The following is a 57,671-nucleotide window of genomic DNA, read 5'->3' as shown; positions in this document are numbered from 1 at the left end:
TTTCGAGGCGATAGTTTCTTTCCTGTTTGGTTGGCTGGGCACTCACTGGTACATCGACCACATTCAGTACAGGTATAGGCATTCAGTAATTGAATCCTCGATAAATCCATTACGTCACTGGCTCCAAACTTGGCAGGGGCTTCGGCTCCTTCCGCTGGCGCGGCAAATGGATCTGCATTGGGATCCATCATTAACTTCACCTCATTGGTAACCGATTCTAAATTCTTAAACTGCCCCTTGGGAGCGAGCCTTCCGTGATACACATTGGGAAATGCCAAAATAATATGCAAGTGCTTACTGAAATACAAATAGTTAAGGAATACCAAGATTCCCAATATATGAAGCCACCAAGCAGTGCGCTCAATGATATGCAGTGTCTCTACCGAAGTACCACCAAACCATCCTGCGATGTGCTTAGATACAATATTACCAGAATTCATTTCCTGAAAAGAAATGTCTGTGGCATTCATAACCAAGAACAATGTCATCAACACCATTTCGAAGTAAAGAATGATATTTCCATCATTCTTAGGCCAGCCTTTCATCTCTGGACTAAGAAAACGCTTTAAACGCTGAATGTTTCGGCGAATCCAGAAGACAATCACCGATACGAACACCAAAACGGCCAGAATCTCAAAAGATGCTATTAGGAAACCATAGAACCCGCCCATGAAGGCAAAAGCACGATGGGTACCAAATAGGCCATCTATGATGATCTCAAGCACTTCTATGTTAATGATAATGAACCCAAGGTATACCACAATGTGAAGCAGCCCTGCAATAGGACGTACCACCATTTTCGATTGCCCCAATGCAATTCGAATAACATTGTTCCAACGCTGTCCTTTATTGTCAGAAGAATCTACTTCCTGCCCCAACTTAATGTTACGGATGACTTTACGAATGTTTCGTGTAAAATAGCCAATCCCTAGAATCAGGGCCAATAAAAAGAGTATGTTAGGAATGTATTGCATTAGTTAACCGAATCTTTGGGTGTTTCGTAGGCTTTGGGTCGTTTCCCGAACAAAGAGAAATGAACGTATCGTTTGGGGTTGAGCTTCATATCCTCCAATAGCTGCTCTAGCTGAAGGGAGGCGCCTGTTAGATTGTTATATAGTTCTTCGTCTTTCAACAGCTTGCCCAGACTTCCTTCTCCATTCTTAATGCCTTCTGAAAGCTCGTTTAATTGACCAATGGTGTTCTCTAAATTAGAAGCCAGACTGCTCACATTGATTTGCGCTAAGGAATCTGAAAGCTTAGCGAAGTTGGCTGCCGTGGTATCTAGATTGGACAAGGTGTTGGTCATTTTCTCCTTGTTGGTATTCAATAGGCTATTGAAGTTCTGGGAAGCTCCCTTGAAGCTTGCCATCGTCTGATTTAGATTGGCAATACTCGAACGCAAATTGGCTTTGGTATCTTCATCCAAAACTTCGTTCACTCCATTCAACACCGTATCCAAACGTCCAAGGGTCTGCATCAGGCTTTTCTCTAATGGGTCGAATTTCTCAATGATTCCATCGATCATTCCTGATTGGATCTCCCCTTTTAAGGTGTCTCCAGAAACGGCCATCACATTAGTGCTCATATCCGGAATGATTCCTAAGTTATTCCCGCCAATGAATCCACTACTGTAAATCTGCACCATGCTCTTCTTGGAGAACTGAAAATCCTTTTCTACCGAAAACTTCACTACCAATTTCCCGCTCCTATCGGCAAAATCAATCTCCATTACCTTTCCTACAGCCAGTCCATTAATGGTTACTGGGGCTGAAGTGGCCAAGCCAGCTACATTGTCATATTTTACGTAGAACACTTTTGAAGTATTCAGAAGATCTGAATTCTTCAAAAAGCTATACCCAAAAATGAACAGGAGAATTCCGGAAAGAACTAAAATCGCTGTTTTTACTTCTCTAGAGAGTTTCAAATGTTTGCTTTTTTATTACCAAACAAATGTAGGAATAAATATGATTATAGCATGCTTTTGAAAAAAGATTATGTACAGAAGAAGAACGACGTTTTCAGAAATAAAAACGCTTCCAAAGTCAGCATATCAGCAAAGTAGGTTGCTGCGTTTAAATACCGTATAGCTTTTTGAACTCGTCCAAAAAGTGTTGTCTGCTTTGAAGACCGTTGTACCCACCATTGATCCGTTTAGTGACCATATGGATATCGTCGGCATCGGCATATCGGTTAATATTGTTCTTTTTCCAAAACCAGCAGGCAGAAGCCAATGCCCATTGGGGAGTCGCTACCAGATCGGGTTGCCCCAGAAAATCCTGTTGGGTGTACTCGGAAAACATTCTATAGTTCGCCTTACCCGTAAGCTGTATAAGTCCCCTACCCCTGTAGTTCCATCCATCACCACTGGCTTCATCCCCGTTCTCCATTCTATTTGCATATACACGATTGGCAATCTTTTCGGGTTGGCGGGCATATTGGTTGGCCAAGTTCATATTGGGAAAGTATTTGCGAAACACTCCGTACAAGGCTTTGGCGGAATAATTCAAATTTTCCACCACATACTTAAAGCCTCCACTTTCATGGGCCACCTGAGCCAAAAAATGGGCCTTTCGTAATGGGGTATCGATACCGTAAGCAGGCAAGGTTGTATCGAACAAGTTCACAAATTTTGAAGCGCGGTCCCAGCTAACATCTGGAATGATCTTTTTAAAGTTTTCCTCGGTAATCATAACTAACTGGATGTAATGAATATGGCTTTAATTCGATCAATGATACCTTGAAGCACACTAAAGATGGCATCGGAAGAGAAACCGCCTATAAGCGCGAGTACACTTTTACTAAAAAGATTAATACTGTTTGGGTCTTTGTCATAAAAGGATATGATTTCTGAAAGAATTAAACCCGAAATCACCCCCAAAACAATAAGCGCAAAATAGTAGATATTGTCTTCAGGGACCAAAGTGCTATTCTTTACGGCTACCGTAACGTTCTTTAGAAGATAGAATAATACGCCAAGACCGGCAATGGACGATAAAAACGCCAGGTTAAGCAATAAAGACCATCCTTCATTTTCCATAATTCCCTTATCGAGGGAATCGTCATTGACATCGGCGGACATCCCTGTGAGAATAAAAATCGCTAAAAACAGGATGGACAAGATGATTAAATTCCTTACCAAAGGAATCTTGCTTAGTTTCATATTATTGGTAACATCTTGTTTACAGGTACGAATGTATTTAATGGATTTGGGCGTAGCGGGTGCAATGTTTTTACAAAGTAGGTTATGTGTATTCACCAAGCTTTCAACATCATCATTGTTTATGCCATTCAGTATTTCGGTATTGATGATAGTACCGTTGAAAACGGCAAAGGAAATCATACTGTTGATTTCTTCACGCAGTTCTGCCTTTACTGCATCCGAAATGATTGTCCCATTGTTTTTAGGAGGACTTGTATCTGCTTTTTTTGGGGTAGTGGGTTCAGTTGCCATTGGGTAGTTTTTACCTCAAACTTACTCAGTTCTGGGCAAAAATCACAGGCAAAATGGATCATTTTTAGAAAAATACGTAAAACTACGTAGTGCCCTTTTCCTAAAGAAGAATTACTAAAAAATCAATGTTTGCAAGGGTTTATTGAGGTTCATCCGAAAGGACATCGGCCAATTTCACCTTTTCACCATTTCGAAAAGCAACCACATAACTGGAAGGATATCCTTTTTCCCTAGCATAGGTTTTCATGAGCTGGATTTTATTGTAATCGCTCGTTTCGCCATAGTAATATTTGTAGAGGGTATCTTCCTTATTCCAGGTTATTTCTTCCAATCCCTTGAAATTGTATGGCTTTGGCTCCAGTTTTCTGCTACTGGCCGCCAATTGCACTTTGAAAATAACGCCTTCGTAGATTTTCTCCTCCGTACTTTCTATGGCTTCTTCGATTTCGTCTTGGGTAATGACTGGGTTTTGGGCATCGCTGGTCGCCAGAGCCAGGTTCTTTCTATAGCTTTTAACGGCATCTGCAATAGAGCTTGCCATATCGTTCTGCCCTTTCTTAGAATTGAGATAAGCGCCTTCTTTCTTATTGGTAAGGAAGCCCGTTTCTATCAACACACTAGGCATATAACTTTGGTGCAATACGATGAAACCTGCCTGCTTAACACTTCTGTCCTTACGTTTCAGTTTATTTACAAAGTTGTTTTGTATCAGACCCGCCAACATAATGCTCTGATCCAGATATTCTGCCTGTAAAATACTTAGGCCGATAAATGATTCAGGAGAGTCTGGATCATAGCCGGCATAGTTTTCTTCATAATTATCCTCCAAGAAAATTACTTCGTTCTCCTTTTTGGCCACTTCCATATTCCGTTCGTTGGCATGTAGTCCCAATACAAAGGTTTCCGCCCCATGGGCCTGCGAATTGTGTGCATTGCAATGGATGGAAACAAAAAGATCGGCGTCTGCTCTATTGGCTATTGCTCCCCTTTCAAACAAGTTAACGAACACGTCTGTCTTACGGGTATAGATTACCTTGAAGTTGGGATCTTTTTCCAAAATAGCCCCCACTTTTAAAGTAATACTTAGTGCAATATCACTCTCCTTCAACCCTTTATGGTACTTACCTCCGTCTTTACCTCCATGACCCGCATCCAATACGACGACAAAGGGGTTTGTGGTATCGTTATTGTGGCTAATAAAAGCGTAGGAAGTTAAAATTCCTATAAATAGCACGAAAATGAGTAGCGGTTTAGTTCTCATATAGATGAAACGCAGTATTGATACTGATATTTTAAAATTTTGTTATTCGAAATCTAAGCCCAAAAAATATGCTTAATTTTGGGCATTCAAAAACTAAGCCAATTTATTAATTGCGATGGTAGGTTTGGGGAAATCAAAATTTATTTATCACAAAAGATATCTACAATACATAGACTTTTAACATTGCATATAAAGAGGCACCTTTTACTTCCAATCTATATCTTTCTGCTCTGCTGCAGCACTGCTTTATTTGCTCAGGACCCTCCTGCACGCGGTGGTGTAATCATTCGAGCTAAAGAAGATACTTTAATCCAGGAAAAAAGGGATACGCTGCTCACGCAGGAAATTACACTTTCCCAAGTACCCGTCGATACTGTAAAGACTGACACCATAAAGCCAAAAAACGAATTGCTCACCGATGTGGTAGAATACTATGGAGAGGATTATGTCTATGTGGATCGAAAGGAAGGAAAGGTGTATATGTATAATGAAGCCTATATCGTTTACGAAGATCTTCGCATAGATGCAGGACTTATTATCTTAGATTACAACAAAAACGAAGTTTACGCCAAAGGAATAGACAGTGCGGGAGTGTACAGTCAAGCGCCTATTTTCGTTCAGGGACCAAATAAGGTAGAGCCAGATTCCATTCGGTTTAATATGGATACCAAAAAGGCCATTTCATACAACTCGGCCACAGAACAGGATGGGGTAAAATTTATCCCAGCCATTACCAAACGGGAAAACGACTCGGTATACTACTTTAAGAATGTAAAGTTTACCACCTCCGAAAGAACCGAAGATCCCGAGTATTACTTTCTGGCGCGTAAAGCGAAATTCGTTCCCAAGAAAAAGGTGGTGACCGGTCTGGTAAATATGTACATCGCCGATGTCCCTACCCCCATTGGATTGCCTTTTGCGTTTTTCCCTATTACCCAAGATCGTACTTCAGGGTTCATATTTCCTAATATTGGTGAGCAAAATAGGCGGGGATTCTTTTTTCAAAACGGTGGATATTATTTCGCATTGAATGATTATGTAGATCTAACCCTAACGGGGGACTACTATACCAATGGAAGTTATGGATTGCGGGGTGATAGTGATTACGCACTTCGCTATAAATTTCGGGGGAACCTTAGTTTTCGATATGAAAGCCTCATTGAAAGCGAACGGGGATTCCCGGATTTCAGTCAGAGTACGTTGTATAATATCCGTTGGAGCCACACCCAAGACCCTAAATCGAGCCCGAATTCGCGATTCAGTGCTTCGGTTAATTTGGGAAGTAGTCGATTCCTTCAGCAAAGTATCAATCAGACGAACAATGCCAGTCAGCTAGTAAATACCTTGAGCTCGTCGGTTTCCTATTCAAAAACCATCCCCACCCAACCGGAGGTAAGCTTTACTATTGCTGCAACACACAGTCAGAATACGCAGACCGAAGTCATAAATATGTCTTTGCCCAACTTTAATGGAAGCGTTTCACGGGTTTTCCCTTTCGCACCGAAAAGCGGTGTAAAGAAAGGGGCTTTACAAAATATCAACCTACAATACAATGTGGTTTCCGAAAACAGGATACAAACCACAGATTCACTTTTCTTCAAAAAAGAAATGTTCGATGATGCCCGCATCGGTGCGCGTCATACCATTCCACTAAGTACCAACTTTAAGCTCTTCGACTACTTAAGTATGTCCATGGGAGCCAATTATGAAGAAGTTTGGGTAGGAAGAACGTTCGATCAATCGTACGATACAGAAACGAGTAGTGTGGTTCGCGATACGGTTTCAGGTTTCGACAGTTATAGAACGTATAGTTTTTCAACGAGTTTGGGAACCACGCTTTACGGGGATTACACACCAAAAAAAGAAGGTGGTAAAATACAGGCCATTCGCCATACCATGCGCCCTTCCATAAGTTACAGTGTAAGTCCAGCATTCGATCAGTTTTATGATGAATACGTAATCCCAACACAATCGGCAGATCCCTTGGTACAGGATGAAATTGTGCAGTATTCCCGTTTCGAAGGAACGCTCTATGGCGCACCGAGCAACAACTATTCCAGTGGGCTCTCCTACTCCTTGAACAATACGATAGAAGCCAAAGTACGGGATCGGGACACAACAGCGACCGAACCTAAGAAAATATCATTGATCAACAATTTGAATTTCGCTGGAAACTACAGCTTCTCTGCAGATTCCCTAAACTTTAGTCCGATTCGTTTTTCTGCAGGAATTCCTATTATAGAAAAACTGGAATTGAACTTAAATGGGTCATTAGATCCTTATGCACTGGACAACAACAACCAGCGCATCGACCGTTTCAATATTGATAATGGGGGAAGTCTGTTTAGGCTAACGGCAGCAAATGTGAGCTTTAATTATTCCTTCTCAAGCAAAGACTTTCAAGGCAAAGATGATGATGAGCCTGAAGATGATGGAAATTTCGAGAATGATACCTTTAGAAATGGAGGTCGACCAGACGACTTGTTTGGTGTGGATTCACCCATAGACAATAGGGCATCGCAGCAACGAAAGAAAACGAAAGACAAGGGACAATCTTGGTATAATTATGAAATCCCTTGGAACCTGCGAATGGCTTACACGATGACCTATAGCAATTCGGTCCGACAGAACGAGATTTCGTCTCAATCTATCATGCTCAGTTCCAGTGTAGAGCTCTCGCCACGATGGAGCGTACGGGTTTCTTCGGGATATGATTTTAAAAACAAAGGGGTTACCTTAACCCAACTCCGATTTGAAAGGGATTTGGAGAGTTGGTACAGTTGGTTTAGTTGGACGCCCATTGGTGCAAGAAATACTTCGTGGAACTTCTTTATAGGCATTAGAGGTATCCTTAAAGACATTAAATACGACAAACGTCGAGAGGCCGACAGAAGGCTATAATTCAAAAAAACACCAGATGAAAAAAATAATCAACACTCCTAACGCCCCTGCTCCTATTGGCCCCTACAGCCAAGCTGTACAATTGGGTAACATGCTTTATACTTCGGGACAGGTAGCCATAGATCCTGCCACAGGCGAATTGGTTATGGACGATATAAAAACCGAAACCAAGCAGGTCATGGAAAACATGAAAGCGGTATTAACTGCTGCTGGAATGGATTTCAGCAATGTGATTAAAACGTCCATCTTTATTAGTGATATGGGGAATTTTGCTCAAATAAATGAGGTCTACGCTACTTATTTTGACGAGGCAACCGCACCAGCAAGGGAAACCGTTGAAGTGGCTAATTTGCCCAAATACGTGAATGTGGAAATATCCATGATCGCTTCCCTGTAAAAACGACTAGTTTTCTTCTTTGGAATCGGGAGCGATGAAGTTCACTGGATAATTATCATCGGATTCAACTTCCAATTCCTCCTTCTTCTCCTTGGTCATTTCTTTATTGAAGAGTTTTTGCATCAACTCTTTAAAGGTATCGAAGTCTACCGAATAGGACACTCCAGCTCCTTGTTCAAAGATTTGGTCTTCCCCAATAAATTGAAGATCCGCCTGTCTGTTGAAGAAATTAATACGTAGGCTTCCGTCATCATTTACCAGCCATTGCACCTCGATATCTCCGGCAACGGTAGATTCATTGGCTCCACCTACAGGAACCCCTACCTTACCATTGATTAGGATGCGCTCCGAAATATTGGTAGAGAAGTCCACCCCTACCTGATATTCAGTTTGCTGACTCACACTATTGGGATTGGTACTAATAGAAGGTAAGACAATGAATTTCTTATCACTATCGGCAAAAATATCCTTCACCAATTTATTTACACGTTCCGTTAGGGTGCTACTAAAGGCATTTTGCCCTCCAATGTTCAAATCTCCTTGGAACGCTCCTGTAGACACTAAAAACAAGGCCTGTGTTTGTCGTTGCTCCTTATCCTGCAACTTATACTCCAACTCACTTTTTACCGTAGAACTCACTCGAGGGAAATTGATCTGGAAATCCAATTCAGGTTGCAAGATTTCATCAGAAAGGCTTACCAATACTTCAACCGGTATTTTTCTATTGAAAGAAGGGTTATCTAACAGTACCGCAGGATTGGCCTCAGTTTCATATCGTGCGGTAAGATCCAATCGCGCTCTGGTTGGGTTCCCATCCCAGGTAATGCTTCCCCCAGGTACTAGATCGATTGTTTTATCTACAATGCCACCATACCTAAAATCGTAGGTTCCTTGGGTCACAAGGAAGTCACCCCACATATTGAATTTACCATTGGTATTGATTTCCAGCAGCATATTTCCAAATCCTTTTCCATTTAAATTGGAATTGTTCTGCTGATCTACCAGTACTTCGATCTCCGCATTTTCATTGATATCCAATTCAAAGTTGAGGGAAAGTCCTTTTACTTCCTCTGGAATGATTACCTCTCCGCTAATAAGGGCTTGTTTCTCTTCAGGAGAAATAAAACGAATGAAGGAATCATCACTTATACTGGCTGCATCACTAATCGGGATTTTAAATTTAGTTCCCTCTTCGGTGGTCGCTACCACATCGATGACCAACTCGTCCATAGGGCCCTGTATCTTGGATTCTCCACTAATAAATGCCGTACCATAATACAGGGCTTCGTCGTCTGGAGGCGTATCTAATACTAGAAAACGTCCCGTATCCATTTCCAAACTCATTCCCCAATTGTCAAAATTGTTATGGGCGAAGAATCCTTCCAAGGTGGCATAGGTATTGTACTTGGTATCTGTAATTCCTGTTTTCGGCAAAAGGAAAAGTTCTTTTTCTACCTGCACCAAGGTATTGTCGTCCAAATCCACATCTACATTCAAATACGGAATGGTAAGCCCAGCATTATTCAATGCTAAGTTTCCATTAATCTCTGGTTCTCTAGCAAGTCCTGTTACCTGGGCCTTCCCAGTTACATTACCCCGTATATTGCTAATTACATCGCCTCCGAAAGGACTGAAAGCAGCCAAATTAAAATTGGTAAAGTCCACGTTCAGATCTACTGTGGGATCTTTACCCTCAACACTTAAGAGACCATGGGCCTTGAAGGAATCTACATTGTCATTTTGAAGATTGGAAGCAAAGGTATATTTGGTAAGATCTGAGTTTCCTTTAATATCAACGTACAAATCACCGTAGTTTACCTCATTTACCGTCACATTGTCTACCACAACTTCCGAATTGGGATAAAAGGCCTTGCCGCGTTTCAGAAAATTCATCTTACCGTTAATGTTCCCTGCGAGATCCAAACTGTCTATTTCGGGCAGTAACTTGCCTATATCTACATCCCTAAACTGAAGCTTCATATCGATAAGACTGGTATCCTGCACAAAACCAGCCATTTGAATGAGCTCATTCTTATGTCTCAGCGTAAGGGAATCTAGATTGATGTCCTTAAAGTTATTATCGAAAGTGATCTTGTTCCTGGAGTCATTATTCCTATTTAGATACCAATCATTATCCTTGTAAGTGATTTTCGACTTCTTAATTCCAACAACCGACTTCCCGTTTGGATTAATGGTATGATACAAGGCCAGATCGAAGAGATCCGCTTTCCGCTTTCCTCCTTTAAAATTCGATTGAATGTACAGTGTATCGTTTAGGGTCTTATTAATGAGATTAATATCCGTTAGATTGTAGGCACCGGTGTAGAGCGAATCTACCGAAATGAATGCGTTATACAGCGGATTATCGTTGTCCAATTGAACGTTCACCTTTCCTAGGTAGTTATCGTACACCAGCATTTCTGGGGATCGGAAATCTAATTTAAACTTAGATTCGTCCGAATATACCGAACCTTTCACACGGGTGTTCTCCCCCAATTGCAATTGAGGAACAAACACATCTACGATCTTGTTGTACACCCTAAATTCATAATCGATAAACTGTCCCGTAGTCACTTCATTGGGAATATAATTGGCATAAATACTCCCTACCGAATTATGGAAAAGGTTGGGGATATCTTCAACCAAGAACTTACCGCTAATCTTACCATTTACAATATCGGGAGATCGAATCTCTATGGTTCGGATGTCCTTTTCGAAAGAGGAAGTAATTAAGAAATCGTCGAAGTAGAAATCATCCTTTTCCGTTTGATAGAAGGTTTGAAGGAATTCAATATTCCCCACAGCGTCATTCACCGTGGTTCCTTGCATATCCATTACAATACGACCAGCAAAAACCGAAATACTATCCCTTTTAAACAAATTCAGCTTGTTAAGCTCGGCATATTCAATATCTGCTTCAAAGTCGTACTGATTGAACTCTTTGGAAATGTCTACCAAACCGTTGAAGTTCAATTTTACATTGGGATCATCTATGGATAGTTTTCCATTGAATATGGGATCTTTCAAGTTTCCTGAGACCGCAATGTCCTTGTATACATAGTTTTCGAAATCGAAACTGGCTATATTCCCCGTTATCTTTGTATTCACTGTCTTTGCAGTAAATCCTCGTCCATCGATATTCACATTGGCGTTCACCTTTCCGAAGGAAATGGAATTGGTAAGTTTCCCTAAATTGAAATCACTGAAAATGACATCTCCATTATAAAAGGCGTTGGAGAAATCATGGATATTCCCCATTTCCATATCCAACTTGGCATCCCCTAAATCACTCAGGATATTACTGTTGGTGATTAAGAAATCGTCGTCCAATTGAGTATCTCCAATGACCGAAAAACTTCCAAAATACTTCAATTCCTGAGGCAGCTGTTCCCCAAGTACGGAAGGCATAAGTCGTCTTAGGTCGAAATAATTGGTGGTAATGACATGATCCTTTCCGCTAATAATATAAGTCTCATCATCATCCAGAAGATGTTTAAAGGAATAATCTCCCAGCAATCGAGTGTTGCCAAAGCTTAAGGATCCGTTGGAAAACAAAAAGTCGTTGAGTGTTCCGTCGATCGCGCCTTCTAAACTAATGTTGATATCGCGCCCAAACTCATTGTAGAAAGCATTGAGATCGTTGGTAGAAATATTGGAATCGACAAAATCGGCATCGATTACTACAGAGTTATTAAAATCTGCCATGCCCTTCTCTTCATCGTAATTCAACACCAAATCCCCATTTATGAAGGAATCATAGGTTTCTAGCCGTAAATCCTTGAACGTGATGGCAGACAATGTATAGGCGAAGTCTGCTTCCAATTTCTGAACCGAAAAACCACGAGCCGCATCTAGGGTCAAGGAATGTACTTTTGCCGTGATGTCCGGACCTACGATGGAAAAATCATCGGCGGACAAATAAATATTCGAGAAATTAATGGCTTCGGGTGCTTGAAGGTTCTCGTCACGAATACGAACTACGGTATCCTCAAGATTTACTTCATCCGAATTCAACAAAAAGGGCTCTCCACTAGGAGGCTCACCGGTTTCAAACTTTTCGGTAAAGATGTATAGATTATCATCCTCTTCCCCTTCATACGTGGTAATGTACAATTTAGCTCCCGAAAGATCTACAAAGCCAAAATCGAGGTCACCTTCCGTTAAACGTTTTACACTTAGAATGCTAGTCTGTATTTCTTTGGAATAAATTAAGGTATCCTGATGGTGATCGCGAATAAAAACTCCCCGTAAATCTACCTCACCCTTCCAATTGAGTCCAAGACGCTCAATTTGAATATCGGTGCCGTAGGTTTCGTTCAACCGATCGGTTACCTTACGGGCTACTACCGTTTGTACGGCGGGAATCGAGAAAAATATAACCAAAACCAATACAAGCAATAGCAGTATTACTATGGTCCGGACAATTATTTTTCGAAGTTTTTTGATACGCTTTTAAAGTTTTAATTTTGTCACCAATAAACGTGCCTAAAATTTCATGATGCAAGATTGCTATATATTGGGTATTGAATCCTCCTGCGACGATACCGCTGCTGCTGTTATTAACAACGGTGAGGTTGTATCCAATGTTGTAGCGACCCAGCAAATACACAAGGAGTATGGTGGGGTTGTGCCAGAACTTGCGTCACGTGCGCACCAACAGAATATCGTCCCAGTGGTGCATCAAGCTTTGCACAAGGCAAATATCGACAAAAAAGACTTAAAAGCCATCGCTTTTACCAGAGGTCCTGGACTTATGGGATCACTCCTAGTAGGAACCTCCTTTGCCAAGTCCTTGGCGATGGGATTGGATATTCCCCTAATCGACGTGAACCATATGCAGGCGCATATATTGGCACACTTCATTAAAGCCGATGAACAACGCGCTCCTAGCTTTCCGTTTTTGGCCTTGACCATAAGTGGTGGGCACACGCAAATTGTGAAGGTGACCGATTATTTTGAAATGGAAGTTATTGGAGAAACCCTGGATGATGCCGTGGGAGAAGCCTTCGATAAATCGGCAAAGATTTTGGGACTTCCCTATCCCGGTGGCCCCCTTATCGATAAATATGCCCAAGAAGGAAACCCGAAGGCCTATCCGTTTACCAAGCCTAAGGTAAGCCCCTTGGATTTCAGTTTTAGTGGATTGAAAACGGCTGTACTGTATTTTGTAGAAAGGGAAACCCAAAACGATCCAGATTTCGTAAAAAAAAATATGGCAGATATTTGTGCCAGTATTCAATATACCATTGTGGACTATCTTATGGATAAATTGAAGAATGCGGTAGCCGAAACAGGTATTAAGGAAATTGCCATTGGAGGAGGTGTTTCGGCCAATAGCGGTATACGAAAGGCACTTCGCGATGCTGAAAATGATCTAGGCTGGACCACTTATATTCCAAAATTCGAGTATTGTACCGATAATGCCGCGATGATTGCAATGGTGGGTGAACTGAAGTACAAACAGCAACTATTTGCTAAAAATAACGTCGTTGCCACTGCGCGCATGAAAATATAGAAGCTTGAACCTGTTCTACCATCCAAATATTGATACCAGCACGACGGAAATTGTCTTCGATAAGGAAGAAAGTAGGCATATCGCAAAAGTCCTGCGCAAAAAGGAAGGAGACTTACTCGATGTGACCAATGGAAAAGGCAATTTCTTTTCTGTGGAAATTGTAAGTCTAATGCCTAAACAGTGTTTGGCCATCGTTAAGGATTCTCGTACCATAGGACCACTTCCCTATCAATTGCACATGGCAGTAGCACCCACCAAGAACAATGATCGTTTCGAATGGTTCTTGGAAAAGGCTACAGAAATTGGAATACATCGTATTACCCCAATTATTTGTGAACATAGCGAGCGTCGTGTCATAAAAAAAGATCGTTTTGAACGCATCATAGAAAGTGCCATGAAGCAATCTTTAAAGGCCCACAAACCCATCTTGGAGGATGCGGTTGCCTTTAATGAATTTATCGAAAGCCAAAAGGGATCACAAAGCAAGAACCTTATGGCTTTTTGCGGAGCGGTAGAAAAAAGCACTTTAAAACAACAAGTAGCTAAAAATGAAAGTGTTGTCATCCTAATTGGGCCAGAAGGAGATTTTTCCTACAAGGAATATGAATTAGCCAAGCAATATGGATTCGAAGTAATTACGCTGGGAAACAGTAGGTTACGAACCGAAACCGCCGCCATTGCTGCCTGTCACGGAATTTCCTTTTTACATCAAAATTAACTTTAACAGCTCATTTAACGGTAAATTTGGTATTTAGTCGATAATTTGTATATTGGGGTCCCCAAGTCACTAGAAAATATAGACCCCTATATAACGAGCCTATGAATGCCAACCAAATAAGTAAGAAGGGAGCCGTACGGTATCTTTCTTCTGAACAACCTACCAACCATCTGCGCGTACTTTCCAAAATTCAAAGGAAACAGGTTTCTGTTATTACCAAGGATTGGCAACGTTTTACGCATGAGATGCATGCGGAAATGTTTGATAAAATCTAGTTAATCTATTTTCCCGACTCCACGAAGTTTGTATTTTTGATGCGCTTATGCGCAATTACTTCTTTTTAATACTCGTATTTATCTCCCTATGCTCCTATGGGCAACAAGTGGCTGTTTTAAAATATGGCGGCGGTGGTGACTGGTATAGTAATCCCACAGCACTTCCCAATCTCATTCGTTTTTGCAACGAACAGATTAACACTTCCATGAACGAAAAGCCGGAGACAGTGTCTCCAGACAGCGTGGAGCTGTTTAACTATCCCTTTGTTCACATGACAGGGCATGGTAATGTGTTCTTTACCAATGAAGAAGCAGAGAATCTACGGAATTACCTCTTAAGCGGCGGATTTATTCATATAGACGACAACTACGGAATGGATTCCTATCTAAGAAAGGAATTGGTAAAGCTGTTTCCCAATGAGGAATTGAAGGAACTCCCTGCAGACCATCCCATTTTTAGTAGTCATTTCAAATTTCCTCAAGGACTCCCTAAGATTCACGAGCATGACAATCAGCGGCCCCAGGCTTTCGGAATTACGTATGAGGGACGCTTAGTGCTTTTGTATACGTTTGAAAGCGACTTAGGAGATGGTTGGGAAAACCCTGAAATTCACAACGATCCTGAAGAAGTCCGACAAAAGGCCCTTCAAATGGGAGCCAATATTATCGCTTACGTTTTCGAACATTAGAAACGTGAATACCCAACATACGCATACTACCACACCCTTTTCCCCTACCCAGCATCCTATTGTGGTTATCTGCAATCAGGTAACAGGACCTGCAAATATTGGCGGTTTGTTCCGCATTTGCGATGCATTTGGCATCGAGAGATTAGTGTTCGACCATGAAATCGATCTCACTTCTCCGCGACTTCGAAAAACCGCTCGGAATACATTTTCTACAGTAAACCATAGTGTTGAAGAAGACCTTCCAACTTATATCGCTACGCTAAAAGAACAAGGGTATCGCGCTATTGGATTGGAAATTACTTCAGAAAGTCGTCCCATTCAATCCCTTGAATTCGAAAAGGGAGAAAAAATAACTCTCGTTATCGGTGGCGAACGATTGGGGATATCTGAAAGTGTCCTGAATGCCTTAGATGACTGTGCCCATATTGAAATGTTCGGCGCCAACAGCAGCATGAATGTAACTCAAGCCACTGCCGTTGCCTTGTTTGAGTTGACCAAAACTTAACGTATTTTCGCTGAGTGAATCCAGCCATTCTACAAGAAGATGTTCAAGATTTCATAAAGAGTTTTGGAGGTGATACTACTGCCCTAGCCTTTAAGGGAAGTCCCTTTCCCAATGTCCCTATCACAGAACTGATTGAACAAATTGTAGGCTATCGTAAAGCTGAAAAGAAATTGCCCAATTGGCATCACAGCCCAGGAATCTACTATCCACATAAGTTGAATTTAGAACAGTGTTCTTCCGAAACCACCGCCAAGTACAAAGCATCCTTGGTGAAGGGAAATTCGTTGGTCGACATCACAGGGGGTTTTGGGGTGGATGTATACCATTTTGCTTCGCATTTCGAAAAGGTATATCACTTTGAACAGGATGAACGGCTTTCTGCCATAGCCAAGCACAATTTTAATGCTTTGGGAATCCATAATGTAGCAACTGAATGCGTGGATGGACTGAAGGGCATACAGGATCATACCTTCGATGTGATCTATACAGATCCCGCTCGAAGGCATGCTTCCAAAGGTAAGGTCTTCTTTCTGAAAGATTGTGAACCGGACGTGGTGAGTCATCTGGATTTCCTGCTCGAACGTTGTGATACTCTCCTATTGAAAACCTCTCCCATGCTTGACATCACAGCGGCAATTGCGGATTTGAAATATGTGAAGGAGATTCATATTGTAGCAGTAGAGAATGACGTAAAAGAGTTGCTATGGATCGTTCAGAAGAGGGTTGAAGGAACTATTAATATGGTTACGTGCAATTTCACCAAGGAAAAGGCGCAACTTTTTGAATGTCCCGTTGGCGGTGAGTACGACCTCTCATTCGAAATGCCCGGAAAGTATTTATATGAGCCCAACGCGGCGATTATGAAGTCCGGTAACTTTGGCGCTGTAGCCCGCACCTACGGTCTTGGCAAGCTTCATACGCATAGCCATTTGTATACATCGGAAGCACTAAAGGATTTTCCTGGGCGTGTTTTCGATATTTTGGAAGTTATTCCCTATCAGAAAAAGAACATGGCCCCTTTCAAAAACACAAAAGCCAATGTTGCCACCCGAAACTTCTCAGAAAATGTGGCGTCACTTCGCAAAAAGTGGCGTATAGCCGATGGTGGTGATGTGTATCTGTTCTTTACTACCAATGCGAACAATGAAAGGGTCGTCCTCAAGTGCAAAAAAGTTGGTAAATGATTTCGTAGTCTACCGAAGGACTTCGGCCAGATATACAATTCCGAAAATCCATCCCGTATACAAAAGTGTATACCCCAGGGCATAAATTACCGAATTACCAAAGTCGCCTATCGTTTTTCGAGAAATACTAAAAACAAGTCTGAGTGCCCTAAAATAAAGCCAATACAACATGGCTAGCAAGAGAAAAATGGAAACCCAAAAGATGAATTCCATAAACACCAGCAGTATAATGATGAGGATCGTCATACCGATCCAAACCAACACCGAAAGGATGGGATTCTCCACCTCTGGAACAGGAATTTCGGTAACCCAGGAATTATCGCCCACTGAGGGAATGAAATCTACGCTATCTTTGGCCTCCTGTAAAGAAGGGAAATTATCCTTTATTCCCACACCCTTAAACAACCCATAGGTTAAAAAAGAAAACAAGGAGAATGCAATGATTCCCAATGACCAATAAAAGTTGGTCGTAACGCTTCTATGATAATGGATTCCTGTTAAGTAAACAGTTAATATAGTGACTCCAACGACAATTAAGGAAACGATAAAAACCGATTTCCCTCTTAAATATGTCTTACGTGCTTTCAATAGATACTTAGAATTTGGTTAAGAAAGTTTGTGCAGATATATACGGGAAACAATAAGCAATCCAATAAACACAACATTGATCAGATTAATAGCAATAGGATCTTTATGCGCAAAGTGAGCCACAATAGCCGTAATAAAAAACAATCCGACGCCGGCATACGCCCATTCTTTAACGGTAAGAGGAATCTGGGGAACTACCAAAATGAGTACTGCGAGTAACTTCAGGACAGCCAATTGAATTCTAAAGAAATCCGGAAATCCCAAGTCTCGGATCCCTTGAATGGTGCTTTCGCTGAATATATAGGAATAGGAACTCCACAATAACATGGCAGAAACCAATAAAGTGCTGATCCAGTATATTGTTTTTGCGGGCATGGCTACGGCGGTTTAGGGATTGGACGTGGCTGTACGTATTTGTTTCTTAATAATTACGATTTGGCCTAAGTGATAATGCGTATGTTCAACAATACCCATGATGTTCTTGAAATAATTGCCGTATTTCTCCTTGACAAAAGGAGCAAATAACTTTTCATCCGGTAATTGTTCAACATGTGCCGCTAGCTTCTCCCCATCGGCCCAAAATTGGTCCAACCGGCGATTCCAATCGGCTTCTGAGGTAATTTCAGGAGCGTCGTAACTGTATTTATCGTGTATGTCGAGTGTGCCCCCTCCGAAAACAGGGATCACCCCATGAATGTAATAATTGATATGAAAAACAAGAACGCCTATGGTGTTCAACTCCCCTACTTTTTGGTTGGCCATTTGCCAAGTTACGCCTTCCAAGGCATCCGTTAGGTTCACACCTGTCATATTTGGGCCGGAATGCATGTCCCGTATTTGTTTAGCCAGTTGTTCTTGTATGCTCATTAGGATGGTTCTTTAGAATTATAAAGGTAATCAAATACCCTAATCTACCCGTTTCAGCAACCAGATTCCATGAGCTGCATATTCATATGTTCCTTGTTCATCTTCTACAACATCATAAATAGTCCAAGAGCCATGAATGGCTTGGTGCTCTTCATCGACCACACCTGTATGTTCTATTTCGGACTGGCCCTCTTCAAATTCTATCCCTATTTTGTGCCTTTCCAAAATCACCGGTTTTTTCGGGTATCGTTTAATGAATGAAATCAATCCATCTTCTACAAACCCTTCTACCGTACCTTTTAAGGGAACGGAATATTCCGAAGGCTCTTCTCGGGTAGATCCAATGAATCTATCGTTATGGCCTTCAAAAGTGATCTCTAGCCCTACACGCTTGGCAAAATACGGAAGGTCATACCCTTCCCCGTATTCATAAAAGCCTTTCCATTTTCCAATAATATTCATAATCTCATCAATTTTTAATCTCCACCTGCATCCCCATCATTGCGATTGGCTTGAACACAAATGAAAAACAACAGGAAATTCCGTTCGAAGGATTCCCCAAAGTCCTTGATTTTTATTCTAAATCGATTTACCAACCCAAAATTTCTACGTACTTCGCCTATTCTTTCCCCATTCATATAAATATGCATAAATGGGTTGATAAAGGGAATCCATTTTTCCTTAAGGGTTACCTCATCGCCATTATAAAAGACGCATGTATTCTTCGAAGTGATACTGAAACCATCTTCAACCAGTTCGGAAACAAGAAACTCTACAGTTCTTTTCGTTGTAAAAAAGCCACTCTCCCTGTAGGTGAGCAATAAGTTCAGGCTTTCATCATATACAAGCCTATAATTGGGTCGAAACCATCTATATTCTTGTTCGGAAAAGTAAATGCGTTTGCCTTCTTTTATTACAGTAATATCTCCAGCATCAGCAACATATTCGTAGTGAAGTTCTTGGCTAGTGTTTGTCAATATAGTTTTACTTGGAGTCCATCTATAAGTAAAGTGGAGTTCGGAATTGTTACAATATAATATGATTGTTTGGCGTGGAAGTTTTTAGAAAAGCTTCAATATTGCCGGAAACAAAAAATCCCACAACTAATGTTGCAGGATTTAATTATTGTGGTGATCGCGGCAGGACTCGAACCTGCGACCGTCTGCTTAGAAGGCAGATGCTCTATCCAGCTGAGCTACGCGACCGTTTTAATTTTGGTGGTGCAAATATAAAATTAAGTCTATACCCGACAAAGATAAATCATGACATTTTTTTGCCTGTTGTATGGAAGCAACTTTTGAAGCTATCATAAAGAAAAAACTGTTTCACTTACGATCAAACGTTTATTCCATCTTTTTCGCTAAAGCCCTAATCACCTTATGTACCCTTTTCCGGCTACTTTCCTTCTCCAAATCGGACACTCTGTTCGTAAGTATTTCCAACAGAACTTTACCATCCTCTTTTGAAATTACTTTTAGGGTTTCCTCGGCATATTTGGGAAATTGATTGGGTGGGCTTTGGGAAAGTATCTCGAAGATATAGGCCATACTTTCCTTTCTGAATGGTGGCTGGCTCGCCATTTTCTGAAGCACATACATTAATTGGTCCCTCGTAATTACGGAGCCAAGGGTTCCCAACTCCACAAGAAGCGAGAGATTCTTATAAACATCCTCTTTCCGCAAAAGGGTAATAGTATTGATGGCTGTCATCCCACCCCACTGCAGTCGGTTGTTTTTATGATCCAATAACTCCATGAAGTTCTCAAAATAGGGAGCAATCAGCGATGGTTCGCGCTCCCCTATTTCATACAACACCTTAATGGCATCGTTCTGAAGGGCCTTTTTCGCCTTCAACAAGTCAATTAGGATAGGAATAGCCTCAGTATCTTTGGCTTTTGCTATTCTTTCGGCCAACTCCTGATTGGGAACCTCATCCCTCCTATTCATGTTAGAAGAAAGGCTATTGAGTACAGTGTCTTTATCCATGAATGCAATTTAGGGATTCTTCTTTTTTGAAATTGGATTTAATAGTCCACACCAGAGGTACAAACGTTGATGTACTGCACCCCAGATTTTGTCCGATAGTTGTTTTTTTGGGTTTCAAAGTCGGGCATTTTCCGTATGCGATCCTGCAAGTCCAACAGCCATTCCTTTTCCAGGGTATCGAAATCCTTTCTAAAGAAGGTTACATAGGCTTCGTATTTGGGAGAACTAGTATCATAGACAAATTTCAGGAAGGTCTGCTTTCCAAAGGTTCCTTCCAAATACTGATAGAAGTCCCCTCGCAAGGCATAGCTCTGAGCCGAACATTTCATACTCAATGCATTGTGGTTGTCTTTAAGCTTTCTAAGGGGAATGTATCTATCCTTATCTACCATCCAGGCACCCGCAGCCACAGTCATGGGATATCCATACCTGCAAAAACCAACCGTTTTGGGAAAAAGCTTGGCGGCCAATGCTTCCGCCAAAGCCTCTTCCAAGAACCAATCGTTGGTTCCACCATTAAATACACGAAAAGCGTGCATCATTTCATGAGCCAATTCGCCAAAATAGCCGGTCGGGAAATTGTATATATGAATTGTCCCTTGCCCATTTACATAAGGAATATTGACGTTGCCCGTTTCCATATCAATCCCCTGCCCACCCATGATAATCGTAAGGCGTTCCTTGGGTAATTTTGCATAGCCCAAATACTGGGCATACACTTTATAGATTTGTTCCGATTTTTCCTTAGCGGCAGCAACATCTGCTTCAGTAACATTCCCTTCTTCCCATTGAATGATGAAATGCTTGGTTTTGGCTGTTCGCGTTTCGCTTTGGGCGAACCCATCGAAATGAAGGGAAACAAAAGCAAGTGTTAGGATTAAGGTAAAGGCTTCTACAAATCTCATGGTTTGGATGTTTTTATCAAAAGTAGAAATAAGGTTCTCTACTTAATTGAATAAATACGACATCCTCATACATATTCTTGACTATAGCACCTGCCGTTTCGATTTTTTGTAGGTCAAGACCCCTTTCGTTTGAAAGAAGGCAAACATCAATACAATAAGATTGGTGATGATAATCAAAAACAGGCCGCCTTGACTTATGGTTTCAACCAAGCTCAAGCTATAAAACCCTAGTAGCACATACAATATATCCAGTACAATAATGAACCAGACCAAGCCCATGAACACCCTTTTATAAAAGGCATTGAAGAGCACGAACAGGCTAAAAATGCACAATTGCATGCCAAAGAACAAGGGTTGTCCATTAGCCATTTCATAAACAGCCGTTACCGTATTACCCAATGTCATTGTTATAATTCCCATAAGCAGCGAAAAAAATCCATTGGCCTTTAAGGCCTTTCGTAATAGCGAAGTGTTTTCCATATGTGATATTTTGGATTCGAAATTACCCAGGGAAGTATCGCCGGGAGTACCTTTTAATTTAGAATGACCTATTTCACCCCATGGAATCGAGCTACATGGTTTCCTTTCTATTTATTTGTAGTTTTATCAAAGACCTTGTACGTATGGGTAGCACATTTGACATAACCTTCGATTTTTGGGCCGTTCTTCTTTTCTTCGGAATGCTACAGGGGTTTCTTTTTGTGGGTATTTTGTTGACCCAAAGACAGCGGAACAAAGCGAATTATTTCTTGGCCACCCTGGTCTTAGTCATTGCCCTTAACCTTTTTCAATATCTCTTGGTCCATTCGGGAAGCTATGTAAGAGCTCCCTATCTCCAACATATATTCACGCCCCTGTCAATGCTCATTGGCCCTTGCTATTACGTCTATATAAAGTCAATCGCGTCTCAAAATTTCACAATTAAGCCTTCACTGTTGCTTCATCTTATTCCGCTATTTGTTGGTATTGTCTTCCTTACACCTTTCTATCTATTGAATGCTGAAGATAAAATTGTCTTGGTCCAAGCACAACTGGAAACGGTAAGACAACCTCTGGATCTTGGAACCTTTGTATTTCTTAGTCTCCAAATAGTCATCAGCTTTGGATATGTCTTTTATGCTTTAAAGATCTTATGGAACGCCAAACAAACTGTGAGGACTGAGTCCGCTACCCGAAAGTATCGTTGGTTGCTTAAATTCGGCTATTTCTTTATGGTGTTTTGGGCGGTAGACTTCCTGGCGTTGGTATGGTATTTCTTTCAACAAAGCATTCATCAGGAAGCTTACTACCTCACTATGCTATTCTGTGCTGCGTCCATTAATGCCCTTGTCGTCTTTGCTTTCAAAAACTACAAAACCTTTTCTCAAATATTTTTGGGAAATGCAGCCCACAAGTACGGAACCTCAAATATGGAAAAGAAAGACCTCCAAAAGCACTTAACGGAAATCGTACATTATATGGATAGTGAGAAACCCTATTTGGATTCTGAATTCTCCTTGCTTACCCTTTCCGATCAAATTCAAAAACCTAAACATATCATTTCTCAAGCCCTTAACATAGAACTGGGTAAGAATTTCTACGAATTCATTAACGAATACCGTTATAATGAGGTAAAGGAACGACTTACCGATCCTCAATACAGAAACCTTACTATCATTGCCATTGCCTTCGACTCAGGTTTTTCGAATAAAAACACCTTCAACAAGGTCTTCAAGAAAATGGCTGGGGTTACTCCTTCTCAATACCTTCAACAACATTCTAATTAAAAGATGAACCAATAGGTCACGCTCAATTTAGTATGACCGTGACTCGGTTTTGTTTGGATAGTTTGGTGCTATAAATCGAATCTATCTAAACGCACATTCTATGAAATCAGTACGACTCTTATCCATTCTCTTTTTTTCTCTATTCCTACTAACGCTACAAGTCCAGGCACAACAACTTTCCCCTCCTCCTGGGCAAAAAGTAGATATTGGAGGCTATGCATTGCATTTAAATGTTATGGGTACAGGATCCAAAACAATCATTATCGAAGCTGGTGCAGGTGCCTTTTCCTTGCAATGGTTAGAATTTCAGAAAACGCTTTCCAAACATTTTACAGTCATTACGTACGATCGGGCGGGTTATGGTTGGAGTGACCCCTCGCCCTACTCCAGAACCGCAAAAGTCATCGCCGAGGAATTGCACACGGCGCTAACCAAGTTGGAAAAAAAAGGCCCTTATATTCTCATGGGGCATTCCTATGGCGGCCTTGTGATAAAAACTTTTCTAAACAACTACCCAAAAGATGTGGAGGCCCTGATTCTAGCCGATGCAGCTACTGAATTTCAATTCCAGAAATTACCCCCCATGGTTTCCATGATCGTTGAGGCAGGAATCAATCGATTTAAAGAGTCTGGCACGATGGCACGAAAGGGCATGCTACAACCCGAAATGATCCCTATCGATTCCACATTGACGGCCAAATACTGGAAAGACTATCAGAAAATTTCGAGCACTCCTGCTTTTTATGACGCTATGGTGAACGAGATGACCCTGATGGATTTCTCCTATTCCCAGAGCAAAGTAAAATCCCCTACGAATGTTCCTTTATTGGTCATTACCGCAGGAAATAGTTTTGAAGCCTTTCGTTCCATTCCCGGTATGCCCGTGGAAGAAAGTAATGTGATTTGGGAGCGATTGCAAAAAGAACAACTAAAGCTGTCTTCCAAAAGCGAACAGACAATCATCCCCGAAGCAACCCACGATATGGTTTTGAGCACGCCCAAGGAATTATTGAACGCCGTAGTTTCGTTTGTAAATACCTTGAATTAGCTGTATTTAATAAAACCAATACCCATTCTCTGGTCCTGAAAAAAGTAGTCTTTGGGTTTTATGCCTGATAGTTTTTTGAAATCCCTTATAAAATGGGACTGATCCGAATATCCGTTAAACAATGCTAATTGGGTCAGTCCCATATCATGAGGGGTTACTTTTAATGTGTTCTGAAAGCGAACGATCTTGGCAAATTCCTTAGGGGAAACACCGATATAACGTTGAAACTTGCGCTCCACTTGACGCACGGAATATCCCAAGTACTTGGATAGTTCTGAAATGGAACCCTCGCCCTTATTATCGGCAATAAATTGGACAGCTGACTGAATAATAGGATCTACAGGATCACTTTCCTGAATCAATCCTTCTATATAAGCAGTGATGGCTGGGGTCAGCTCTTCTATCGTATCATATACTTTGTCAAATCCCTTTAAGCCAAAGATACCATTGATACTTTTGTCCACAGGGAAGTCGAAAAGTGTTCCCGTAGCATACGGAAACAGGGTAACTCCTACCATGGCGAATGGGCCCGAAGTACAAATATCGATGGGCTGGGTTACGATCCCCGTAAAATGGTTTCTGGGAATAACCGCCGCAGGCCGTTGCAGGGACGTTCGTAAAAAACCGATTCCTTGGTACTGAAACACCAATGTAGGATAAGCACAGGCAAAGGTGAGAAATTCGATGAAATTCAATTCCTGATCCGCTCCTTCAGCATACTCCAATTGCCATACAGCTAGAACATGGTCTTTTAATGAAGGATCGAATGAGAGATTTGTAAATTTCATGGCGAATGGCGCTGAGAATCAAATGTAATTATTATTCCATATCGATGTTAGAAATACAAGTGATTCTTGGCATCGTTTGGTTATAAATGTCGCATTTGTACAATTTGTCCACTCCAAAAACGGTCAATTTTATCCTGCCAAAAACTGTGACAATATGGAATTCGAGTATAAGGGGCATACCATTAAATATCAATCGCAAGGATCCTTGGGGACTCCAATGGTTTGTGTACATGGAGCTTCTTCAGATCGACGTATCTGGAATTCCATGCTGAACCTTGCTGGAAATCAACGAATCATCACGTTGGATCTTTTAGGGCACGGAGAAAGTGACCAGCCCGAGGGAATTGAATACGATGATACCCTTTGGGCCAATAGCACAGAAGCACTCTTGGATAAAATAGGGATTGAAAAAGCAGTATTCGTGACCCATAGTTACGGCGTGGTTATTATGAAACGGTTTTATTCCCTTTTTCCTGAAAGGGTTTCCGCATGGGTGCTATTAGATGGAAAAGTGAATATGGCACTTTCTAAGGGTGTACATGAATGGATGACCCAAACCTTGCAAAGGAGTGACTATACAGAGTTTATGAAAAACCTACAGGCATCTCATAAAGATCCTTTCCTTTCGGAAGCAGCTCAAGACTTGGTGGCACAAGGCGCAGTCACTACACCTAGCTATGTTTTGAAGGGACAGTTACACTCCCTGCTGAAAAATCATCTTTATGATATTCATATTGAAGTCCCTGTTTTGGCTGTTTATAGAAACAATACTTGCGATTGGACCGAAGGTGATGAAGTCTATTTAAAAGAGCATACCCAGGATCTTGAGCTTCATGTAATGGACGAAACTTCACATTTTATGATGCTACACCAACCAACCGCAGTTTGGGGCTTGATTGAAAAGTTCATTAAAAGGCACCCTAGTTTATAATCCCAGTGCTGTCCATTCCCCTGTTTTTTAGTTACTTTTGAATAGAATCACGTCATCTCATGGAATGTGCAACCCTATATTATGACAAAAAGCATTACTTCCCGATGCATTTGCATCCGGACCTGTATACCTTTTCCTATATCTTAGGGGGAAGTGCAAACCTTATATGTCAAGGTGGGACATTCCGGCTCAAGGAAAACGATCTTGTGATCATCCCGCCCTATATGGCGCATCAATCCTTGGTAGATGATTTCTTCTATTATAAAGTAATTCGGGTACCTAAGTCCCATTCGTTCACCGATGTGTATAACGGTCGCCTGGGCCTCACCATCGTTCACAATTGCTTTTCCTATAAGGATCATTTCGATGTATGGTATGATTCCATACGGTCCAATATATTAGTTCCTAGCACAGAGAATAATGACTTAGAAAACATCCCAGAGGTATTTAAAAGGTTTTTGGCTCCCAACAAGCCCTACTCTACCAATGCAGGCGTGGTACTTCGGAAGGCGTTGACCCATTTTGAAGAAAACTACCATCGTCCTATACTTGTAGAAGAGCTATCGGATCTTACGTGCATGAGCGAAAGCCATTTTCAACGCTTGTTCAAGTCGAATATAGGCATAGCTCCCATGCGTTATTTGCTCAATCTCCGTATTGAAAAGGCCAAGGAATACATAAAGACCAAGGACAGTTTCTCTGAAGTAGCCTATGAAACTGGCTTTTACGATCAGAGTCATTTCAACAAATACTTCAAAACAAGTGTTGGAATGATCCCAAAACGGTACGCCGATCTTATCAAAGAATGATAGAATTTTACAATTTTTTGTAGAAGGAATGAAAGAACTTGCATGAAAAGAAAAGATCATGCAGGAATTACATTCAGAAGAAGTGAAAGAGGCCGCAAAGTATCTAATACGCTATTGCGGTGAGTTTACCGAATTCGTAGCCGAGAAAGCTTCGGGAAGTTATATCTACGATAAGAAGGGAAATGCCGTTTTAGATTTTACCTCGGGACAAATGTGCTCTGTTTTTGGGCACAATCACCCGAAGATCGTGGAATTGCTCGAAACATCTGGAGGCAAGGCCATCCATTTGTTGAGTTCTATCCTATCACCACCTGTAATAGATCTTGCCAAAAAACTATCCAGCGAATTACCGGAAAGTTTGTCCAAATGCATCTTTGTGAACACAGGATCGGAATCCAATGAAGTTGCCATACGCATGGCGAAGTTGGTCACAGGTGGATTCGAAATCATTGGGTTTTCTGGCTCTTGGCATGGAATGACGGCCGGCGCCCAGTCCTATACCTATTCCAAAACCCGAAAGGGATATGGTCCCACAATACCCGGGAGTCTTATGATCCCCGCTCCTTATGAATATCGCTGTCCCATAGCACATTGCAAGGGAACCTGCGACAATACCTGTTTGGAAGTGGGCATGCGTATGGTAGACCAACAATCTGTAGGGAGATATGCTGCTTTAATCGCTGAACCTCTGTTGAGTGCCGCAGGTATGATAGAACTAAAACCCGATTATGTAAAGCGATTGAAAGAGCTTTGCGATGAGCGAGGGTTGCTACTCATATTCGATGAAGCGCAAACGGCCTTGGGTCGCTTGGGGAAAACCTTTGCTTTCGAATGGTATGATGTCGTCCCCGACTTTATCACTCTATCCAAAACATTGGGAGGAGGATTACCTTTGGCTGCCACGGTAACGACCGAAGAAATCGAGGCCAAGTGCCATGAATTGGGCTTTGTGTATATGACTTCCCATGTTTCGGATCCGTTCTGTGCGTCCATGGGATTGGTGGCTTTCGACATATTGCATAGCGAAGATCTTTCGGAAAAGGCCATAGAAAATGGTGCTTATCTTAAACAGCAATTGTTGGAACTACAAGAAAAACATGAGTGCATAGGCGATGTGCGCGGCATGGGATTATTGTTGGGGGTTGAAATAGTAAAGGATCGTGAAACCAAAATACCCGATGATGATTTGGGTATGAATATCTGCGACCGATGCTTGGTGTTGGGATTGAACATGAACATTGTTCGGATGAAAGGCTATGGAAGCGTATTTAGAATCGCTCCTCCCCTTACCATCACTAAGGCCGAAATCGATCTAGGTATCAGCATATTGGATCAAGCGATACAGGATTGTGTATAATGCCGATCTTCGGGAAACAATTGCTATTTCGCTGAAAATCAATCATAATAATGTTTAACAAAATCACAAAATTGTTGAACAAAATGTTTTTTTGCTTATTTTTACGGTATGCGTAATTGAAGCTGCTATTCACCCTTCAACTGCGCTACGAACAACTATTCAAACAGTCTATTTTGTTAATCCGTTAGAATAGTTGGTTTGTTCGAAACGCATTCTTAGGAGTGCGTTTCGATATTTCTAAGGTTGAAAATAAATTCTTTAACGACAAAAAACATATAAACCCAAAGCCATGTTCGGAATATTCAAAAAGAAAACAGAAAAGGAAAAACTACAAGCTCAATACGAGAGTTTATTGAAGGAAGCCCATAAGCTTTCTACTTCCAACAGAAAACTCAGCGATCAGAAGGTTTTTGAAGCGGAAGAAATTGCAAAACAAATTGATCAACTGGATTGATTTCCGGTTGAATTCAACAAACCATGGAATATACACACGAAGACATTAAAAATCTGGATCGGGTTACCCGTTTAAAGTTGATCAATTCGGTTACGGGAATAAAACCGGCCAATCTTATTGGCACCATAGCTCCTAATGGGCAAACCAATCTTGCCATTTTCAGCTCTGTGGTGCATTTGGGAAGCAATCCCGCTTTATTAGGGTTCGTTCTGCGGCCTACGGGAGAAGTACCTAGGCATACTTTTGAGAATATTCAGAAAACCGGGTTCTATACCATCAATCACATCCACCCGGATTTTATTGAAAACGCGCATTATACCTCGGCGAAATTCGATGCTGGGATTTCAGAATTTGAGCGTTGCAATCTCACGGAAGAATTCCGGGAAGGGTTTTACGCTCCATTCGTTAAGGAGAGTCCCTTTAAAATGGGATTGAGCCTTCGGGAATTCATTAGTATTAAATCGAATGGAACCTTAATGGTTGTAGGGCAGATAGTCCACCTTGTCATCCCCGATGAAGCTTATTCCGAAAACGAAATTGATTTGGAACAAAGCGGTGGCATCGGTATCTCTGGCCTTAATAGTTACTACTCCCTGACCAAAATTGCGAAATTCCCCTATGCACGTGTCCCCGAAGTTCCGAGCTTCTCGTAACCCTTGAACCTTTGAATTATGCTTATCCTACTTTTCACTTTACTTTTTAACTACCTACAATCCAACTCTATGATGCTATTCGATTTTAAGCAAGACCAGGCACTTACCAACTGGCGGGTGGTAGACGATGTGGTCATGGGTGGAAGATCGGACGGGAAGCTCTATATAAGTAAGGAAGGCCACGGTATCTTCACTGGTGAAGTTTCCTTAGAGAACAATGGCGGATTCTCATCAGCACGTTATCGCTTCGAAACCATCAACACCCAAGAGTTATCGAAAGTAGCCTTGAGGGTGAAAGGCGATGGTAAATCGTATCAATTTCGTGTGAAGCGCAGTAGATCTGATTACTACTCTTATATCGGTTATTTTAAAACCTCGGGTAGCTGGGAAACCATCGAAATTCCATTGGCCACCCTGTATCCTGCCTTTCGTGGCAGAAAACTCAATATGTCCAATTTCCCTGGGGACTATATTGAGGAAATTGCGATTCTTATCGGCAATAAGAAAAACGAAAATTTCCGATTGGAGATAGACCGTATTACACTAAAATAATTAGGAATTCAGATAGTTCTGAAGTTCGGCAATCTTGTGTGGTTTGTTGAACACCCCTCCATAAAAGGATGTTACCGTAGCCGAAGTATCATCTTTAACCCCTCTAGACGAAACGCATAAATGCTTAGCATCGATGATAACCGCCACATTATCCGTTTCTAAGGTGGTTTGCAGCTCCTTGGCTATCTGATTGGTTAAACGCTCTTGCACTTGCGGACGTTTGGCATAGTACTGAACAATCCTATTGAGTTTGGAAAGCCCAATTACTTTTCCGGAAGAAATGTAAGCTACATGTGCCTTTCCGATGATGGGAACGAAATGATGCTCGCAGTTAGAATAAAAGGTAATATCCTTCTCCACCAGCATTTGATTGTACTGGTATTTATTATCAAAAAGGGCAATCTTTGGCTTATTGGCGGGATTAAGGCCAGAGAATATTTCGTCTATATACATCTTGGCCACCCTATTGGGGGTTCCTTTTAGGGAATCGTCAGTAAGGTCCAATCCCATAACATTCATAATCTGAGAAAACAAATGAGCAATCTTTTCTTTCTTTTCGACATCTGAAATATCGAATGCATCGGCCCGCATGGGTGTCTCGAGACCAGTGGAAATATGATCATCCCCTATTTCATCGTCTGTTAGGGTACTGAGTCCGTTACCATTTATTAAAGTATTCAATAAGGTTTCTGAGTGTTTCATGTATTGTCTTATTTGCACTTCAATTATAAACTACACATAACGAAGCCTTACAAAGTTAAAACTATTTTGTTTAACTATTAATTTATTTTGTTAAACAAAAACTAAATTATAGAATATCATTCCTTCGCTTTGTTCTGAAAGTCATAAATTAACTTACAATAGATTAATTAGTTATATCTTCATAGAAGCTAATATGAAAGTATCCTTGTAAAATGGCGAAGCTATCCGCTTTTTTGAAAAGTAACATCTTCCCTATCCTACTCGTCAATTTTATTGGTACCCTGGGTTATGGTATTATTCTTCCTTTCTTAGCCTTTCTTATTATCGATTTTGGTGGCAATGCTGTATTCTATGGAATAATTGCCTCTACCTATCCCATGTTTCAGATGATTGGAGCCCCAGTTCTGGGGAAATGGTCGGACAAAATTGGACGAAAAAGAGTACTGCTCATTAGCCAAGCAGGAACCTTATTAAGTTGGCTCATCTTTTTGCTCGCCTTTTTTGTCCCACTAGACGAGCTTTTTAAAATAGAAATGGAAGGCTTTGGAGTTTTAGGGTTTACCATCCCATTGATCGTAATTCTATTGGCAAGATCCTTGGATGGGCTCACAGGAGGAAATATATCTGTTGCCAATGCGTATCTCTCGGATGTTTCTTCGGAAGAAGACCGAAAGAAAAATTTTGGCAAAATGTCTGCTTCCATGAGTCTTGGGTTTATGCTTGGACCTGCCATCGCAGGATTACTGGCAGCCTTCCCAAACAGCAATCTCTTAACGATCATAGTGGCCGCATTCATTTCATTGGTGGGATTATTGGCCATCTATTTCTTTCTTCCCGAGGTAAAACTGAAAGAAGCGGTATACCATTGTCCTAAGGCCAAACTAAAAAAGGTATTTGGGGCAGAATACAAGGAATGCCATAAGATGAAAGAAAAAGAAAGCAGCAATTGGAAAACGATTATAACCCAAGGAAAAGCTCCTATTATGATTACCCTTTTCTTTCTTATTTTCTTGGCATTCAACTTTTTCTACGCCACTTTTTCGATGTACTCTTCTACTTCACTAGCATGGTCGGCCGAGAAAGTAGGATTGTTTTTTACCATTTTGAGTTCTGTCATGATTCTATTCCAAGGACCTGTCCTTTCGTGGCTTTCGGACAAGTATTCGGAAGAAATACTGTTTACCGTTGGAGCTTTTGTGATGGTATTCTCATTTTCATGCCTAACAAGTACCCATTCCCTATGGTTGTATACCGGGGCCGTTTTATATGGAGTGGGTAACGGTATTATGTGGCCTTCTTATCTATCCATTCTATCGAAAGTAGGTTCTGCAAACAATCAAGGGGCATTGCAGGGTATAGCCAATAGTGTGGGAAGTTTTGCCAGTATTATCGGTTTGGTGTTTGGAGGATTCCTATTGGCCAAGCTATCGAAGAACATCTACTTCCTTTCGGCATTCCTGCTGTTAATTATCTCATTGGTGGGATGGTTCTTGGCTAGGAAAGTACGAGTTAATAAGGTATGAGTTGAACGTGACCACTGACAAAGGGAGATCCTATTCATTTTACAAATGTCAATGCTCAAGTAACAAAATTTGCCGAATTCAGTCTTAAAGTAAACTCTAAACCATGAAGGACTACAACCAAAACCAGATTGCCAACAGACTTCGAATACTATACCTTTTATGGGTTCTTATTGGAATGTTCAGTATTATGTATATCCCGTCTGTTATTATTGAAAGTGGAAATACTGAAAAAACAGCTGCTAACATTTTTTCCAACGAATGGCTTTTTAGAATTGGCATTGTGGGTAGGTTAATTGTACAGCTTCTATTTATTGTCATCCCTCTCCTTTTATACAAGTTGTTCGATAAAACCGACAAAGGCCTAGCTACCTTAATGGTGGTTTTTGCACTGGTGAGTGTTCCTATTTCCATGTATAACGAAGTGAACCAAATAGGAATCCTATCCCTGTCGGGACAAGAACACCTTATTAAGCACAGCCTTAACACCTATAACAATGGAATGTCCATCTCTATGATTTTCTGGGGGTTATGGTTATTCCCTCTAGGAAAGCTTGCTTATACATCCGGTCTTTTTCCCAAGGTAGTTATGTATTTCCTGTATATTGGAGGGCTTGGTTATTTGTTGGCTTCTTTCGGAGATCTTCTTTTCGCTAGCACAGGTGACTTTCTTTTCTACTCTGAATTGTTAACCTTTGGGGAATTGCTTTTTATTATTTGGTTTTTGTTTGCTGGGATAAAGCAAAAAGAGAACTAAATCCGTTGATCCTGAAAAGGGAACGGTGCTCAAGAAAGTCCAACACAGGTACCCTGTGTGTCCTTTTTCATTTTGCCTTCGCTTCAAGCTTTGGGAATATCGGATTAACTGCGTTGATCCTGAAAGGGGAACGGTGCTCAAGAAAGTCCAACACAGGTACCCTGTGTGTCCTTTTTCATTTTGCCTTCGCTTCAAGCTTTGGGAATATCGGATTAACTGCGTTGATCCTGAAAGGGGAACGGTGCTCAAGAAAGTCCAACACAGGTACCCTGTGTGTCCTTTTTCATTTTGCCTTCGCTTCTGAAGCTACGCTTCAAGCTTCGGCAAAAGAAAAAGTCCAACCACTTTAGTGATTGGACTTTCTTGGTCGGGGTGGCAGGATTCGAACCTGCGACCTCCTGCTCCCAAAGCAGGCGCGATAACCGGGCTACGCTACACCCCGTGCATTTTGCGGAGAGACCGAGACTCGAACTCGGGGAACACTTGCGCGTTCACAGATTAGCAATCTGCTGCATTACCACTCTGCCACCTCTCCGATAGAATCTATGTGATCGATCCTTTTTTAATGCGGATGCAAATGTAAGTCTATATTAGAAATAACACAAAATATTATTAGAGTTTTTTATTGATAAAAAGTAAAAAAAATCTAACTCTTTCGAAATCACATTGTCAAACAAAATTCTTTGCCCACTACCCTGCATCCAAAAGCATGGTTGAGTTCCAAAACAAATAAAAACTGACAATGATTTGCGCAAGTAAAAACTTGCACATATATTTGCAAGTAAATACTTGCATATCAAAACTAGACCATGAAAAGAGATGTTTTCAATGCCATAGCAGATCCTACAAGGAGAAGTATTCTACTATCCCTTACCCAAAAATCACAAAACGTGAACGCACTGGCCGATAAGTTCGATATGTCCCGGCAAGCCGTATCCCTGCATATTAAATACCTGCAGGAATGTGGAGTGATCAGCATAAAAAAGGAAGGCCGGGAACGCTATTGCAATCTTGAAGCCAAAAAGTTAGCGGAGGTAGCAGATTGGTTAGAACCTTTCCGTAAAATGTGGACCGGGAAGCTTAATCAACTAGGCGATTTGTTAGATGAATTGAAAACCAAGTGATAAAGAATCATAAAACCAAAGATAAAATGGAAGATAAACTACTGATTATTGAACATGAATACAATGCACCTCTAGAACTCGTTTGGCGAGCTCTTACCGAAAAAGAGTTAATGACAAAATGGTATTTCGATGTATCTGATTTTAAGCCGGAAGTCGGTTTCAAGTTTCATTTCGAAGGTGGCGAGAAAGACAAGCGCTATATGCACCTATGTGAAGTCGTAGAGGTGATTCCGCATGAAAAATTGAAGTACACCTGGCAATACGAGGGATACGAAGGGCTTTCCTATGTTACTTTCGAATTGTCCTCTTCTGGAGAAAAAACCAAGTTGAAACTTACCCATGAAGGACTTGAAACATTTGTACTCCCAGATTTCAGCAAAGAGAGCTTTACTGGTGGTTGGAAATTCTTACTTCACGAATCCTTAAAGGAATACTTAGAAAACGGCAAAGCCCTTAGGTATTGGTAGTCCTAAAGCATAAGGCACACCTACCTTATACTGAGATTATAAATTAAAATCTTAAATTAAGGCCCAAAAGAGTTGATTTGCAATATAAAAGAGTTGCAAAGCACATTAGGAAAGGTCATGGATGAATAGGACTCTGTTGCAGTTGTAAACTAACAATCACAAATACCAAACTTATGAAAATTTTAAAGTACATCCTCGGAATTATAGTCATCTTGGCTATTGGGTTTTTCCTCGCTGGGATCATCAAACCCAAAGTATCGTACGATTGTGAAATTACCGTCGAAAAACCTCTAGCCGAATCTTGGGCGGTTAGCCAAGATGAGGAAAAGTTGGCAGATTGGTTGGAAGGATACCAAAAGACTGAAGCCGTAAGCGGAACTCCTGGTACTGTAGGTGCCGTATCGGATATTCATTTTATTCAAAACGGAGAGGAAATGGTCATTCGGGAAACCATCACTGAAATTGTACCGGACGAATCCGTTGCTATGAAATTTACCTCCGACTTTATGGATATGGACTACAAATTGTCTATGTCGGCTACGGATGACGGAAAAACAAAAATCAGCTCCACCACCACTGCCGTAGGAAATGGAATCATTTCAAAATCGCTTATGGCGTTGATGGCCGGTTCCGTAAAAGGACAGGAAGAGACCAATCTTGCGAATCTCAAGAAAACCATTGAAGGGAATACCAAAGACTATTTTCCTATAGAGGAAGAGCCTATTGAAACAGAAGAAGGCGAAAACGAAGGAAAAGAAGGCGAAACGGAAGAATAAAGCATAACCATCTAAAAAAACAAAAGCCCGATCATTAAAGTAATCGGGCTTTTTTAATTTCATATATCTACCTCCTACTTCACTATTCTTATGCCCTTAATGAGCAACCAAAGTGCAAAAGACAGCTCTCCAATGAAGGAAAACAAAAGCACATAAAACACATCTCCCGAATATTCTGGTGCAAGAATAAGCACAAAGCTATTAATGAGGTAACATAGCCCCGCAAGGACTACCAAAACTCCTAAAATACGTGGAAAGTGGTCCGATTTATAAACCAAATAGCCATATGTTAGACAAGCAAAACCAAAAAATATGAGCCCCAAGCCAAAACCGTAATCGTGCATATCCACTAAGAGATATACTAAGGCTTGTATCTGACTAGCACTGAACGATTCCGTATACTCTGGGTTATTGATTAAAATCGTCGGTATTATAAGCAACATCTTGTTGGCGACCAATACCGCTGTTTGTATCACATTAAACAACATGCCCAACAATGCGATGTATTTATTCACGATTCGAAATAGCATGAACAAAATAACCATCAATGGAATGTCCAATGCATGCATCATTACGTCCCCAATAATCCCTAATCGCCAAAGACTTTCGGATGTCATCAAATTCTGATAGGTAGACTCCGCATCCATTGTAATTATTGAACCTCTAATAGCTATCTGTCCAATGGTACCCAAAACAATGATAAGGAGGTACAGAAAACCTCCTATCCTGGCATATCGAGAAAGAGATACTCCTTTTTTCATCGTCCAGCAGATATAGTGTGGGTCTTAAAGTAACTTGTATAAAGATAACGCCAAGGAATTGTCACGGGAACCAGTATGATTCCTATGGCACAAGCGAAAAGTGTTTCCATAGCGTAGGTATCCAAACCTGTATTCAACAAAACAGGCAATGCGAATCCAAGTACCCAAATCAACTTCCAAACAAGTTCGAAGAGCAAAACGGGTAGCATTTGTAAGGGATACCAGATCCCAAGGGCTGCTAATAGCGCTAGTCCTCCAAGTAGTGCTTGAATCACCGAATCTTCATTGGCTATTCTTTGGTCAGGAAAAATGATTTCGGGCCAAATGGTCAAGAGAAGACCTGCCGATATAAGCAAATACATTCCGCGTAAAAGATAGATCCTAACTTTCGATATTTCTGACATGATTGGCCTCTTTTTGTAGATGACGAATGACTTGGTAAAATGCTACGCTACCTCAAGCAACTATTTATTTTTAGAGAGCGTCTATTTAATTGTATAGTCACTTCTAACAACCTGTCATGAAACAAAATGCATCGAATTCCAGCTCACTTATTGATCATAAAATCAACGTTAAACTTAAACTAGCGCTGCTTTGGACAACACTTATGTTTTTATACATTTACACCGATTATTTCGATTTAATGACACCGGGCGCTATTGAAGCATTCAAAAACCAACAGTCGCCTATAGGTCCGATAACTCCCGGTCTATTGGTTGTCTTCGCTACGACCCTTATGATCCCTTCTTTTATGATTTTCTTGCCCATAGTATTAAAACCAAGGATTTGCAAATGGCTCAACATTGTTGTAGCTGGCCTACTCTCTGTCATTTCTATTCTTTTGCTAATCGACACACTAGGATCTAAGTGGCATACGTTCTATGCGATAAATCAAGTGGCCGAACTCATCGTATTTGCCATCATCATCTGGCAGGCTTGGAAATGGCCAAAACAAGAAAGTTAATAGCATTGTATTGTTCTGTTTTCTCTTAATGGAAATAGTTATCTAAATAAAAAAGTCCGATCACATCAGGACCGGACTTTTCTGTATATCTTTTAATAGTTACGCGTTATGCGAGCCATCGCAATAGGGAGGATTCTTGGTCTCTTTACAGGTACATAAATAGGCCGTGCCCGTTTCGGCTGCCTCAAAACGCAAATTGGGTGATCCATTGTTGTCATTGTGTCCTCCATCGCAAAACGGCTGATTCTCACTATGCCCACAGGTGCACCATGAATATTTTCTTCCTTCCTTTAGATCGCAAGGAATGGGTTCTTCCCCTCCTCTTTTGTTATTGTATTCCATAGTCTTTTTTTATTCTGGGTATTCTACCCTTAGATGATAAATATTGTACAGTTTCTTTTTGAGTACTTTTTTAATGGTCTCTATTTCCTTAAAGGTAATATTTGCATTGATAAATTGCCCTTGCTCCATCTGTTTGTTAATGATGTTCTCTACAAAAGCATCAATCTTGGTCGAGGTAGGCTCTTTTAAACTCTTACTAGCGGCCTCTACACTATCTGCCATCATAAGTATGGCGGTTTCTTTCGAAAAAGGCTTGGGTCCCGGATATCTAAAATCTGACTCCATCGCTTCCCCATTCAACTCCTCCTCTTTTTTATAGAAATAGTATACCAAACTGGTACCGTGGTGTGTCCTAATAAAGTCGATCACTCGATCCGGTAATTTGTATTTCCGGGCAATCTCAATGCCTCGAATGACATGATCTATAATGATCTTGGCACTTTCTCGTGGTGCCAATTCATTCAACACGTTGACCGAATTCAATTGATTTTCCGTAAAATGCGAAGCATTCACCAATTTTCCCACATCATGATACAAGGCCCCTACTCGAACCAACATGGCATCGGCACCGATCTCATTTGCTGCAGCTTCAGATAGATTCGCAACATTTAAGGAATGGTGAAAAGTTCCAGGAGCTTTGTTAGAGAGTTCTTTCAATAATTTTGAATTGGTATTGCTCAATTCCAACAAGGATACTTCAGAAACCAAGCCAAATACCTTTTCATAGATATAGATCAACGGGAAGGCAAACAAAGTAATGAGTCCACAGAGAATGAAATAGGCAAAGTTCTTCCATTCAATCGTTTCAATATTTCCTTCTTGAATGATGAAAAAAGCAAAATACCCAATGATATAAATAAGTGTGATCTGCCCTACCGAAATAAATAGGTTGGCTCGTTTGGAAAGTTCAGACACTGTAAGAATGGTTACAATTCCGGCAATGATTTGAAGGAACAAAAACTCAAAACTATGGGGAACTATAAACCCTAATAGTAGCAGCGTAAGCACGTGTACAAAGAGCCCTAATCGAGCATCGAAAAAGCTTTTCAATACAATAGGAAGAATACACAACGGAATCACATAGATATAGGTAGCATCGTACTTCACAACCATAGTGGTCGCAAATACCATAAAGATTACATTGAAGAATATAAAGCTCACCTTCGTATTGTCCCTAAAAATCGCCCTGCGGTATTTATTCAGGAATAAGAACAGCATGATAAATACGAGGGACACCAATATAGAATACCCCAATACCACCCAATAGTAGTTCTTTTGGCTCCACACATCGCTCTCGTAGCGCGCCTGAAGGGAATTAAGGATCTGAAACTTATCACCTTCAACCATTTCTCCCTTGGCAATAATCCGTTCCCCTTTCTCAATAATACCTCGATTAGGGTTGATATTATTGATGTCTGATTCTATAGAAGTATTGGTAAGTCGTGCATTGTAGGAAACATTGGGTACCAAACTCCTGGTTAGAAGCTGCTGCAACAGTCCTTCAATATCCTTGGCATTGATTAATTGAACACGGGTGCTAATGGTTTGCGAAAGTTTCTCCTTCTGAAATAATTGAGAATAGAGAATCTCCCTTACTTCATTACCACTTTTCAAATAAATAAGTTTATCCGAATTAAAAGCATTGACTTCATCTATCACCCCAACGGTATAGCAGGAATTGAGAATGCTCACCCCGAGGTTTTGTGCAACCCGCTTAGGGGTTCTGTAAAGGCTGTCTACAAAATTGGATTCGAATAAGGCCACAAAATTCTGAGCGGCCTCATCAGAAATGGAACTATTGTGATCGAAATAAGGAATGGCACTGGCACGGATATCCTCCTCTTGTTGCTCAAGAGTTGCCTTATCCTTCTTTATAGTGAAATTGAAAGGCGCATACAGGTTTTCGTCCTGCCAAGGTTTCCCTTTCTGAAAATCGTATTTAAACTTCCCTCCTTTGGGCAGCAAATAGATGACCAAGACCGTGGAAATGAGGTACAAAAAGACCTTATAGATAAGGGATTGGTTTTTTGTAAAAAACGAGAAAAATGTCGCCATAAAAATTCTTGCTGTAGTAAAGGTATAAATATCGCGTCATTTATCCCAAGTACCTTCGACCAAAGATGCATAATTTGAATTAAAATCCGTAATTTCGCGTACCGTTTAAAACAGATAATTCCATGAGCAAAAAAGTTGTAATTGTAGCCGCTGCGAGAACCCCAATCGGTAGTTTTATGGGAAGCCTTTCTTCCTTAACTGCAGCCCAATTGGGTACCACAGCAATTAAAGGCGCCTTAGATAAAATCGATTTGGATCCCAACCTTGTAGAAGAGGTATTTATGGGAAATGTGGTGCAGGCTGGTGTAGGACAGGCGCCCGCAAGACAAGCTGCATTGGGTGCTGGAATCCCCGATACCGTTCCTTGTACCACTGTAAATAAAGTATGTGCCTCTGGAATGAAAGCGGTAATGCATGCTGCACAGACCATCGCCTTAGGTGATGCTGATGTGATTGTTGCCGGTGGAATGGAAAGCATGAGTAATATTCCTCACTATGTACACATGCGTAACGGCAAGAAATTTGGTCCGGGCACTCTAGAAGATGGAATGCAGAAGGATGGATTGGTAGATGCCTATGACAAAAATGCCATGGGAGTATGTGCCGATGCTTGTGCTGTTGAATACGAATTCTCCCGTGAAGATCAGGATGCCTTTGCGATTCAATCCTACGAAAGATCGGCCAAAGCATGGAGCGAAGGAAAGTTTGCAAATGAGGTTGTCCCAGTAAGCGTTCCCCAAAGAAGAGGTGAACCTGTGGTGGTGAGTGAAGATGAAGAATACAAGAATGTAAAGATGGAAAAAATTCCAGCGTTGCGTCCTGCCTTTACCAAAGAAGGTACTGTAACTGCGGCCAATGCTTCCACGATTAATGATGGTGCTGGTGCGATGATTCTTATGAGCGAAGAAAAAGCAACCGAATTAGGATTAACCCCATTGGCCAGTATCACTTCCTATGCCGATGCCGCCCACGAACCAAAATGGTTTACCACAGCTCCTGCCAAAGCATTGCCCAAAGCCCTTGCAAAAGCAGGAATTGCCATGGATGATGTTGACTTTTTCGAATTCAACGAAGCTTTCTCCGTGGTAGGTTTGGCCAATATGAAAATCTTAGGACTCAACGACAGCAATGTAAACGTAAACGGAGGAGCCGTATCTCTAGGACATCCTCTAGGATGTAGTGGCGTTCGTATCCTTATTACTCTACTTAGTGTTCTACAACAAAACGATGCCAAGATTGGAGCCGCTGCTATCTGTAATGGAGGTGGTGGAGCTTCTGCCATGGTTATAGAAAGAAACTAATCTCTTTCCGCCCTTAGTTTCTTCTGCATGAAATACGGTATTTGTCCAATTAGTATTGTCCCCTTGCGCGACGAACCCAATGACCGAAGTGAAATGGTCAATCAGGTGCTGTATGGGGAAGTACTCAAGGTTTTGGAAAGCCGAAAAAAATGGAGCCGTATCCGATTGCAGCATGACAAGTATGAAGGTTGGATAGACAACAAACAGTTTCAGTTCATTTCTGAAGAAGAATATAAAGCACTAGATACGAAAACCCCTACCCTTTCGGCAGATTTGGTGGATTTCGTAACCACTGAAAAAAAAGAACTGCTTTCCATTCCCATGGGAAGCAGTTTGCATGGAATCGAAGTACTTAAGCATACCTTCGAGGGCAAATCATTTTCCGGAAAGACCGCGAAGGAAAACCTAGTCGATACCGCCCTGCTCTACTTGAACAGTCCTTATTTATGGGGTGGAAGAACTCCTTTCGGAATTGACTGTAGCGGATTTACCCAAATGGTATATCGACTGAATGGACATTCCCTCCTTCGAGATGCGAGCCAACAAGCTACTCAAGGGGAAGCCCTTAGTTTTATTGAAGAAAGCGAACCCGGGGATTTGGTATTTTTCGATAATGCCGAAGGTGCTATCGTGCATGTGGGCATTATCATGGAAGACAACTACATTATTCATGCACATGGTCGCGTTCGTATAGATCGTATTGACCACACGGGAATCTTCAATCACGAAGAACGCCGTCACACCCATAAACTGCGGGTGATTAAAAGGATTCTATAGTCCTTTTATTCCTTACTCATTTATCGTATTTCATGAAAGCAGAGAGGCAATGCCTTCCTGACAATTTCCTTTTGCCTATATTGAGATTGGCATTACTCAAAAAAACAACTACTATGAAAAAACCATTACTCATTTTACTGGCTACGTTGCTGTCTATTACCTGCTCCATGGCACAGGGATTTTGGTTACAACTATCCAATGCCCCTTCCGGACTGGGAAGATTTGACGATGTATTTTTTCTGAATGAAAATCTAGGATGGGCGGCCAATGGCCCTTCTTCTCAAGTGTACAAAACAACGGATGGTGGCGAGACTTGGACGCTGCAGTTCGATCCGGGAGGCTACTTTAGAAACATTGAATTCCTGAATGAAAATATTGGCTTTTTAGGCACACTAAGTAACACTTTTTATAAAACTACGGATGGTGGCGATACTTGGACCGAAGTGAGCATTACCCCTAATCCACCTGCCATTTGCGGACTGGATACGGTTGGGGAAAGTACGGTCTACGGATGCGGTGCTTGGTTTGATCCTGCTTATGTTATAAAATCTACCGATAGCGGAGAGACATGGGAATTCATAGACATGTCTGCCTATGCAGAGGCCTTGGTCGAAGTACTATTCATAGACGAGCAAACAGGCTTTGTTTCGGGAAATGCTTCATCTGGCGGTGTGATATTGAAAACTACCGATGGGGGTAATTCATGGACGCCAATTTTCAATTCTGGAAACGAAGGCGACTATGTTTGGAAGCTACAACTACTCGAGAACAACACAGTGATGTTTGGCTCCATACAATCTAACGTATCAGGTAGATTAGCGAAATCCTTGGATTCCGGACTTAATTGGCAAACATTTAGTGCTCCCGAAGGTTTTGTGCAGGCCGTAGGTTTTCAAACCCCAGAACGCGGATGGATGGGTGGACACAACACGGGATTCTATGAAACCAATGATGGTGGGGAAACTTGGTCCAGCCTTGGATTGGGAGATAACTTAAATAGAATATTTTGGCTAAATCCAAACCTAGGATATGCTTCCGGCGAATCTATTTATAAATTCACAGGGTTCTTGAGCACCGAAGAGTTTGAATCCGTTCCTGTACCCGATTTGGACGTAAAGGTGGCTCCTACCCCTATTAAAGATAAACTCAACGTGGAAATTAGATTTACGCACAGCGATAATTTGGTTATAGAGCTGTATGATCTAACAGGGCGCTTCATTACAAAATTTATACGTGAACAGATCACGGATCCAAATACAAAACAATACTCCTTCGATTTCAATTATTCCCCTGGTACCTATCTTTTGGATGTACATACCAACAACCATAGAAAGGGCATTGTTATTACGAAGGAATAATAATCATTTAATCCATAAAAAAACCGCTCGTAAGGAGCGGTTTTATATTCTTATGATCGTCGGATATATTATCCGCCCATAGATTCTAGTTTGGCTTTCATCGCTTTGTACTCGCTATCTTTTCCTAATTGACTGTAGATATTCATAAGGGTTCTTACCAATTCCACATTGTCATCTTTAGCTCTAACAGCCGACTCCAAATAAGGCAATACGTCTTCGTATAACTTGGTTCGTTGATTCTTCAACTCGTCATAGCGTCTTTCATCGGCAGCAGACATTCCCAAATTATTCATTTCTTCAACGATCGCACCTTCTCCAGAAAGCATCAATGCAGCAATATTAATTTGAGCGACGGCATAATCTGGTTTAATCTCTAACGCTTTCTTGTAGTACCCAAGTGCCTTTTCCTTCTGTCCATTCTGAGCTGCTCCTACTCCCAAGTTGTAATACAACTCGTGGTTGTTAGGATCCGTTTTAATGATTTCATTCATAATGGAATCGTACTTTTCCATGTCTCCCATTTTATAAGCCAAATCAGCTTCAGAACGCATTAAAGCAACATCGTTCGGATTGGCTTCTCTTGCTTCTTTCATAAGAGCCTGAGCCTTGTCCGTTTCTCCTTTGCTAATGTAAATGAGAGTTACCTTTTGCAAAATATCCCCTCTTACAGATTCTGTGGTTCGCTCTACTGGAGCAGTGTGACCCAACAACAATACAGCTTGATCCATATCCTCCTTATTAGGGTGTGTCACTTGCACCCCTTCCGGGTTGTTAGAGAGATATTCGGTCTTGATACCGGTATATCCCATTTTCAATAACTCTTTATAATGAGCCAGGGCATTATCGAAATCCTTACCATTTACCAAGTTACCCGCAGCATAATACATATAAGAAGTATCTACTGGACTCACTCGGTACCCTTCCAATAGCTTATTGGCAGCCATGGCATAGGTTTTCGTCTCTTGGTCTTTAATTGCACTATTTACCAAGTTAATTCTGAGTGCATTTTTCGCTTGGTCTAATCGCGTAACAACATCGCCTTTAGGACTAAACTGCTCAACTTTCATCAAAGCATCGGCCGCTACTTTCATCTTATCGAAATTAGTTTCCCCGGCATCTTTGGTAAAAATTTCCCCCTTAATAAGGTAGAATTGTGTTTTGAGGTTGTCGTCGGCACTGGCTAAGAGAGCGTCTGCTTGATTAATGTAGTTCTTAGCCTCAACGATATTGCCATTTTTAAGTGCTTTGTCGGCCTTTTTAATTTCCTTCTTCTGCGCCATCACGGCCAAGGAAGCCAACATCATTCCGGCAATAAGTATTCTGTTTTTCATTGTAGGGAATTTAAATTTATTCGTTATTATCCGTTTGTGTCTCGTCTTTATCAATAGCTGTGCCATTTTCTGGAGTTCCCTCATTTTCTAGGTCTTCCCCTTCTAAGTCCATGTCATCTTCTTCATGCATTACTTTGGCTACGGCAGCGATAGAATCATCATCGCGTACTTTGATTAGACGAACCCCTTGCGTGGCTCTACCCATCACCCTTAGATCTGCCACAGCCATTCTAATGGCAATTCCCGATTTGTTGATGATCATAAGATCGTCGCTATCGGTCACATTTTTTATGGCTACTAAAGTACCTGTTTTTTCCGTAACATTAATGGTTTTCACCCCTTTTCCTCCACGATTGGTGATTCGGTAGTCTTCGATGCTGGAACGTTTTCCGTATCCATTTTCGGAAACCACCAAGATGTTGGACTCGGTATCGTTCACAGCTACCATTCCTACTACCTCATCTTCAGGACCTCCCAAGGTAATTCCCCGAACCCCGGAAGCGTTTCTACCCATAGGACGGGTCTTCTCTTCTTCGAAACGAATGGCCTTTCCAGACTTTACAGCCAACATTACTTGGCTATCCCCTGTAGTAAGCTTCGCTTCTAATAACTCATCACCTTCACGGATGGTAATGGCATTAATACCATTGGATCTTGGACGTGAGTACTGCTCCAATGGAGTTTTCTTCACCTGTCCTTTCTTGGTTGCCATGATCACATAGTGGTTGTTAATGTACTCTTCATCCTTTAGATCTTGCGTACAGATAAAGGCTTTCACTTTGTCATCTTGTTCTATGTTGATCAAATTCTGAATGGCACGTCCTTTGGAAGTACGACTACCTTCTGGAATTTCGAATACACGCATCCAGAAACACTTTCCTTTTTGCGTAAAGAAGAGCATGTACTGGTGATTGGTCCCCACGAACAGGTCTTCCAAGAAATCCTCATTTCTTGTGGCCGAAGCTTTCTGGCCAACTCCTCCTCTATTCTGCTTCTTATATTCGGAAAGTGATGTACGCTTAATGTATCCTGCATGCGAAATGGTAATCACCACTTTTTCATCTGGAATAAGGTCGGTAATACTTACATCACCACCGGCATACTCGATCACAGAACGTCTTTCGTCTCCGTATTTCTCTTGAATTTCGAGTAGCTCTTCTTTAATGATATCCATCCTACGTTCCTTCTTGGCTAAGATATCCTTGTAGTCTTCGATGGTTTTCATGAGTTCTTCGTACTCGGTACGAAGCTTGTCTTGCTCTAGACCTGTTAACTGTCGCAGTCGCATTTCTACGATGGCACGCGCTTGGATTTCGGACAACTCGAAAGTCTCAATCAGCTTGGCACGCGCTTCTTCGGCATTGGCCGAACCACGAATAAGCTTGATCACTTCGTCAATATTATCGGAAGCAATGATGAGCCCTTCTAAAATATGTGCTCTTTCTTCGGCTTTGCGCAATAAGAACTCCGTACGACGTGTCACTACCTCATGACGGTGTTCTACAAAATAATGGATAAGCTCCTTTAGGTTCAGTAACCTAGGACGTCCATTCACCAAGGCAATATTGTTGACACTGAAACTGGATTGCAGTTCGGTGTACTTATATAGCATGTTAAGAACGATGTTAGGAATGGCATCCCTTTTCAGAATGTAAACAATTCGCATTCCTTTACGATCCGACTCATCCCTGATATTGGAAATACCCTCGATCTTTTTGTCATTAACAAGATCGGCAGTTTTCTTAATCATATTGGCCTTATTTACCTGATAAGGCACTTCGGTTACGATAATACATTCGCGTCCCGCTACTTCCTCGAAATGGGCCTTTCCACGCATCACAACACGACCCCTTCCAGTATGAAAAGCATCCTTCACACCTTCATATCCATAGATAACACCTCCTGTTGGGAAGTCGGGCGCCTTAACATATTGCATCAACCCGTCTATGTCAATGTCGTTATCATTTATATAGGCCACTGTTCCGTCAATTACTTCTGAAAGGTTGTGCGGAGGCATATTAGTGGCCATACCTACGGCAATCCCCGAAGCACCATTCACCAAAAGGCCTGGCACTTTGGTTGGCAGTACGGTGGGTTCCTGAAGTGTATCATCGAAGTTAAGTTGATGATCCACGGTTTCTTTATCAATATCGGCCAACATATCTTCGGAAATCTTCCGCATACGCGCCTCTGTATATCGCATTGCTGCTGGACTATCTCCATCTATAGATCCGAAGTTTCCTTGTCCATCGACCAGCATATAACGCAAACTCCACTCCTGGGCCATACGAACCATAGCATCGTACACGGAGGTATCCCCGTGCGGGTGGTACTTACCTAATACTTCCCCAACGATCCTTGCAGATTTTTTATGTGCGCTATTTGCTCTTACCCCCAATTCGTACATTCCGTACAGCACCCTTCTATGAACAGGCTTCATTCCATCACGCACATCTGGCAGTGCACGTGACACAATGACCGACATCGAATAGTCGATGTATGCCGATTTCATCTCATCTTCAATATTAATTGGGATTAATTTTTCGCCTTCAGCCATATATAAAAACTATTATTTGGTTATTAAAATCTAAGAAAGCAAGATACACTATTTTGCAGGTATTCACAGCGATTTTAAGGGGTAATATTCACGATTTTATTAACAAAAATTTAATGCAAAAACGTTAATAAGTATCGTAGCTTGCATTTGCATTTTAGTAAGAAATTTGTTCCTTTTACTACTACCTCACATATTGGGTACAATTTTTGCCCTTAACTAATTTTATTTACTTATTTTAGACAAACAGGAGAACGATATATGGACGATAATTTTTCACCAAGAGTAAAAGATGTAATAGCCTACAGTAAGGAAGAGGCGTTGCGCCTGGGTCATGATTTTATTGGCACAGAGCACCTCATGTTGGGTCTATTGCGCGACGGTAATGGCAAGGCCGTGAGTATCCTGAATGCCCTGGATATTGATTTAAACCACCTACGTAGAAAAGTAGAAATTTTGAGTCCCGCCAACCCTAATGCTGGTGCGACCACCAATGATAAAAAGAACCTCCATCTTACGAGACAAGCGGAGCGTGCATTGAAGACTACTTTCCTGGAAGCCAAACTTTTCCAGAGCTCGTCTATTAATACCGCACATTTACTCTTGTGCATACTGCGAAATGAAAATGACCCCACCACCAAACTGCTTCATAAAATGAAGGTGGATTACGATGGGGTAAAAGATCAATTTAAACTTATGATAACCAACGACGAAGAATATATAGAACCTACAGCATCCGATTCCTTCCCCAATGATGATGACGAAGCCACAGCGGGAGATGGGGATAAAGACAATTTGTTCTCGGGAACAAGTTCTACCAAAGGCAGCAAGAAATCGAAAACACCGGTACTCGATAATTTTGGCCGGGACCTTACTGCCCAAGCCGAAGAGGGAAAATTAGATCCTGTAGTAGGAAGGGAACATGAAATTCAGCGTGTATCGCAAATCCTAAGCCGAAGGAAAAAGAACAACCCATTACTTATAGGGGAACCTGGTGTGGGTAAGAGTGCCATTGCCGAAGGATTGGCCTTGCGTATTGTACAACGAAAAGTATCGCGTATTTTATATGATAAGCGCGTGGTAACGCTCGACTTGGCTAGTCTAGTAGCGGGTACTAAGTACCGCGGACAGTTCGAAGAGCGAATGAAAGCGGTGATGAATGAATTAGAAAAGAATGACGACATTATTCTTTTCATAGATGAAATCCATACCATCGTAGGTGCGGGAGGTGCTACCGGTTCCTTGGATGCTTCCAATATGTTTAAACCTGCCCTGGCAAGGGGAGAAATTCAATGCATTGGAGCCACTACCCTAGACGAATACCGACAGTACATTGAAAAGGATGGCGCCTTAGAAAGACGTTTCCAGAAAGTATTGGTAGAACCTACGAGCGTGGAGGAAACCATTGAGATCCTTCAGAACATCAAGGAAAAATATGAAAGTCATCACAATGTGGTCTATACCGATGATGCGATCGAAGCCTGTGTGAAATTGACCAACAGATATATGACCGATCGTTTCTTGCCGGACAAGGCTATCGATGCTTTGGACGAAGCGGGATCCCGTGTTCACATTACCAACATTAATGTACCCGAAAAGATATTGACGATAGAATCCAAATTGGAAGAAGTACGTGAGTTGAAGAATTCTGTAGTCAAAAAGCAGAAATACGAAGAAGCTGCTAAGCTTCGCGATGATGAAAAGAACTTGGAAAAAGAATTGGCGACAGCTCAAGAAGCTTGGGAAAAAGAATCCAAGTTACATAAAGAGATGGTAGATGAGCCCCAGGTAGCCGAGGTAATATCTATGATGACAGGAGTTCCTGTTCATAGAATTGCCCAAACGGAAAGCAACAAATTGGCAGAACTGCCAGAGCGTATCAAAGGTAAAGTTATTGGTCAAGATGAAGCCGTTGCCAAAGTGGTAAAGGCCATTCAGCGAAACCGTGCGGGACTTAAGGATCCAAACAAGCCAATTGGTTCATTCATTTTCCTAGGACAGACCGGAGTTGGAAAAACCCAATTAGCCAAAGTGTTGGCACGTGAGCTATTCGATAGTGATAATGCCTTGGTTCGTATCGACATGAGTGAATACATGGAGAAATTTGCCGTATCCCGACTTATCGGTGCACCTCCAGGTTATGTAGGGTATGAAGAAGGTGGACAACTTACCGAAAAGATCCGTCGCAAGCCATACGCTGTAGTATTGCTGGATGAGATTGAAAAAGCGCACCCCGACGTATTCAACATGTTATTGCAAGTATTGGATGATGGATATCTTACCGATAGTTTGGGAAGAAAGATCGATTTCCGAAACACCATCATTATCATGACTTCCAATATTGGAGCGCGTAAGCTGAAGGACTTTGGTCAAGGGGTAGGTTTTGGAACGGCTGCCAAAACAAGTCAAGCAGATTCCCATGCTAAAAGCATTATTGAAAATGCATTGAAAAAGGCATTTGCTCCTGAATTCCTAAATCGTGTAGACGATGTAATGGTTTTCAACGTATTGGAAAGAGAGCACATCCACAAAATTATCGATATCGAACTGAACAAATTGTTCGGGCGTATTTCCGATCTTGGATATGACTTAAAGCTTACCGAAAAAGCCAAGGACTACATTGCCGACAAAGGATTCGATAAGGATTATGGTGCCCGACCTTTAAAGCGTGCCATTCAGAAATACATTGAAGATGCGTTGGCCGAAGAGATTATTAATTCAAATTTGAAAGAAGGTGATACCATCACCATGGATTTGGATGAGAAAACGGAAGAACTGAAAATTCAGATAAAAAAACAGAAGAAGGCGACAGAATCGTAAGTCGCACTCATCAAAATACGTAGCACCTATTTGATTTTATTCGGATAGGTGCTATTTTTATTACCCACCAACCCTCCTCCACGTCATGAGTATGTTCCATTATTACGATTTAGGCTATTGTGAAGCCTTTATTTTCGATGAGTTTTTAGTCAATCAGATACGGGAAGGCATTACCATTACCCCCGAGCACAATGTAAAATTGAAAGAGGTCATAGACACCCACTTCAAGGACAAGCCCGTTGTCTATATTTCCAACCGCATTCACTCCTACTCTGTAGATCCCCTTACCTATATTGAAACTTCCAAGATTTGCAATTTATTAGCCATAGCTGTGGTATCCGACAATCTTACCTTTAGGGAAAGCGCTGCTTTCGAAAGTAAGTTCTATCAGAAACCTTTTGCTATCTTCGAAACATTGAGCGAAGCCATAGAATGGGTACACAAGACCATTCAGGAACAAATGGACTAATTGCCTATGACGGAAAAAGAACAAATTAAAACCCGAATTCTTGAAGAAATTGAAAGCACGCAAGGACTGGTTGCTAAGTATAGGGAATTGACAAAACCCATTGCTCCGGAAAATGCCATAGGACGTGTATCGCGAATGGACGCCATTAACAATAAAAGTGTAAATGATGCTGCACTGAAAAAGGCTGAGCTCAAGTTGAAAAACCTTCAGGTAGCCCTTTCTAAGATAGATGATACGGATTTCGGGATCTGTGTGCGTTGTAAGAATGAAATTCCTTTGGGCAGGATCCTATTAATGCCCCAAGCCATTACCTGCGTTAATTGTGCGCGTTAATTTTACAATGATCGAGCTTATTTTCGAAAAGACGAAGGGGTTGCTTTATACATCTTTTTGAAATTTGAGGAAAAATAAGACGTATCCTCAAATCCTACCTCATAAGCAATTTCGCTTACCGAAAGTTGTGATTTTTCCAAAAGCTCTTTGGCCCTTTCCAATCTAATTCGATTAACATACCGCATAATAGACATCCCCGTAAGGGCTTTAACCTTCCTATGTAGTTGCGTACGGCTCGTACCTAAGGAGTTCACCAGAGATTCCGTGGAAACTTTAACCCTATTATTTACTACCAATTCTTGAATTTTTTGAATGAATTCAATATCTAACTGATTAATATCCTTATAATTATCATTTACCCCTTTTAAATTGAGCAAAGAACTGAATTGTTTTATTCTGCGGGAATTCTTAACAAAAATACTGTCAATTATAGCCAGTAGTTCATCACTATTAAACGGTTTTTCCAAATAGGCATCAATACCAATTTCATAGGCATCCACCTTACTTTGAGTATCTGTTTTCGCAGTTAACATAATAAACGGAATGTGGGAGGTTTCTACCTTGCTCTTAATCTGCTTGCAGAATTCATGTCCATCCATCACAGGCATCATGATATCACTAATGATAAAGTCTACTTTTTTGTTTTTAGCTATGCGAAGTCCTTCTTTCCCATTTTTTGCAGTATATAGCCTATACTTTTGCATTAATAGCCCCTTCATGTATTGCAATAATTCTTCATTATCCTCTACCAATAAAACAGTATGCTTTTTTTCATTGAAGGGGTTTAACGGAGTTTTTGGAGATGCAACCAACTCGTCTACATAAGGTGATTTAAACGTTAAGGAATGTGACGAAGAAGCATTTTTAAGAATGGGAAGTGTAATCTTAAAAGTTGTTCCTTTAAGAATATTGCTTTCCACCGAAATACTTCCATCAAGGAGCTCAACAAGTTCTTTTGTAAGTGCCATACCTATTCCGTTGCCAAGGTTACTCTCCGTGTCGAATGTCTTGTAATACCTATCGAATATATAAGGAAGATCCTCTTCTGAAATCCCTTTCCCTGTATCCGATAGGGTAAGAACCACCTGCTTTAATTCTTCATCGCACCCAATATGTACCGTTATTTTACCTCCTGCAGGGGTAAATTTTATGGCATTGGACAAAAGGTTGTTAACCACTTTTTGCAGTTTATCATCATCAATATCCATAAATAGGCTTTCCATCTGGGTTAGGAACACCAGTTCTTGCTGCTTGGAGTCTGTATAGGCCCTGTAAAACGAAATACATTTGCCAACAAACCCTATAAGATCCCCGTGCTTGTAATGTACCTGCATTTGTTGTACATCCAACGACACAAGATCTAGCATCTGATTAACCAAATGCAGCAACTGATCACTATTCTTTTTTATACCAGAAACCCTTTTGTGCTCTTTGGTGTTGGAGGACTTATCTTTTAAAAGAGCATCGGTCAACCCGTTAATAATAGTTAACGGCGTCCTAAACTCATGGGATATGTTGGCGTACATTTTGGATTTTACTAGATCAAATTCCTTGGTCCTTTGTGTTTCAGATTTCGCCAATCGCTGCCTCAACAATAACGCATATATTGAAAATAGTACCAACAATAACATTATTCCGTAACCTGCGTATGCCCACCAGGATAGGTACCATGGTGGCGCAATATACATTTGAAACCGAAACACGTTATCAGGCACTCCAATTTCCCCTAAATGATAAAGATCCTTTACTTTAAGCTCATGATTTCCAAAGGGAATACGCGTAAAATAAGCAGTTTGGTGATCTGCAACTACCCAATCCTCATTGTCTAGGGCATACGCATATCGTACCTTATTGTTATGCTCGTAATCCAAGTTGGAAAAACGAATGGAGAAATTGTTCTCGGTATAATTCAGTTTAATGTCCTTTGCATAGGGGGCATTAAAAGGCAAAACATCAGCTTCCCCTTGCTTATGCTGAATGGAAATATTGGAAATGCCTACTTCTTTCTTCAACGACGGGGATTCTAAGCGATTAATGTCTATAGCTTGAATACCTTTGTCCGTTCCAAAATATAGGATATGATCATTATCAAAATAGTAGCCAGAAGAATATAGGAAAGAGTTGGAAATGAGCCCATCTTCTACTGTATAATTGAAAAATTGTCCGTTTTCCTGATCGTACACATACAGTCCATCACCTATAGTACTAATCCACAACCGGTTGTCGAGATCCGAACGCAGTGCCATGATCTTTTTGTCGAATAGATGGCCACCATTTCTTAACCTTGAAAAGTTTTCTTCTTGTTCGTTGAAGGAAACAATACCCGTATCCATTCCAAACCAAATAGTTCCTTTTTTATCTTCAGTTAGTGTGGTAATTACGTTAGAGGTGATGCTATTCAAATCCTTCCTTAAATGCCTGTAATTAATTGACGGCAGCTGTGATGACTGTAAAGGGAATTCGGAAACGTCCTTTATGCAATACACCCCAAATGCCGCTGTAATCACCCAAAGTCGATCTTTTGTATCCCTTAGCATTTGTATAATCTTGGCTTCATTGGACGGCACGGAAGCATCCAAGTTGAAAAACCTTAATTCTGTACCGTCTTCATCCAATAGATGCACACCGTTCCAACTGCCTACCCAAATCCTGTTCTTCTTGTCCCTTTCAATCCCCATTACCCTAAGGTTGGTGTTCAATTTTGTCCTGCTTATGACATTATCATTATAAATCCTAAAAATCTCGCCTTTACCAGTACCTGCCCATAAAATAGAATCGAACCGTTTTAAAGAAAGTATGGGTTCATTAAGGATTTGATGTCTTACCCCTATACTATCCAGTACAAAGAGTCCATTTAATCCACCAGCATAGATTCTATTTTCCCATCTCAGGGTTCTACGAGCGTGTATCTGTGGAAAAGCCTTATTAAATGTCTCTGTGTGTTGTCTTTCTTTAAAAACACCATGCGAGGTACCTACCCACAATAAGCCATCACGATCTACAAACAGGGTCTTCAAGCTATTGAATGGAGCTTTTATATCTAGAGGCACTTTCTTTAAAGCAAAATAATCAAGCTCGAGCTCAAAGATTTCGCTCCTGGAGTGCAAATAGATAGCATCACTCCTTTTCACAAAGCCTTCCATTTCAACTTTGGTATCCTCTTCCTTTATTAGTTTACCATGAACTAAATGCCTAAGTTTTGTCCCCATTCCAATGGTGACCCCTTTATCATGTGGAACCAACAACGTAATTCTATCTTTTGCATCGTAGTGCAACGTAATCTGCCTTTTTTCCATATCGTACTTAAAAAGGCGATTTTTATTGGCCAACCATAGGGTGTTACCAAAAGCTGCAATTTTACTGGTTCTTTGTCCTTCTGGAATTTTGATAAAATTTCCATTATCTCTTACGTACACAAAAACCCCTTCGTCCGTGGTTAACCCTAAATTCCCATTATCCATCTTTTGCAAGGATAAAATATACCTTGGGCCAAAACCTTTATTCTTAAAGAAATTATCGAATGACAAGCTATCGGGGCGAAAACGGCTCATTCCACCTCCCCATGTTGCTAACCAGTAATTCCCGTCATGGGAAATGGCGATATCAGATATATAGTTGGCCGGCAACCATGATTCCTTTTCCGGGTCGCTCCTAAGTGCATCGAAATGATGCCCATCGTATCTGTTAAGACCATCTTCTGTACCTAACCATATAAAGCCCTTATCGTCTTGATCGATACTGGTAATATTTTCATTAGATAGATTGCCCTCTACTTTTTCCAAACGCAATAAGGGTTCTGTCTGGGTCAACCCACGAAGAGGGCATACCATTAAGAAAAACAAAACAAACTTTGGAAAAATTTTGGGCCCCATATATGACTTCAGTATAACAAATTGCCGACTGCGGCAAATGTGTATAACCATTAAATTTACAAAGTAAAGCTCTTTCCCAGAGCCGAAAACATACAAAAAGTCATTAATAGTAGAATTTCTCTTTTCATGATTTTCAGTCTTTAGTGGTACATAAGGATTAAATCTTCAACAAAGCTATATGAATATCCATTCCGAGGGTTTAACTATTGTTCCAATGGGTATAAAAATTGTTTCACAGTCTTATTTATCTAATATCTAAACTTAAGTAAATACAATTGAAAAGAAATAGCCCTTTCATTTTATCAAAAACGAAAGGGCTATAATTCTTAGGTATATGTAGCAAAAGCTAAGATTTCTTTTTAAGCTTCCATTCAAATTCTTTCACCAAAGTAATACCGCTGGAATTGCCTATTTCATTACCCAGTTCTAAAGAGGCAAAATAATCGGTAGGAGAAACATGTTCGTTTTCTAACAAATAATCCATGAAGTGCTTTACATCTACCTTCCCTTCGGAGCGTGGGCTTTCACGAACAAAGGCAATATATACCCAATCCTGGGCGAATTTATCATTCTTTAAGTAACCTTTATATACTTTATACCTTCCAAAAGGAGTAAGGATACTTTCGATTACTTTTCCATAGGAACTGAAATCGAAATAATCTTCCCAAATCATGATTTCGGTAGTGATATTCTTATTATCGGCCTGGGAAACATCCGTTAACCAAATATCGAAAGCAAGATTGTATTTGCGGTGCTTTACATGGGTTTCGAAATTATAGGAAACATCTAAGGCATCAATTTCGGATACCAAAAGTGGGAATCCACCACTATTCTTTCGTTTCTTGCCTCCCCAAGGCGTTCTTCCAATTTCAAGAGCGGGGTATCCTATTACACCACTTGCAGAGTTGTCGATTTTCCATTCCCATCCACAGTTTTCACCTTCTTTAAATATGCATAGTTCTACATTGCCCCGTTTTACCTTTGTTTTACCCCACAGATTATTCTTCATGGTCACCTGATTTTCTAACTTTTCCCGATGTCCTTCTTTACAGGTTTTAAAATCGGATTCCGTAACCAGTTTGCGGGCATCGGCCGAAGCCTTTTGGGCGACCATCTGTTCGTGGGTAACGTCGTTGTTCAGGGTTTTACATGCGGAAAATAAGCCTATGAGTACGAGACCATAGGTCATGATACGGGGTAATGAGGTTTTCATTGTACTGGAGTTGTTTCTATAAAAATAGAAAAATCAATGATTAATCGAACAAAATATCATTTTCTATGGAAAAACTCTGTAGAAATCCTATAGAAGCATGCATGTCATCCGCCAACAGGCGATCTTCATCTACAAAAGGAACCCCGTCCCTATAATGCCCTAAAAAGGACTCTACGAATTCCGAGGATTTCTTGGGCTTTCTGAAAGCAATGGCTTGGGAGGCATTCATTAGCTCAATGGCTAAGATGGTTTCCACATTGTCGATAATGCGAAGACATTGGGTAGCCGAATTTGCCCCCATACTCACATGATCTTCTTGCCCATTGGAAGAAACAATACTGTCTACCGAAGCGGGTGTTGCCAATTGCTTGTTCGCGCTTACAATGCTGGCTGCCGTGTATTGCGGAATCATAAAACCACTGTTCAGTCCCGGATTATTCACCAAAAACTGTGGCAATTCCCTTGCTCCGGAAACCAACTGAAAAGTCCTTCTTTCGGAGATATTTCCTAATTCGGCCATTGCGATTCCGAGATAGTCCAAACCTAAAGCTAAGGGTTGTCCATGGAAATTCCCTCCAGAAATGATCTGATCTTCATTTCGGAAGATGTTTGGGTTATCGGTAACGCTATTTATTTCGGTTTTAAAAGTCTTTGTTACAAAAGTTAGGGTATCCTTGGTGGCTCCATGTACTTGAGGAATACAACGGAAGGAATACGGATCCTGAACCTTTTTGTTTTCGGAAGCACCAATTTCACTTCCCTCCAAAAACTCCAGTATTAATTGTGCTGTTTTAATCTGCCCACGGTGTGGTCTCACAATATGCACCAGTTCATTGAAAGGGCTCATATTACAATCGAAAGCGTCTACAGAAACGGCTCCAATAAGATCCGCCAAATAAGATAGCTTGTGTGCTTTCAACAAGCAATGTACCCCATAGGCACTCATGAATTGTGTTCCGTTTAGCAAGGCAAGGCCTTCTTTGGCCTGCAATGCTAAGGGTTGCCAGCCGTGCTCCTCGAGTATTTCAGATGCTGGCATGAAACCATCTTCCGTATGCACTTCCCCTTTGCCTAACAACGGCAAGGACATATGAGCCAAAGGAGCTAGATCTCCAGAAGCTCCTAAACTTCCTTGGGTATACACCACGGGAAGAACGTCGTTGTTGTAGAAATCGATAAGCCGCTCTACGGTTTGCAACTGGATGCCACTAAAACCATAACTCAGGGATTGAATTTTTAGAAGCAACATCAACTTTACAATGGGCTTGGGAACCAAATCTCCAGTTCCACAGGCGTGCGACATCACCAAATTCTCCTGCAATTTAGAGAGGTGTTCGGAGGAAATCTTCACATTACACAAAGAACCGAAACCAGTATTGATACCATAGACGGGCGAATCGTCATTCTTAATTTTTTCCTGAAGGTATTCGTGTGATTTATTGATGTTTAAAATAGCTTCATCGGAAAGGGCAATGGCCTTGTTTTCTTCGATAATATCTTTGATTAAGCCTAAAGATAGTATCTCGCTGCTCACATAATGAATTGGGCGCATGGGCATAGGTTGTTTGCGACAAAAATACCAATTTCTTGTTAAGGTTTTATCGATTTTTCAGTAATCGACCGAATATTATTTTATTTTAGCAAAAACCAAATACCGTAAGTATGAAAAAAATGCTTTTTCTGTTTGCTGGACTCCTACTTATAGGCTGCCAAACGGAAGTAAAAAAAGACTATGTAACCTTTTCCGGTAAGATAACAAACAAGAACAGTGACTCTATTGTTTTATCGAAAAAAGGATTTAAAAGAGTTATTCCTGTAAACGAGGATGGTACATTTAGCGATACCTTAAAGGTGGATACCGATTTTTACACCTTTTACGATGGTGGTGAATATACAGGACTGTATTTAAAAAATGGGTACGATCTACACATGACCTTAGACACCGAGCAATTTGATGAAACCATTGCTTACACAGGTGAAGGTGCCGACAACAATAACTACTTGGCCGAAGAAGCCAGAATGAAAGAGAAATTATTGGATTTTGACATTGATGAGATGGATGCTGCTGGACTGGATGCAAAACTGACCAGTGTTGCTGATGAGTTGAATGCTTACTTGGACAAGCAAACTACTTTGGATACCATGGTGGTGAACGATGCCAAGAAAGGAATAGAAGGTACCGTTAAAAGCTACAAAGGATACTTAGGAGACCTTATTGCACTTAGAACCAATTTACCCAAAGGTTCTCCTTCCCCAACCTTCTCAAACTACGAGAACCACGCTGGGGGAACTACTAGCCTAGAAGAGTTAAAGGGGAAATATGTATACATAGATGTTTGGGCTACTTGGTGTGGGCCTTGTAAGGCGGAAATCCCTCACTTAAAGCAAGTAGAGGCGGATTACCATGACAAGAACATTGAGTTTGTTAGTGTTTCTATAGACCGACCCAAAGATCACGACAAATGGATAGCTATGGTTACCGACAAAGAATTAGGCGGTGTTCAGTTGTTTGCGGATAACAACTGGGAGTCTAAATTCGTAAAGGACTACTACATTAAGGGAATTCCACGTTTCAT

The 57,671-nt window shown here is 41.1% G+C and carries 54 protein-coding genes and 3 tRNA genes (2 of these 57 only partly in view); 29 read left to right on the top strand and 28 right to left on the bottom strand.

From position 1 onward, the window contains the following. The 5 genes from POV27_RS08955 to POV27_RS08935 all read right to left on the bottom strand — a co-directional run. Positions 1–974, bottom strand: the 5' portion of a protein-coding gene (locus POV27_RS08955; protein ID WP_272862410.1) for a 4Fe-4S dicluster domain-containing protein. It extends 328 nt beyond the left edge of the window; only the first 974 of its 1,302 coding nucleotides appear in the window; its start codon is at positions 972–974; its stop codon lies off the left edge, out of view. Then, the gene (locus POV27_RS08950; RefSeq protein ID WP_272862409.1) at positions 974–1,924 is read right to left on the bottom strand and encodes an MlaD family protein; all 951 of its coding nucleotides are present in this window, start codon (positions 1,922–1,924) and stop codon (positions 974–976) included. The genes POV27_RS08955 and POV27_RS08950 overlap by 1 nt, the downstream gene beginning before the upstream one ends. A gap of 148 nt (positions 1,925–2,072) precedes the next feature. After that, positions 2,073–2,690 (bottom strand): glycoside hydrolase family 19 protein, encoded by a 618-nt coding sequence (locus tag POV27_RS08945; protein WP_272862408.1) that lies wholly within the window; start codon positions 2,688–2,690, stop codon positions 2,073–2,075. Between the two features lie 2 nt (positions 2,691–2,692). After that, the gene (locus POV27_RS08940) at positions 2,693–3,451 is read right to left on the bottom strand and encodes a hypothetical protein (protein ID WP_272862407.1); all 759 of its coding nucleotides are present in this window, start codon (positions 3,449–3,451) and stop codon (positions 2,693–2,695) included. Between the two features lie 139 nt (positions 3,452–3,590). After that, on the bottom strand, positions 3,591–4,712 hold the full coding sequence (locus tag POV27_RS08935; RefSeq protein WP_272862406.1) for an N-acetylmuramoyl-L-alanine amidase family protein: 1,122 nt from the start codon (positions 4,710–4,712) through the stop codon (positions 3,591–3,593). Between the two features lie 183 nt (positions 4,713–4,895). Here POV27_RS08935 and POV27_RS08930 point away from each other — a divergent pair, with 183 nt between their 5' ends. Together POV27_RS08930 and POV27_RS08925 are read left to right on the top strand one after the other, a co-directional pair. Next, positions 4,896–7,613, top strand: a complete 2,718-nt coding sequence (locus POV27_RS08930) for a putative LPS assembly protein LptD (protein ID WP_272862405.1) — start codon at positions 4,896–4,898, stop codon at positions 7,611–7,613. A gap of 16 nt (positions 7,614–7,629) precedes the next feature. Beyond that, positions 7,630–8,010, top strand: a complete 381-nt coding sequence (locus tag POV27_RS08925; protein ID WP_272862404.1) for a RidA family protein — start codon at positions 7,630–7,632, stop codon at positions 8,008–8,010. Positions 8,011–8,016: 6 nt separating this feature from the next. Here the strand turns inward: POV27_RS08925 and POV27_RS08920 are convergent, their stop codons facing one another. Beyond that, entirely contained in the window at positions 8,017–12,393 is a 4,377-nt protein-coding gene (locus tag POV27_RS08920) for a translocation/assembly module TamB domain-containing protein (RefSeq protein WP_272862403.1), read from the bottom strand. A gap of 112 nt (positions 12,394–12,505) precedes the next feature. Between POV27_RS08920 and tsaD the strand changes: the two genes are divergently transcribed. From tsaD to POV27_RS08890, 6 genes are all read left to right on the top strand, one after another. Beyond that, positions 12,506–13,525 carry a tRNA (adenosine(37)-N6)-threonylcarbamoyltransferase complex transferase subunit TsaD gene (gene tsaD, locus POV27_RS08915; protein WP_419179937.1) on the top strand — a complete coding sequence of 340 codons (1,020 nt, stop codon included), beginning with the start codon at positions 12,506–12,508 and terminating at the stop codon, positions 13,523–13,525. Between the two features lie 4 nt (positions 13,526–13,529). Further along, complete coding sequence (locus tag POV27_RS08910; RefSeq protein ID WP_272862402.1) at positions 13,530–14,243, top strand: 16S rRNA (uracil(1498)-N(3))-methyltransferase; 714 nt, start codon at positions 13,530–13,532, stop codon at positions 14,241–14,243. A 101-nt stretch (positions 14,244–14,344) separates the two neighbouring features. Beyond that, positions 14,345–14,518, top strand: a complete 174-nt coding sequence (locus POV27_RS08905) for a hypothetical protein (RefSeq protein ID WP_272862401.1) — start codon at positions 14,345–14,347, stop codon at positions 14,516–14,518. 47 nt (positions 14,519–14,565) lie between these two features. Beyond that, positions 14,566–15,207 carry a DUF4159 domain-containing protein gene (locus POV27_RS08900; RefSeq protein WP_272862400.1) on the top strand — a complete coding sequence of 214 codons (642 nt, stop codon included), beginning with the start codon at positions 14,566–14,568 and terminating at the stop codon, positions 15,205–15,207. Between the two features lie 4 nt (positions 15,208–15,211). Next, a complete protein-coding gene (locus POV27_RS08895) occupies positions 15,212–15,712 on the top strand; it encodes a TrmH family RNA methyltransferase (RefSeq protein ID WP_272862399.1) in 501 nt (166 codons plus the stop codon). A 14-nt stretch (positions 15,713–15,726) separates the two neighbouring features. Beyond that, positions 15,727–16,896: a THUMP-like domain-containing protein gene (locus POV27_RS08890; protein ID WP_272862398.1), complete on the top strand. Its 1,170-nt coding sequence runs from the start codon at positions 15,727–15,729 to the stop codon at positions 16,894–16,896. Positions 16,897–16,905: 9 nt separating this feature from the next. Here POV27_RS08890 and POV27_RS08885 read toward each other — a convergent pair whose 3' ends face one another. The 9 genes from POV27_RS08885 to POV27_RS08845 all read right to left on the bottom strand — a co-directional run bounded on the left by POV27_RS08885 (position 16,906) and on the right by POV27_RS08845 (position 21,721). Then, a complete protein-coding gene (locus POV27_RS08885; RefSeq protein ID WP_272862397.1) occupies positions 16,906–17,484 on the bottom strand; it encodes a hypothetical protein in 579 nt (192 codons plus the stop codon). An 18-nt stretch (positions 17,485–17,502) separates the two neighbouring features. Then, on the bottom strand, positions 17,503–17,859 hold the full coding sequence (locus POV27_RS08880) for a DoxX family protein (protein WP_272862396.1): 357 nt from the start codon (positions 17,857–17,859) through the stop codon (positions 17,503–17,505). A gap of 12 nt (positions 17,860–17,871) precedes the next feature. Continuing rightward, complete coding sequence (locus POV27_RS08875; RefSeq protein ID WP_272862395.1) at positions 17,872–18,351, bottom strand: DinB family protein; 480 nt, start codon at positions 18,349–18,351, stop codon at positions 17,872–17,874. Between the two features lie 39 nt (positions 18,352–18,390). After that, positions 18,391–18,813 carry a hypothetical protein gene (locus POV27_RS08870; RefSeq protein ID WP_272862394.1) on the bottom strand — a complete coding sequence of 141 codons (423 nt, stop codon included), beginning with the start codon at positions 18,811–18,813 and terminating at the stop codon, positions 18,391–18,393. 14 nt (positions 18,814–18,827) lie between these two features. Further along, positions 18,828–19,328, bottom strand: a complete 501-nt coding sequence (locus POV27_RS08865) for a hypothetical protein (protein WP_272862393.1) — start codon at positions 19,326–19,328, stop codon at positions 18,828–18,830. Positions 19,329–19,479: 151 nt separating this feature from the next. After that, positions 19,480–19,556: transfer RNA gene (locus tag POV27_RS08860), tRNA-Arg, on the bottom strand. A 138-nt stretch (positions 19,557–19,694) separates the two neighbouring features. Further along, on the bottom strand, positions 19,695–20,336 hold the full coding sequence (locus POV27_RS08855; protein WP_272862392.1) for a hypothetical protein: 642 nt from the start codon (positions 20,334–20,336) through the stop codon (positions 19,695–19,697). Positions 20,337–20,374: 38 nt separating this feature from the next. Next, a complete protein-coding gene (locus POV27_RS08850; RefSeq protein WP_272862391.1) occupies positions 20,375–21,241 on the bottom strand; it encodes a hypothetical protein in 867 nt (288 codons plus the stop codon). Positions 21,242–21,322: 81 nt separating this feature from the next. Beyond that, on the bottom strand, positions 21,323–21,721 hold the full coding sequence (locus POV27_RS08845; RefSeq protein ID WP_272862390.1) for a hypothetical protein: 399 nt from the start codon (positions 21,719–21,721) through the stop codon (positions 21,323–21,325). 143 nt (positions 21,722–21,864) lie between these two features. On the opposite strand from POV27_RS08845, the gene POV27_RS08840 reads away from it, so the two are divergent. Further along, positions 21,865–23,007 (top strand): helix-turn-helix domain-containing protein, encoded by a 1,143-nt coding sequence (locus POV27_RS08840; RefSeq protein ID WP_272862389.1) that lies wholly within the window; start codon positions 21,865–21,867, stop codon positions 23,005–23,007. A 100-nt stretch (positions 23,008–23,107) separates the two neighbouring features. After that, the gene (locus POV27_RS08835) at positions 23,108–24,055 is read left to right on the top strand and encodes an alpha/beta fold hydrolase (protein ID WP_272862388.1); all 948 of its coding nucleotides are present in this window, start codon (positions 23,108–23,110) and stop codon (positions 24,053–24,055) included. On the opposite strand, the gene POV27_RS08830 is transcribed toward POV27_RS08835, so the two are convergent. Next, positions 24,052–24,843 (bottom strand): helix-turn-helix domain-containing protein, encoded by a 792-nt coding sequence (locus tag POV27_RS08830; protein WP_272862387.1) that lies wholly within the window; start codon positions 24,841–24,843, stop codon positions 24,052–24,054. The genes POV27_RS08835 and POV27_RS08830 overlap by 4 nt on opposite strands. Positions 24,844–24,997: 154 nt before the next feature. On the opposite strand from POV27_RS08830, the gene POV27_RS08825 reads away from it, so the two are divergent. From POV27_RS08825 to POV27_RS08800, 6 genes are all read left to right on the top strand, one after another. Next, entirely contained in the window at positions 24,998–25,774 is a 777-nt protein-coding gene (locus POV27_RS08825; RefSeq protein WP_272862386.1) for an alpha/beta fold hydrolase, read from the top strand. A gap of 59 nt (positions 25,775–25,833) precedes the next feature. Continuing rightward, positions 25,834–26,583, top strand: coding sequence for a helix-turn-helix domain-containing protein (locus POV27_RS08820; protein WP_272862385.1), 750 nt, complete (start codon positions 25,834–25,836; stop codon positions 26,581–26,583). A 58-nt stretch (positions 26,584–26,641) separates the two neighbouring features. Further along, positions 26,642–27,940 (top strand): aspartate aminotransferase family protein, encoded by a 1,299-nt coding sequence (locus tag POV27_RS08815; RefSeq protein ID WP_272862384.1) that lies wholly within the window; start codon positions 26,642–26,644, stop codon positions 27,938–27,940. Between the two features lie 289 nt (positions 27,941–28,229). Continuing rightward, the gene (locus POV27_RS08810) at positions 28,230–28,394 is read left to right on the top strand and encodes a Lacal_2735 family protein (protein ID WP_272862383.1); all 165 of its coding nucleotides are present in this window, start codon (positions 28,230–28,232) and stop codon (positions 28,392–28,394) included. Positions 28,395–28,417: 23 nt separating this feature from the next. Beyond that, positions 28,418–29,047 carry a flavin reductase family protein gene (locus POV27_RS08805; RefSeq protein ID WP_272862382.1) on the top strand — a complete coding sequence of 210 codons (630 nt, stop codon included), beginning with the start codon at positions 28,418–28,420 and terminating at the stop codon, positions 29,045–29,047. Positions 29,048–29,065: 18 nt separating this feature from the next. Continuing rightward, positions 29,066–29,599, top strand: a complete 534-nt coding sequence (locus POV27_RS08800; RefSeq protein ID WP_272862381.1) for a CIA30 family protein — start codon at positions 29,066–29,068, stop codon at positions 29,597–29,599. On the opposite strand, the gene folE is transcribed toward POV27_RS08800, so the two are convergent. Continuing rightward, positions 29,600–30,301: a GTP cyclohydrolase I FolE gene (folE, locus tag POV27_RS08795; RefSeq protein ID WP_272862380.1), complete on the bottom strand. Its 702-nt coding sequence runs from the start codon at positions 30,299–30,301 to the stop codon at positions 29,600–29,602. Positions 30,302–30,513: 212 nt separating this feature from the next. Here folE and POV27_RS08790 point away from each other — a divergent pair, with 212 nt between their 5' ends. Then, positions 30,514–31,824, top strand: coding sequence for an MFS transporter (locus POV27_RS08790; protein WP_272862379.1), 1,311 nt, complete (start codon positions 30,514–30,516; stop codon positions 31,822–31,824). A gap of 103 nt (positions 31,825–31,927) precedes the next feature. After that, complete coding sequence (locus POV27_RS08785; RefSeq protein ID WP_272862378.1) at positions 31,928–32,578, top strand: DUF4386 domain-containing protein; 651 nt, start codon at positions 31,928–31,930, stop codon at positions 32,576–32,578. Positions 32,579–32,942: 364 nt separating this feature from the next. Here POV27_RS08785 and POV27_RS08780 read toward each other — a convergent pair. Further along, positions 32,943–33,020: transfer RNA gene (locus POV27_RS08780), tRNA-Pro, on the bottom strand. Between the two features lie 9 nt (positions 33,021–33,029). Next, a tRNA-Ser gene (locus POV27_RS08775) sits at positions 33,030–33,113 on the bottom strand. A gap of 274 nt (positions 33,114–33,387) precedes the next feature. Between POV27_RS08775 and POV27_RS08770 the strand changes: the two genes are divergently transcribed. The 3 genes from POV27_RS08770 (at position 33,388) to POV27_RS08760 (ending at position 34,945) form a co-directional block, all read left to right on the top strand. Beyond that, the gene (locus POV27_RS08770) at positions 33,388–33,702 is read left to right on the top strand and encodes an ArsR/SmtB family transcription factor (RefSeq protein WP_272862377.1); all 315 of its coding nucleotides are present in this window, start codon (positions 33,388–33,390) and stop codon (positions 33,700–33,702) included. Positions 33,703–33,728: 26 nt separating this feature from the next. Continuing rightward, a complete protein-coding gene (locus POV27_RS08765; protein ID WP_272862376.1) occupies positions 33,729–34,169 on the top strand; it encodes an SRPBCC family protein in 441 nt (146 codons plus the stop codon). 173 nt (positions 34,170–34,342) lie between these two features. Beyond that, positions 34,343–34,945, top strand: a complete 603-nt coding sequence (locus tag POV27_RS08760; RefSeq protein WP_272862375.1) for an SRPBCC family protein — start codon at positions 34,343–34,345, stop codon at positions 34,943–34,945. A 74-nt stretch (positions 34,946–35,019) separates the two neighbouring features. On the opposite strand, the gene POV27_RS08755 is transcribed toward POV27_RS08760, so the two are convergent. Further along, positions 35,020–35,706 carry a DUF4386 domain-containing protein gene (locus POV27_RS08755; RefSeq protein WP_272862374.1) on the bottom strand — a complete coding sequence of 229 codons (687 nt, stop codon included), beginning with the start codon at positions 35,704–35,706 and terminating at the stop codon, positions 35,020–35,022. Continuing rightward, entirely contained in the window at positions 35,703–36,110 is a 408-nt protein-coding gene (locus POV27_RS08750; RefSeq protein ID WP_272862373.1) for a hypothetical protein, read from the bottom strand. The genes POV27_RS08755 and POV27_RS08750 overlap by 4 nt, the downstream gene beginning before the upstream one ends. Before the next feature lie 116 nt (positions 36,111–36,226). Here POV27_RS08750 and POV27_RS08745 point away from each other — a divergent pair, with 116 nt between their 5' ends. Beyond that, positions 36,227–36,670, top strand: a complete 444-nt coding sequence (locus POV27_RS08745; RefSeq protein ID WP_272862372.1) for a DUF6326 family protein — start codon at positions 36,227–36,229, stop codon at positions 36,668–36,670. 99 nt (positions 36,671–36,769) lie between these two features. Here the strand turns inward: POV27_RS08745 and POV27_RS08740 are convergent, their stop codons facing one another. Together POV27_RS08740 and POV27_RS08735 are read right to left on the bottom strand one after the other, a co-directional pair. Next, complete coding sequence (locus POV27_RS08740) at positions 36,770–37,012, bottom strand: CDGSH iron-sulfur domain-containing protein (RefSeq protein ID WP_272862371.1); 243 nt, start codon at positions 37,010–37,012, stop codon at positions 36,770–36,772. Positions 37,013–37,021: 9 nt separating this feature from the next. Further along, complete coding sequence (locus POV27_RS08735) at positions 37,022–39,067, bottom strand: HD family phosphohydrolase (protein WP_272862370.1); 2,046 nt, start codon at positions 39,065–39,067, stop codon at positions 37,022–37,024. A gap of 122 nt (positions 39,068–39,189) precedes the next feature. Here POV27_RS08735 and POV27_RS08730 point away from each other — a divergent pair, with 122 nt between their 5' ends. From POV27_RS08730 to POV27_RS08720, 3 genes are all read left to right on the top strand, one after another. Next, positions 39,190–40,368, top strand: a complete 1,179-nt coding sequence (locus POV27_RS08730) for an acetyl-CoA C-acyltransferase (protein ID WP_272862369.1) — start codon at positions 39,190–39,192, stop codon at positions 40,366–40,368. A 27-nt stretch (positions 40,369–40,395) separates the two neighbouring features. Then, positions 40,396–41,145, top strand: a complete 750-nt coding sequence (locus POV27_RS08725) for a C40 family peptidase (RefSeq protein ID WP_272862368.1) — start codon at positions 40,396–40,398, stop codon at positions 41,143–41,145. 113 nt (positions 41,146–41,258) lie between these two features. Further along, the gene (locus tag POV27_RS08720; protein WP_272862367.1) at positions 41,259–42,503 is read left to right on the top strand and encodes a T9SS type A sorting domain-containing protein; all 1,245 of its coding nucleotides are present in this window, start codon (positions 41,259–41,261) and stop codon (positions 42,501–42,503) included. Positions 42,504–42,571: 68 nt separating this feature from the next. Here the strand turns inward: POV27_RS08720 and POV27_RS08715 are convergent, their stop codons facing one another. Together POV27_RS08715 and gyrA are read right to left on the bottom strand one after the other, a co-directional pair. Then, positions 42,572–43,834 carry a tetratricopeptide repeat protein gene (locus POV27_RS08715; protein ID WP_272862366.1) on the bottom strand — a complete coding sequence of 421 codons (1,263 nt, stop codon included), beginning with the start codon at positions 43,832–43,834 and terminating at the stop codon, positions 42,572–42,574. Positions 43,835–43,850: 16 nt separating this feature from the next. Next, complete coding sequence (gene gyrA, locus POV27_RS08710) at positions 43,851–46,391, bottom strand: DNA gyrase subunit A (RefSeq protein WP_272862365.1); 2,541 nt, start codon at positions 46,389–46,391, stop codon at positions 43,851–43,853. 258 nt (positions 46,392–46,649) lie between these two features. Between gyrA and POV27_RS08705 the strand changes: the two genes are divergently transcribed. From POV27_RS08705 to POV27_RS08695, 3 genes are all read left to right on the top strand, one after another. Next, a complete protein-coding gene (locus POV27_RS08705; protein ID WP_272862364.1) occupies positions 46,650–49,208 on the top strand; it encodes an ATP-dependent Clp protease ATP-binding subunit in 2,559 nt (852 codons plus the stop codon). Positions 49,209–49,293: 85 nt separating this feature from the next. Continuing rightward, positions 49,294–49,677: a hypothetical protein gene (locus tag POV27_RS08700; protein ID WP_272862363.1), complete on the top strand. Its 384-nt coding sequence runs from the start codon at positions 49,294–49,296 to the stop codon at positions 49,675–49,677. Positions 49,678–49,683: 6 nt separating this feature from the next. Next, the gene (locus tag POV27_RS08695) at positions 49,684–50,010 is read left to right on the top strand and encodes a TraR/DksA family transcriptional regulator (RefSeq protein WP_272862362.1); all 327 of its coding nucleotides are present in this window, start codon (positions 49,684–49,686) and stop codon (positions 50,008–50,010) included. Between the two features lie 17 nt (positions 50,011–50,027). On the opposite strand, the gene POV27_RS08690 is transcribed toward POV27_RS08695, so the two are convergent. From POV27_RS08690 to hutH, 3 genes are all read right to left on the bottom strand, one after another. Next, the gene (locus POV27_RS08690) at positions 50,028–53,792 is read right to left on the bottom strand and encodes an ATP-binding protein (protein WP_272862361.1); all 3,765 of its coding nucleotides are present in this window, start codon (positions 53,790–53,792) and stop codon (positions 50,028–50,030) included. A gap of 436 nt (positions 53,793–54,228) precedes the next feature. Beyond that, positions 54,229–55,095, bottom strand: a complete 867-nt coding sequence (locus POV27_RS08685; protein WP_272862360.1) for a GH12 family glycosyl hydrolase domain-containing protein — start codon at positions 55,093–55,095, stop codon at positions 54,229–54,231. A 40-nt stretch (positions 55,096–55,135) separates the two neighbouring features. Next, on the bottom strand, positions 55,136–56,647 hold the full coding sequence (hutH, locus tag POV27_RS08680) for a histidine ammonia-lyase (RefSeq protein WP_272862359.1): 1,512 nt from the start codon (positions 56,645–56,647) through the stop codon (positions 55,136–55,138). Positions 56,648–56,757: 110 nt separating this feature from the next. On the opposite strand from hutH, the gene POV27_RS08675 reads away from it, so the two are divergent. Next, positions 56,758–57,671, top strand: partial view of a TlpA family protein disulfide reductase gene (locus POV27_RS08675; RefSeq protein ID WP_272862358.1) — the 5' portion only. The gene runs 91 nt beyond the window's last position; 914 of the gene's 1,005 nt are visible here — the first part of the coding sequence; its start codon is at positions 56,758–56,760; the stop codon falls past the right edge of the window.

Origin of the sequence: Aureisphaera galaxeae, assembly GCF_028561275.1 — a bacterium.
In the GTDB taxonomy this organism is placed as follows: domain Bacteria; phylum Bacteroidota; class Bacteroidia; order Flavobacteriales; family Flavobacteriaceae; genus Aureisphaera; species Aureisphaera galaxeae.
The sequence above is the reverse complement of the archived record's forward strand: the minus strand, read 5'-3'. Positions and strand labels throughout refer to the sequence as shown.

Coding starts and splice junctions, on each gene's coding strand:
- POV27_RS08735 (WP_272862370.1), bottom strand. CDS start 39,067: ATGGCGACATTTTTCTCGTTTTTTACAAAAAACCAATCCCTTATCTAT.
- POV27_RS08800 (WP_272862381.1), top strand. CDS start 29,066: ATGCTTATCCTACTTTTCACTTTACTTTTTAACTACCTACAATCCAAC.
- POV27_RS08765 (WP_272862376.1), top strand. CDS start 33,729: ATGGAAGATAAACTACTGATTATTGAACATGAATACAATGCACCTCTA.
- POV27_RS08840 (WP_272862389.1), top strand. CDS start 21,865: ATGGGTAGCACATTTGACATAACCTTCGATTTTTGGGCCGTTCTTCTT.
- POV27_RS08715 (WP_272862366.1), bottom strand. CDS start 43,834: ATGAAAAACAGAATACTTATTGCCGGAATGATGTTGGCTTCCTTGGCC.
- POV27_RS08815 (WP_272862384.1), top strand. CDS start 26,642: ATGCAGGAATTACATTCAGAAGAAGTGAAAGAGGCCGCAAAGTATCTA.
- POV27_RS08805 (WP_272862382.1), top strand. CDS start 28,418: ATGGAATATACACACGAAGACATTAAAAATCTGGATCGGGTTACCCGT.
- POV27_RS08925 (WP_272862404.1), top strand. CDS start 7,630: ATGAAAAAAATAATCAACACTCCTAACGCCCCTGCTCCTATTGGCCCC.
- POV27_RS08875 (WP_272862395.1), bottom strand. CDS start 18,351: ATGAGCATACAAGAACAACTGGCTAAACAAATACGGGACATGCATTCC.
- POV27_RS08695 (WP_272862362.1), top strand. CDS start 49,684: ATGACGGAAAAAGAACAAATTAAAACCCGAATTCTTGAAGAAATTGAA.
- POV27_RS08740 (WP_272862371.1), bottom strand. CDS start 37,012: ATGGAATACAATAACAAAAGAGGAGGGGAAGAACCCATTCCTTGCGAT.
- POV27_RS08810 (WP_272862383.1), top strand. CDS start 28,230: ATGTTCGGAATATTCAAAAAGAAAACAGAAAAGGAAAAACTACAAGCT.
- POV27_RS08790 (WP_272862379.1), top strand. CDS start 30,514: ATGGCGAAGCTATCCGCTTTTTTGAAAAGTAACATCTTCCCTATCCTA.
- POV27_RS08750 (WP_272862373.1), bottom strand. CDS start 36,110: ATGTCAGAAATATCGAAAGTTAGGATCTATCTTTTACGCGGAATGTAT.
- POV27_RS08705 (WP_272862364.1), top strand. CDS start 46,650: ATGGACGATAATTTTTCACCAAGAGTAAAAGATGTAATAGCCTACAGT.
- POV27_RS08905 (WP_272862401.1), top strand. CDS start 14,345: ATGAATGCCAACCAAATAAGTAAGAAGGGAGCCGTACGGTATCTTTCT.
- POV27_RS08845 (WP_272862390.1), bottom strand. CDS start 21,721: ATGGAAAACACTTCGCTATTACGAAAGGCCTTAAAGGCCAATGGATTT.
- hutH (WP_272862359.1), bottom strand. CDS start 56,647: ATGCGCCCAATTCATTATGTGAGCAGCGAGATACTATCTTTAGGCTTA.
- POV27_RS08870 (WP_272862394.1), bottom strand. CDS start 18,813: ATGAATATTATTGGAAAATGGAAAGGCTTTTATGAATACGGGGAAGGG.
- tsaD (WP_419179937.1), top strand. CDS start 12,506: ATGATGCAAGATTGCTATATATTGGGTATTGAATCCTCCTGCGACGAT.
- POV27_RS08730 (WP_272862369.1), top strand. CDS start 39,190: ATGAGCAAAAAAGTTGTAATTGTAGCCGCTGCGAGAACCCCAATCGGT.
- POV27_RS08725 (WP_272862368.1), top strand. CDS start 40,396: ATGAAATACGGTATTTGTCCAATTAGTATTGTCCCCTTGCGCGACGAA.
- POV27_RS08745 (WP_272862372.1), top strand. CDS start 36,227: ATGAAACAAAATGCATCGAATTCCAGCTCACTTATTGATCATAAAATC.
- POV27_RS08685 (WP_272862360.1), bottom strand. CDS start 55,095: ATGAAAACCTCATTACCCCGTATCATGACCTATGGTCTCGTACTCATA.
- gyrA (WP_272862365.1), bottom strand. CDS start 46,391: ATGGCTGAAGGCGAAAAATTAATCCCAATTAATATTGAAGATGAGATG.
- POV27_RS08785 (WP_272862378.1), top strand. CDS start 31,928: ATGAAGGACTACAACCAAAACCAGATTGCCAACAGACTTCGAATACTA.
- POV27_RS08855 (WP_272862392.1), bottom strand. CDS start 20,336: ATGGATAAAGACACTGTACTCAATAGCCTTTCTTCTAACATGAATAGG.
- POV27_RS08755 (WP_272862374.1), bottom strand. CDS start 35,706: ATGAAAAAAGGAGTATCTCTTTCTCGATATGCCAGGATAGGAGGTTTT.
- POV27_RS08760 (WP_272862375.1), top strand. CDS start 34,343: ATGAAAATTTTAAAGTACATCCTCGGAATTATAGTCATCTTGGCTATT.
- POV27_RS08900 (WP_272862400.1), top strand. CDS start 14,566: ATGCGCAATTACTTCTTTTTAATACTCGTATTTATCTCCCTATGCTCC.
- folE (WP_272862380.1), bottom strand. CDS start 30,301: ATGAAACACTCAGAAACCTTATTGAATACTTTAATAAATGGTAACGGA.
- POV27_RS08850 (WP_272862391.1), bottom strand. CDS start 21,241: ATGAGATTTGTAGAAGCCTTTACCTTAATCCTAACACTTGCTTTTGTT.
- POV27_RS08700 (WP_272862363.1), top strand. CDS start 49,294: ATGAGTATGTTCCATTATTACGATTTAGGCTATTGTGAAGCCTTTATT.
- POV27_RS08830 (WP_272862387.1), bottom strand. CDS start 24,843: ATGAAATTTACAAATCTCTCATTCGATCCTTCATTAAAAGACCATGTT.
- POV27_RS08940 (WP_272862407.1), bottom strand. CDS start 3,451: ATGGCAACTGAACCCACTACCCCAAAAAAAGCAGATACAAGTCCTCCT.
- POV27_RS08770 (WP_272862377.1), top strand. CDS start 33,388: ATGAAAAGAGATGTTTTCAATGCCATAGCAGATCCTACAAGGAGAAGT.
- POV27_RS08945 (WP_272862408.1), bottom strand. CDS start 2,690: ATGATTACCGAGGAAAACTTTAAAAAGATCATTCCAGATGTTAGCTGG.
- POV27_RS08935 (WP_272862406.1), bottom strand. CDS start 4,712: ATGAGAACTAAACCGCTACTCATTTTCGTGCTATTTATAGGAATTTTA.
- POV27_RS08835 (WP_272862388.1), top strand. CDS start 23,108: ATGAAATCAGTACGACTCTTATCCATTCTCTTTTTTTCTCTATTCCTA.
- POV27_RS08720 (WP_272862367.1), top strand. CDS start 41,259: ATGAAAAAACCATTACTCATTTTACTGGCTACGTTGCTGTCTATTACC.
- POV27_RS08825 (WP_272862386.1), top strand. CDS start 24,998: ATGGAATTCGAGTATAAGGGGCATACCATTAAATATCAATCGCAAGGA.
- POV27_RS08820 (WP_272862385.1), top strand. CDS start 25,834: ATGGAATGTGCAACCCTATATTATGACAAAAAGCATTACTTCCCGATG.
- POV27_RS08880 (WP_272862396.1), bottom strand. CDS start 17,859: ATGCCCGCAAAAACAATATACTGGATCAGCACTTTATTGGTTTCTGCC.